Origin of the sequence: Rhodopseudomonas palustris (assembly GCF_003591005.1) — a bacterium.
Lineage (GTDB): Bacteria > Pseudomonadota > Alphaproteobacteria > Rhizobiales > Xanthobacteraceae > Rhodopseudomonas > Rhodopseudomonas palustris_K.
In genome coordinates this window covers 1-57030 of record NZ_QYYD01000029.1, presented here as the reverse complement: position 1 = coordinate 57030, position 57030 = coordinate 1, and the positions used below count along the sequence as shown (strand labels likewise).

53 protein-coding genes (1 of these 53 only partly in view) are annotated in these 57030 nt (G+C 66.0%); 12 read left to right on the top strand and 41 right to left on the bottom strand.

What is annotated here, in order from left to right:
• From D4Q52_RS22445 to D4Q52_RS22425, 5 genes are all read left to right on the top strand, one after another.
• Positions 1-954 carry the 3' portion of an ATP phosphoribosyltransferase regulatory subunit gene (locus D4Q52_RS22445; RefSeq protein ID WP_119858798.1) on the top strand. 192 nt of this gene lie to the left of the window's left edge, so only the last 954 of its 1146 coding nucleotides appear in the window; its start codon lies beyond the left edge, outside the window; the stop codon is at positions 952-954.
• Positions 951-1928, top strand: coding sequence for an ATP phosphoribosyltransferase (gene hisG, locus D4Q52_RS22440; protein WP_119858797.1), 978 nt, complete (start codon positions 951-953; stop codon positions 1926-1928). The genes D4Q52_RS22445 and hisG overlap by 4 nt, the downstream gene beginning before the upstream one ends.
• A 106-nt stretch (positions 1929-2034) precedes the next feature.
• Positions 2035-3078, top strand: coding sequence for a glycosyltransferase family 2 protein (locus tag D4Q52_RS22435; RefSeq protein ID WP_119858796.1), 1044 nt, complete (start codon positions 2035-2037; stop codon positions 3076-3078).
• Complete coding sequence (locus D4Q52_RS22430) at positions 3075-3959, top strand: ChbG/HpnK family deacetylase (protein ID WP_119858795.1); 885 nt, start codon at positions 3075-3077, stop codon at positions 3957-3959. The genes D4Q52_RS22435 and D4Q52_RS22430 overlap by 4 nt, the downstream gene beginning before the upstream one ends.
• Positions 3960-4075: 116 nt before the next feature.
• Positions 4076-4954, top strand: coding sequence for a DUF2076 domain-containing protein (locus tag D4Q52_RS22425; RefSeq protein ID WP_119858794.1), 879 nt, complete (start codon positions 4076-4078; stop codon positions 4952-4954).
• Between the two features lie 64 nt (positions 4955-5018).
• On the opposite strand, the gene D4Q52_RS22420 is transcribed toward D4Q52_RS22425, so the two are convergent.
• Positions 5019-5816 carry a L,D-transpeptidase gene (locus tag D4Q52_RS22420; RefSeq protein ID WP_119858793.1) on the bottom strand — a complete coding sequence of 266 codons (798 nt, stop codon included), beginning with the start codon at positions 5814-5816 and terminating at the stop codon, positions 5019-5021.
• Between the two features lie 289 nt (positions 5817-6105).
• Here D4Q52_RS22420 and D4Q52_RS22415 point away from each other — a divergent pair, with 289 nt between their 5' ends.
• Positions 6106-6888: a protein phosphatase CheZ gene (locus D4Q52_RS22415; RefSeq protein ID WP_119858792.1), complete on the top strand. Its 783-nt coding sequence runs from the start codon at positions 6106-6108 to the stop codon at positions 6886-6888.
• Between the two features lie 195 nt (positions 6889-7083).
• Here D4Q52_RS22415 and D4Q52_RS22410 read toward each other — a convergent pair whose 3' ends face one another.
• Both D4Q52_RS22410 and D4Q52_RS22405 read right to left on the bottom strand, forming a co-directional pair.
• Positions 7084-8292 carry an MFS transporter gene (locus D4Q52_RS22410; RefSeq protein WP_119858791.1) on the bottom strand — a complete coding sequence of 403 codons (1209 nt, stop codon included), beginning with the start codon at positions 8290-8292 and terminating at the stop codon, positions 7084-7086.
• 77 nt (positions 8293-8369) lie between these two features.
• On the bottom strand, positions 8370-8891 hold the full coding sequence (locus D4Q52_RS22405) for a hypothetical protein (RefSeq protein ID WP_119858809.1): 522 nt from the start codon (positions 8889-8891) through the stop codon (positions 8370-8372).
• A gap of 310 nt (positions 8892-9201) precedes the next feature.
• Here D4Q52_RS22405 and groES point away from each other — a divergent pair, with 310 nt between their 5' ends.
• The 4 genes from groES (at position 9202) to D4Q52_RS22385 (ending at position 14492) form a co-directional block, all read left to right on the top strand.
• A complete protein-coding gene (gene groES, locus D4Q52_RS22400; RefSeq protein WP_119858790.1) occupies positions 9202-9498 on the top strand; it encodes a co-chaperone GroES in 297 nt (98 codons plus the stop codon).
• 32 nt (positions 9499-9530) lie between these two features.
• Positions 9531-11186, top strand: a complete 1656-nt coding sequence (gene groL, locus D4Q52_RS22395) for a chaperonin GroEL (protein ID WP_119858789.1) — start codon at positions 9531-9533, stop codon at positions 11184-11186.
• Positions 11187-11699: 513 nt separating this feature from the next.
• On the top strand, positions 11700-12896 hold the full coding sequence (locus D4Q52_RS22390; protein ID WP_119858788.1) for a hypothetical protein: 1197 nt from the start codon (positions 11700-11702) through the stop codon (positions 12894-12896).
• 84 nt (positions 12897-12980) lie between these two features.
• Positions 12981-14492 (top strand): phytoene desaturase family protein, encoded by a 1512-nt coding sequence (locus D4Q52_RS22385; protein WP_119858787.1) that lies wholly within the window; start codon positions 12981-12983, stop codon positions 14490-14492.
• Between the two features lie 534 nt (positions 14493-15026).
• Here D4Q52_RS22385 and D4Q52_RS22380 read toward each other — a convergent pair.
• Both D4Q52_RS22380 and D4Q52_RS22375 read right to left on the bottom strand, forming a co-directional pair.
• Entirely contained in the window at positions 15027-15440 is a 414-nt protein-coding gene (locus D4Q52_RS22380) for an META domain-containing protein (protein ID WP_119858786.1), read from the bottom strand.
• Positions 15441-15570: 130 nt separating this feature from the next.
• Positions 15571-17235, bottom strand: coding sequence for an L-lactate permease (locus D4Q52_RS22375; protein ID WP_119858785.1), 1665 nt, complete (start codon positions 17233-17235; stop codon positions 15571-15573).
• Between the two features lie 252 nt (positions 17236-17487).
• On the opposite strand from D4Q52_RS22375, the gene D4Q52_RS22370 reads away from it, so the two are divergent.
• Positions 17488-19236, top strand: coding sequence for an ABC transporter ATP-binding protein/permease (locus D4Q52_RS22370; RefSeq protein WP_119858784.1), 1749 nt, complete (start codon positions 17488-17490; stop codon positions 19234-19236).
• Between the two features lie 516 nt (positions 19237-19752).
• On the opposite strand, the gene D4Q52_RS22365 is transcribed toward D4Q52_RS22370, so the two are convergent.
• From D4Q52_RS22365 to D4Q52_RS22240, 25 genes are all read right to left on the bottom strand, one after another.
• Complete coding sequence (locus tag D4Q52_RS22365) at positions 19753-20751, bottom strand: TorF family putative porin (protein ID WP_119858808.1); 999 nt, start codon at positions 20749-20751, stop codon at positions 19753-19755.
• Between the two features lie 415 nt (positions 20752-21166).
• Entirely contained in the window at positions 21167-22366 is a 1200-nt protein-coding gene (locus D4Q52_RS22360; RefSeq protein ID WP_119858783.1) for a hypothetical protein, read from the bottom strand.
• 68 nt (positions 22367-22434) lie between these two features.
• The gene (glcF, locus tag D4Q52_RS22355) at positions 22435-23748 is read right to left on the bottom strand and encodes a glycolate oxidase subunit GlcF (RefSeq protein ID WP_119858782.1); all 1314 of its coding nucleotides are present in this window, start codon (positions 23746-23748) and stop codon (positions 22435-22437) included.
• Positions 23745-24986, bottom strand: coding sequence for an FAD-binding protein (locus tag D4Q52_RS22350; RefSeq protein WP_119858781.1), 1242 nt, complete (start codon positions 24984-24986; stop codon positions 23745-23747). The genes glcF and D4Q52_RS22350 overlap by 4 nt, the downstream gene beginning before the upstream one ends.
• Before the next feature lie 204 nt (positions 24987-25190).
• Positions 25191-26684 (bottom strand): FAD-linked oxidase C-terminal domain-containing protein, encoded by a 1494-nt coding sequence (locus D4Q52_RS22345; protein WP_119858807.1) that lies wholly within the window; start codon positions 26682-26684, stop codon positions 25191-25193.
• A 140-nt stretch (positions 26685-26824) separates the two neighbouring features.
• Positions 26825-27499 (bottom strand): TetR/AcrR family transcriptional regulator, encoded by a 675-nt coding sequence (locus D4Q52_RS22340; protein WP_119858780.1) that lies wholly within the window; start codon positions 27497-27499, stop codon positions 26825-26827.
• Positions 27500-27689: 190 nt separating this feature from the next.
• Positions 27690-28007: an AzlD family protein gene (locus D4Q52_RS22335; RefSeq protein ID WP_119858779.1), complete on the bottom strand. Its 318-nt coding sequence runs from the start codon at positions 28005-28007 to the stop codon at positions 27690-27692.
• Entirely contained in the window at positions 28004-28741 is a 738-nt protein-coding gene (locus tag D4Q52_RS22330; protein ID WP_119858778.1) for an AzlC family ABC transporter permease, read from the bottom strand. Before D4Q52_RS22330 ends, D4Q52_RS22335 begins: the two co-directional genes overlap by 4 nt.
• A 107-nt stretch (positions 28742-28848) precedes the next feature.
• Complete coding sequence (locus D4Q52_RS22325) at positions 28849-30054, bottom strand: ABC transporter substrate-binding protein (protein ID WP_119858777.1); 1206 nt, start codon at positions 30052-30054, stop codon at positions 28849-28851.
• Between the two features lie 187 nt (positions 30055-30241).
• Positions 30242-32158 (bottom strand): ATP-dependent zinc metalloprotease FtsH, encoded by a 1917-nt coding sequence (ftsH, locus tag D4Q52_RS22320; RefSeq protein ID WP_119858776.1) that lies wholly within the window; start codon positions 32156-32158, stop codon positions 30242-30244.
• Positions 32159-32351: 193 nt separating this feature from the next.
• Positions 32352-33410, bottom strand: coding sequence for a tRNA lysidine(34) synthetase TilS (gene tilS, locus D4Q52_RS22315; protein WP_119858806.1), 1059 nt, complete (start codon positions 33408-33410; stop codon positions 32352-32354).
• 50 nt (positions 33411-33460) lie between these two features.
• Entirely contained in the window at positions 33461-34486 is a 1026-nt protein-coding gene (gene ybgF, locus D4Q52_RS22310) for a tol-pal system protein YbgF (RefSeq protein WP_119858775.1), read from the bottom strand.
• 176 nt (positions 34487-34662) lie between these two features.
• Positions 34663-35160: a peptidoglycan-associated lipoprotein Pal gene (gene pal, locus D4Q52_RS22305; RefSeq protein WP_119858774.1), complete on the bottom strand. Its 498-nt coding sequence runs from the start codon at positions 35158-35160 to the stop codon at positions 34663-34665.
• Between the two features lie 313 nt (positions 35161-35473).
• A complete protein-coding gene (locus D4Q52_RS22300; RefSeq protein WP_119858773.1) occupies positions 35474-36226 on the bottom strand; it encodes an N-acyl amino acid synthase FeeM domain-containing protein in 753 nt (250 codons plus the stop codon).
• A 156-nt stretch (positions 36227-36382) separates the two neighbouring features.
• Entirely contained in the window at positions 36383-38713 is a 2331-nt protein-coding gene (locus D4Q52_RS22295; RefSeq protein ID WP_425328508.1) for a putative bifunctional diguanylate cyclase/phosphodiesterase, read from the bottom strand.
• 199 nt (positions 38714-38912) lie between these two features.
• Positions 38913-40268: a Tol-Pal system beta propeller repeat protein TolB gene (gene tolB, locus D4Q52_RS22290; RefSeq protein WP_119858772.1), complete on the bottom strand. Its 1356-nt coding sequence runs from the start codon at positions 40266-40268 to the stop codon at positions 38913-38915.
• 24 nt (positions 40269-40292) lie between these two features.
• Positions 40293-41273, bottom strand: a complete 981-nt coding sequence (locus D4Q52_RS22285) for a protein TolA (protein WP_119858771.1) — start codon at positions 41271-41273, stop codon at positions 40293-40295.
• Between the two features lie 48 nt (positions 41274-41321).
• On the bottom strand, positions 41322-41789 hold the full coding sequence (locus D4Q52_RS22280) for an ExbD/TolR family protein (RefSeq protein WP_119858770.1): 468 nt from the start codon (positions 41787-41789) through the stop codon (positions 41322-41324).
• 34 nt (positions 41790-41823) lie between these two features.
• Positions 41824-42537, bottom strand: a complete 714-nt coding sequence (gene tolQ / locus D4Q52_RS22275; protein ID WP_119858769.1) for a protein TolQ — start codon at positions 42535-42537, stop codon at positions 41824-41826.
• 273 nt (positions 42538-42810) lie between these two features.
• A complete protein-coding gene (locus tag D4Q52_RS22270; RefSeq protein ID WP_119858768.1) occupies positions 42811-43707 on the bottom strand; it encodes a sigma-70 family RNA polymerase sigma factor in 897 nt (298 codons plus the stop codon).
• On the bottom strand, positions 43691-44152 hold the full coding sequence (locus D4Q52_RS22265; RefSeq protein ID WP_119858767.1) for a carboxymuconolactone decarboxylase family protein: 462 nt from the start codon (positions 44150-44152) through the stop codon (positions 43691-43693). The genes D4Q52_RS22270 and D4Q52_RS22265 overlap by 17 nt, the downstream gene beginning before the upstream one ends.
• Before the next feature lie 128 nt (positions 44153-44280).
• A complete protein-coding gene (locus D4Q52_RS22260) occupies positions 44281-44751 on the bottom strand; it encodes a DUF2852 domain-containing protein (RefSeq protein ID WP_119858804.1) in 471 nt (156 codons plus the stop codon).
• A 143-nt stretch (positions 44752-44894) separates the two neighbouring features.
• A complete protein-coding gene (locus D4Q52_RS22255) occupies positions 44895-45599 on the bottom strand; it encodes a TetR/AcrR family transcriptional regulator (RefSeq protein ID WP_119858766.1) in 705 nt (234 codons plus the stop codon).
• 208 nt (positions 45600-45807) lie between these two features.
• Complete coding sequence (locus D4Q52_RS22250; RefSeq protein WP_119858765.1) at positions 45808-46224, bottom strand: YciI family protein; 417 nt, start codon at positions 46222-46224, stop codon at positions 45808-45810.
• 1073 nt (positions 46225-47297) lie between these two features.
• Positions 47298-47474: a DUF2934 domain-containing protein gene (locus tag D4Q52_RS22240; RefSeq protein WP_119858763.1), complete on the bottom strand. Its 177-nt coding sequence runs from the start codon at positions 47472-47474 to the stop codon at positions 47298-47300.
• 254 nt (positions 47475-47728) lie between these two features.
• Here D4Q52_RS22240 and D4Q52_RS22235 point away from each other — a divergent pair, with 254 nt between their 5' ends.
• Positions 47729-48517, top strand: coding sequence for an SDR family NAD(P)-dependent oxidoreductase (locus D4Q52_RS22235; protein ID WP_119858762.1), 789 nt, complete (start codon positions 47729-47731; stop codon positions 48515-48517).
• A 227-nt stretch (positions 48518-48744) separates the two neighbouring features.
• Here the strand turns inward: D4Q52_RS22235 and D4Q52_RS22230 are convergent, their stop codons facing one another.
• From D4Q52_RS22230 to ruvA, 11 genes are all read right to left on the bottom strand, one after another.
• Positions 48745-50001, bottom strand: a complete 1257-nt coding sequence (locus D4Q52_RS22230; RefSeq protein WP_119858761.1) for an RNA polymerase sigma factor — start codon at positions 49999-50001, stop codon at positions 48745-48747.
• Entirely contained in the window at positions 49998-50369 is a 372-nt protein-coding gene (locus D4Q52_RS22225) for a YciI family protein (protein ID WP_119858760.1), read from the bottom strand. The genes D4Q52_RS22230 and D4Q52_RS22225 overlap by 4 nt, the downstream gene beginning before the upstream one ends.
• A 334-nt stretch (positions 50370-50703) precedes the next feature.
• Positions 50704-51279, bottom strand: a complete 576-nt coding sequence (locus D4Q52_RS22220; protein ID WP_119858759.1) for a TetR/AcrR family transcriptional regulator — start codon at positions 51277-51279, stop codon at positions 50704-50706.
• Positions 51280-51447: 168 nt separating this feature from the next.
• Positions 51448-51915: a DUF1348 family protein gene (locus D4Q52_RS22215; protein WP_119858803.1), complete on the bottom strand. Its 468-nt coding sequence runs from the start codon at positions 51913-51915 to the stop codon at positions 51448-51450.
• Positions 51916-51975: 60 nt separating this feature from the next.
• Positions 51976-53217 (bottom strand): OpgC domain-containing protein, encoded by a 1242-nt coding sequence (locus D4Q52_RS22210; RefSeq protein ID WP_119858758.1) that lies wholly within the window; start codon positions 53215-53217, stop codon positions 51976-51978.
• Positions 53218-53421: 204 nt separating this feature from the next.
• Positions 53422-53823 (bottom strand): tol-pal system-associated acyl-CoA thioesterase, encoded by a 402-nt coding sequence (gene ybgC / locus D4Q52_RS22205; protein ID WP_119858757.1) that lies wholly within the window; start codon positions 53821-53823, stop codon positions 53422-53424.
• A gap of 58 nt (positions 53824-53881) precedes the next feature.
• Positions 53882-54241, bottom strand: coding sequence for a type II toxin-antitoxin system VapC family toxin (locus D4Q52_RS22200; RefSeq protein ID WP_119858756.1), 360 nt, complete (start codon positions 54239-54241; stop codon positions 53882-53884).
• Positions 54241-54447 (bottom strand): type II toxin-antitoxin system VapB family antitoxin, encoded by a 207-nt coding sequence (locus D4Q52_RS22195; RefSeq protein ID WP_119858755.1) that lies wholly within the window; start codon positions 54445-54447, stop codon positions 54241-54243. The genes D4Q52_RS22200 and D4Q52_RS22195 overlap by 1 nt, the downstream gene beginning before the upstream one ends.
• A gap of 57 nt (positions 54448-54504) precedes the next feature.
• Positions 54505-55548 (bottom strand): Holliday junction branch migration DNA helicase RuvB, encoded by a 1044-nt coding sequence (gene ruvB / locus D4Q52_RS22190; RefSeq protein WP_119858754.1) that lies wholly within the window; start codon positions 55546-55548, stop codon positions 54505-54507.
• A gap of 192 nt (positions 55549-55740) precedes the next feature.
• Positions 55741-56166 carry a cytidine deaminase gene (locus tag D4Q52_RS22185; protein ID WP_119858753.1) on the bottom strand — a complete coding sequence of 142 codons (426 nt, stop codon included), beginning with the start codon at positions 56164-56166 and terminating at the stop codon, positions 55741-55743.
• Complete coding sequence (gene ruvA, locus D4Q52_RS22180) at positions 56163-56780, bottom strand: Holliday junction branch migration protein RuvA (protein ID WP_119858752.1); 618 nt, start codon at positions 56778-56780, stop codon at positions 56163-56165. Before ruvA ends, D4Q52_RS22185 begins: the two co-directional genes overlap by 4 nt.
• Positions 56781-57030 lie beyond the last annotated feature (250 nt).

The following is a 57030-nucleotide window of genomic DNA, read 5'->3' as shown; positions in this document are numbered from 1 at the left end:
CTGTGCCTCCGCCCCGACCTGACGATCCCGGTGGCGCGCGATTATCTGGCCTCGTCCGCGGCCGGACAGCCCGCCGGATTTTGCTATCTCGGCCCGGTGTTTCGCCAGCGCAGCGGCAAGCCGACTGAATTCCTGCAGGCCGGCCTCGAATCCTTCGGTCGCCAGGACCGCGCCGCGGCCGATGCCGAGATGCTGGCGCTCGGCCTGCAGGCGACCGCCGCTTTCGGCGTGTCCGAGGTCGACATCCGCACCGGCGACGTCGCACTGTTCGCGGCGCTGATCGACGCGCTGGGCCTGATGCCGGTGTGGCGGCGGCGGCTGATGAAGGATTTCAACCGGCAAGTCAGCTTAGCGCAGGACCTTGAACGGCTGACGCTCGCGCCCTCGGGCGGCAACGAATATGAGGGCGTGCTGGCGGCACTGGCCGGCTCCGACCGCAAGGCGGCGCTGGCGCTGGTCACCGACCTGATGTCGATCGCCGGTGCCACCACGCTGGGCGGCCGCTCGGTCGCCGAGATCGCCGACCGTTTCCTCGAGCAATCGACGCTGAAGAGCGGCGCGCTGCCGCGCGACGCGCTGCAGAAGATCCAGCGTTTCCTGTCGATCAGCGGCGATCCGACCGCCGCATTGAAGCAGCTCCGCGCCCTCGCCGCTGACGCGAAACTGGCGATCGACCCGGCGATTGATCAGTTCGAGTCGCGGATCGGCTTCATGGCCGAGCGCGGCATCGAGCTCGGCAAGGTGCGGTTCTCGACCTCGTTCGGCCGCGGCGTCGACTATTACACCGGCTTCGAATTTGAACTGCATCGCCCAGGCAATGGTGCGGATCCGCTGGTCGCCGGCGGCCGCTACGACGGATTGATGAGCCAGCTCGGTGCCGCTCAGCCCATTCCCGCCGTCGGTTTCTCGATCTGGATCGAGGCGATGACGATGGCCACCGGAGGTGCCGCATGAGCGCGCCGTTCGTTCTTGCGGTCCCGTCCAAGGGCCGCCTGCAGGAAAACGCCGAAGCTTTCTTCGCCCGCGCCGGCATGGCGCTTACCAAGCCCGGCGGTGCGCGCGATTACCGGGGCACCATCACCGGCCTCGACAATGTCGAGGTGGCGTATCTGTCGGCCAGCGAGATCGCCGCCAATCTGGCCCGCGGCGCGGTGCATTTCGGCGTCACCGGCGAAGACCTGCTGCGCGAGAACATCGCCGAGGCCGACAAGCGCGTGCTGCTGATCGACGGGCTCGGCTTCGGCTACGCCAATGTCGTGGTCGCGGTGCCGCAGGCCTGGATCGACGTCCGCACCATGGCGGATCTCGACGACGTTTCGACCGGCTTCCGTGCCCAACACAATCGCCGGATGCGCGTCGCCACCAAATACATCAACCTGACGCGCGGCTTTTTTGCGCAGCACAACATCGTCGACTACCGGATCGTCGAAAGCGCCGGCGCCACCGAGGGCGCGCCTGCGGTCGGCACCGCCGAGATGATCGTCGACATCACCACCACCGGCGCGACGCTCGCGGCCAACGGCCTCAAGGTGCTCGACGACGGCGTGATGCTGCGCAGCCAGGCCAATCTGGTCGCCTCGCGCGAGGCCGACTGGTCCGACGCGGCACGCGAGACCGCGCGCATCATTCTCGACCAGATCGCCTCGCGGGCCCGCGCCAGCAAGTACAAGGAAGTCCGCACCCGCTTTGCCGGCTGCAACGACGCGCTGCTGGCCGAAGCGCATCAGCGGTTCGGCGTGGTGTCGCCGTTCGGCGGCCCGACCTCGTCCGGAATGCTGACGCTGCACTGCCCACCGGCGCAGCTCTACGGCCTCGGCAGCTTCCTGCGCGAACACGGCGCCGACACCGTGTCGGTCGCCTCGCTCGACTACGTGTTCGACAAGGACAATCCGCTGTTCAGCAAACTTGCAGCCTTTCTCGGGCAATAAAGCCGGCTGCGCGAGCCGCGTCGCCGGTGGCGACAACCTCGCGCCGTCGCCATATGAATAATCAGACTTGCGCCGAACTGGACACAGAGACAGCCGGAACCGACCGATGAAGCTGGGGAGCGACCTGTCAGGTCTGAACGCCGATGCGAACGCCGCCGCGTTCGGGCTGTCGATCGTCGTGCCGGTGTACAACGAGGCGGGCGGGCTGCAGGCGCTGCATCACCGGCTGGCGACGCTGTCGGCGACGCTGCGTCAACGCTACGGCCTCGCTTGCGAAGTGGTCTATGTCGACGACGGCAGCGCCGACGCCACGCTGAGCATTGCGCGCAATCTTCCGGCCAACGGCATCGACGTCCAGGTGGTGTCGCTGTCGCGCAATTTCGGCAAGGAAGCTGCGCTGCTCGCCGGCCTCGATCATGCCCGCCGCGGCGCGATCCTGTTCATGGACGGCGATGGGCAGCATGCGCCCGAACTCGCCGAGAAGCTGGTGTCGCACTGGATCGACGACGGCTACGACGTCGTGTTCACCGCCAAGGCGCATCGCGACAACGAGCCGCGGCTGCGCCGCACCGCGGTGCGCGGCTTCTACGCGCTGATCAACTGGGGCGCCCGCACCAAGATCCCCGAAGACGCCGGCGACTTCCGCCTGCTGTCGCCGCGCGCCGCCGCGGCTTTGAAGCAGCTGCCGGAGCGCAATCGCTTCTTCAAAGGCCTGGCGACCTGGATCGGCTTCCGCCAATTCCGAGTTGACTACGAACCCGAGCCGCGCGCGCATGGTCTCAGCACGTTCAGCGCCGGCCGGCTGATCGGCCTGTCGATCGAGGGGTTGACCTCCTTCTCGGTAGCGCCGCTGCGGATCGCAAGCCTGCTCGGTGTTCTGCTGGCGACCGTGGCGTTTCTGTTCGGGCTCTCGATCCTGTGGGAGACCTGGGTGAGCGGCAAGTCTGTGCCGGGCTATCCGTCGCTGATGGTCGGCATGATGACGATCGGCGGCGTGCAGCTGCTGATGATCGGCATCGTTGGCGAATACATCGGCAAGATCCTGTCGGAGCTGAAAGCGCGGCCGATCTACTTCGTCGCCGAGCATAGCGTCCGGCAATCCGATCCCGGCGCCGGCGCCGCGCGCAGCGAACAATCCGCCGCCGAATGAGCGAGGCTGTGCCGCGGCGGATCTGGCTGTGCGCCGACGATTACGGCATGAGCCCGGGCGTCAACCGCGCGATCCGCGAGCTGATCGCAGCGCAGCGCATCAACGCCACGTCGGTGATGATGGTCGGGCACGCGATCGACCGCGACGACGTCAGCGCGTTGGCGGAAGTCGCTGCTGGTAATCCCGATTGTGCGATCGGGCTGCATGCGACGCTGACGGCGCCGTTCTCGCCGCTCACCATGCACTACCATCCGCTGCACGGCGGCATCTTCCTGCCGCTCGGCCGCAAGCTGCGCGGCACGCTGCTGCGCCGGCACGACCGCGCCATCATCGCCACCGAACTGACCGCACAACTCGAAGCCTTTGCCGAGCGCTTCGGCCGGATGCCCGACTATGTCGACGGCCATCAGCACGTGCAGCTGTTTCCGCAGGTGCGCGACGCCTTCGTGCAGGTGGTGAAGACGCTGGCGCCGAACGCCTGGGTGCGGCAGTGCGGCCGCTCGCGGCCGCTGGCGCAGCGGCTCGGTAGTCCAAAGCCGCTGCTGCTCGACGCGCTGAGTGGACCGTTTCGCAAGCGCGCGGTGCATGCGGGGCTCGCCTTCAACCCGGGCTTTGCCGGTGCCTACGAGTTTGGTCGCGAGACTGATTTCGAGGCGCTGATGACCTCGTTTCTCGACGGCCTGCCGGACCGTGGCCTGGTGATGTGCCATCCCGGCTTCGTCGACGACGTGCTGATCAGTCTCGACCCGTTCACCGATCAGCGCGAGCGCGAATACGCGTTCCTCGCTGGCGATCGTTTCCCGGCGCTGCTCGAGGCCAACAATGTGGCACTGCTGCGACGTATCGACCGCACCGCAACGCGGTCTCCTACCGAAAATTAATCCGCGCGGGCCTTATGGCCGCCCGACCCCCTCCCTACATTTTCGCCCACTCATGCCCGCTGCGCCGCATCCGGCGGATCGCGCCGCGTGAGCAACGGACGCTGAGGGAGATCATCATGACACCGCAAGAACGTCAGCTTGTGGACGATCTGTTCGAACGGCTCGCCCGCCTGGAGTCCGCCCCGCGCGATCCCGACGCTGTTGCGGCGATCGCCCAGGGCCAGCGGATCGCTCCGAATGCGATCTATGGTCTGGTGCAGACGGTGCTGGTGCAGGACGAGGCGCTGAAGCGCGCCCATGAGCGCATCCAGCAACTCGAGGCCGGCGACCAGCCGGCGGAAGCCAACCAAGGCGGCGGCTTCCTCGACACCATGCGCGATGCGATCTTCGGCCAGAACCCCAATCAGTCGCAGCAACGCGGCTCGGTGCCGAACGTGCCACCGCCGGGCACCGGTGGCCGGCCAGCCTGGAACACCGGGCAGGTGATGGGATCGCAGCCCGGTCAATATGCGCCGCCAGGCGGTGGCTACGGCGCGCCGCAGGGCGGCGGCTTCGGCGGCCCGCAGGGTGGCGGCGGCTTCGGCGGCGGTCCGTTCGGTGGCGGTGCGCCGTCGGCCGGCGGAGGCGGCGGCTCGTTCCTCGGCACGGCAGCTGCTGCGGCCGCGGGTGTGGTCGGCGGCTCGCTGCTGCTCTCCAGCATTCGCGGCATGATGGGCGGCGGCGGCCATCAGAGCATGGCCGACCAGACCGGCCTCGGCGGCGGCCAGAACCCGTGGGGCGGCAGCGGCGATCAGTCCGGCGGCAACCTGGCGCAGCAGGCCGGCCTCGGTGATATCGGCTCGCAGCGTGGCGGCGTCGATGACAGCTCACGCTACGGCGCCGTCGATCAAGGCTCGAACAACGACGACTATGATCGCATGGCCGACGCCGGCTACGATCAGGACGACATGGACGACGGCTTCGACGACGGCGGCGGCGACAGCGACTTCGCCTGAGCCTGATCAATCGACGAATATTGCAACGGCCGCCCCGAGGCGGCCGTTATCGTTTCAACACCGATCAGATCACCACGACCCGCGCGCCGACGTTGACGCGGCCATACAGGTCGATGACGTCCTCGTTGCGCATCCGGATGCAGCCGGACGACACATTGGTGCCGATCGTCCAGGGCTCGTTGGAGCCGTGGATGCGATACAGCGACGAGCCCAGATACATCGCCCGCGCGCCGAGCGGATTGTCCGGGCCGCCTTCCATGAAGCGCGGCAGATCGGGGCGGCGCGCCAGCATTTCCTTCGGCGGCGTCCACGACGGCCATTCCCGCTTGGCCGAGATGCTCTTGACCCCCGACCAGGTGAAGCCGGGACGGCCGACGCCGATGCCGTAGCGCAGCGCGCGGCCGTCGCCCTGCACCAGATACAAGAACTTATTGGGCGTATCGACCACGATGGTGCCGGGCTTTTCGTTGCCCTGATACTCGACCACCTGCTTTTCGTATCGCGGATCGAACGCCGGACGCGCCGGATCGATCGCCTCGGGCTGCCGCATACCCTGCATCTGCGGATCCATCGGCGGCAGCGGCTGGCCACGCCGCCCCTGATAATAGGGCTCCGGCTCGTAATATTGCGGCCGCGCCGGCTGGTCGCCGTCGCTGAACAAGAACTCGATGAAGCCGCCGCCCATATTGCCGCGTTGCGCCGACGCGGTGCGGACCGGCGCGCGTTGCGGCCCCTGCGGCGCCCCGTAAGTCACCGTCGGGGCGGATTGCGGTTGCATCAATTCGTAGGCCGAGGCCGGCGGCAGCCCGGCGGCAAGGCACGACACACTGGCCATCAAACTAAGCGTGGTTTTCCTGAACATCGACGTACTCTGAACTGTTTCGTCGGAATGCGCCCAAAGGCGCCGGTGAACGCAACGGATCAGAAACCAAAACAGGATCGGTTTGGTAAACGAAACGGCTTTTGCGATTCACCACGTCGCGAAACAGCGCCGATCCTGCCGATAGCGTTTATTTTCGATGAACCCCGCGCGGCGATGGTTAATACCAAGTATCTTGGCCGCGAGCGGTATGCGCTGTTAGTTCCATCCGGCAACGGACAATTAAAGAGATCGCATTACGAAGACGTATTGCCGTCAACGGGATCAGCCGATGTCCATTCAACGCAAGCGCTTCCGGATCGACGAACTCACGCTCGGAAGCGCACCGCCGCTTGCACCGATCGAGTGCGACACCGGGCCGACCCACCACGACATCATGTCCGAGCTGCGCGCGATCCGCGCTCAGATCGTCGGCGGCGGCCAGCCGATCCTGACGAGCGGCGTGGGCACGCAGGAGATCGAAGCCTCGACCGCCGACGAAGTCGCCGAAGCGCGGGCGCTGCTGGCGCAGTATCGCGCCCAGATCGAGCAGTGTGAAACGCTCAAGGTCGAACTCGACCTGATCCACAATGCGATCGACCAGACCAAGCGCGAAATCGCGGTGCTGCACAGCAAGAGCTTCAGCGGCGCGGAGATGGCCCGTGTCAACGGCGAACTCGGCGCCGTGGTCGGCGGCACCGAAGAGGCGACGCAGCAGATCCTCGAAGCCGCCGAAGCGATCGATCAGGCCGCCACCGCGCTCGGCAAGGTGACCTCGGCCGATCAGCAGAAGGCGCTCAGCGAAGAGATTCAGGAGCGCGTGATCTCGATCTTCGAGGCGTGCAATTTCCAGGACCTCACCGGACAGCGCATCAGCAAGGTGATGCAGACCATGAAATTCATCGAGCACCACATCGTGGTGATGATGGACATCTGGGGCGGCGTAGATGCCATCAAGGCGCACGTGCCGCCGGTGGTCGACACCCGCGAAGGCGACGCCAAGCTGCTCAACGGCCCGAAACTCACCGACGACGGCCACGCCTCGCAGGACGACATCGACGCGATGTTCAACTGATCGGCGAGCGGCTGATCGATCGATTTCGTCATGGCCGGGCTTGTCCCGGCCATCCACGCCTTTATCGCGTTGCCGCCATCAAGGCGTGGATGCCCGGCACAAGGCCGGGCATGACGTGGAGAGGCGTGAGTGCTTGCTTATCCGGTCAACTTGCGGCGAAGCTGCAAGAGGCCGGATCAGCCCGTCTTCTGTAATTCAACGCCGCTCCACCGCCGGCGGCGGCTTGATCAGCAGGAAGCAGATGGTGCCGGCGATCGCCGCCAGCATGCCGATCTCGAGCACAGCGGCATCAGAGAACCGCTCGACCGCGGCGGCGACGACGAACGGCGCCGAGGCCTGCACGAACAGCGCCGGCCGCGCGATCCGTCCGATCACCCGTCCGTAGCCTTCCGGGCCGAACATCAGCAGCGGCAGACCGCCGCGCGCGATCGTCATCACGCCGTTCGCAGCGCCGAACGCGATGCAGAACAGCGCCGCAACGATGAACGACACGCCGACGAAAGCCAGCATCGCGAACGCCGCGCCCATCAGGGCGATTGCGCCCCGCGCGATCCACAGCGGATGGGTCCGGCCCGCCAGCATGAAGTCCAGCAGCCGTGCGGCGACCTGCGCCGGCCCGAACATGGCGCCGACCGTGACGGCTGTGGCGGCGCTCAGTCCGCCGCGCTCCAGCATCGCCAGCAGGTTCGACGTCACGCCGGACAGGATCAGGGCATGCAGCGCGAACGCCATCGCCAACAACAGAAACGGCCGCCCCTCCGGCCTCAGCGGCTGCTGCGGCACCGGATGCGGGTTGGCGCCGACGGTCCCTTCGGTGCGCGCCGCGGTGCGCGGCAGCGCGAAACCGTGCAGCGGGGCGACGACGAACGCCAGCACCGCCGCGAACACCAGATAGGTGCCGCGCCATCCGACGTGTTGCAGCAGCAGATGCGTCGCCGGCCAGCCGACCGTCGAGGCGAAACCGCCCGCAAAGGTCACCAGGATGATCTGCCGGCGTGCCGAGCTACCGAACAGCCGGGCCAGCGTTGCGAACGCCGGGTCGTAGAGATTCGACGCCATTGCGGCGCCGATCAGCGCCCAGCCGATGAAGTAGAATGGCCAGGGCTCGCCCAGCGCGATCAGCACCATGCCCAGCGCGCCGATCAGCGCGCCGGGCGCCATCACCACATGGCCGCCGTGCCGATCGATCAGGCCGCCGACCATCGGCGACATGATGCCTGATATCACCAGCGCCAGCGAGAAGCCGGCCATGCCGAAGGCCAGCGTCCAGCCGCGATCCGCGGTGAGCGGCGGCATCGTCAGCACCGGCGGATAGATCAGGATGCCCCAGCACAGGATCTGGGTGAACGCCAACACGACGACGGCGCGTTCCGGACCGGCCAACAGCCGCCGCACTGCACTCATGACGTCATGGCGTCGGCCAGTCTCCCGCGACCTTGCGGCACCGCCTCATCGGCTATGCGTCGGCGCGTGTTCAGCACTCAGGCGCGCGGTGAGCAGCGCACATACACCATGTTGCCGTAGCGCGTGCCGGCATCCTTGTCGAGGAACCGGGTCACCAGAACGCGACCGTCGAACGAGACGATCTCGCGATCCTGATCGCCGATCGGACCAGCGGGGCCGATGTAGTTCTTGCCGCCCGGCGAGCCTTTCAGCCGCAGTTCCTGCGGCGTCGCCTGATCGGCCAGGTGCATGATCACACCGCCGCTGGCGCCGGCGCCGATCACATAGGGATTCTTGCACTGCGATAGCGCCGCCTTTTCGGTGCGGGCTCGGTCCGCGGGATTCTGGTACGATGCCAGCCCCCACCGGCCGACGATCTCTTCGGACCGGATCGTCGCCGGAAGTTCCGGCGGCGGCGGCGGCTCTGCGACTTCGGCCGGCTGCGAGCCGCCACCGAATCCGCCGAACCCACCAAAGCTGCCGCACGCGCCGAGGCCCATCGCCATCAGCGACGCGAACGCCAGATTGAGCGGCGCGCGTGCGTTGCGTGAACTGATCATCATTTCTCCCCGAGAGAACATCCCCATGCGCCCCTTCGCCACACAAGCGTAAAACGCCGCGGCAGGCAATGCATTCGGCGAAGATCCGGCGCAGCGATTCGCTGCGAGAATCCATCATTCGCCTCACCAAGCTGTTAAGCCTCGCGCTTGGCGCCCCTCAGCTTGACAGGAACTGCATCAAGCCATATTCGGGACGCACAATTAGCACTCTCGCAGCACGATTGCCAGTAACGCGGACTACACCAGAACCGCGCACCGACTCGGCACGGCAAAGCCGAGCACCTCCAGCACACAGCACAGGATCTCTTCCATGGCTAAGCTCAATTTTCGTCCACTCCATGACCGCGTTGTGGTGAAGCGCATCGACGCTGAAACCAAGACCAAGGGCGGCATCATCATTCCGGACTCCGCCAAGGAGAAGCCGCAGGAAGGCGAAGTCGTCGCCGTCGGCCCGGGCGGCCGCGACGAGAGCGGCAAGCTGACCCCGATCGACGTCAAGGCCGGCGACCGCGTGCTGTTCGGCAAGTGGTCGGGCACCGAGATCAAGCTCGACGGTCAGGAACTCCTGATCATGAAAGAGTCGGACATCATGGGCGTGGTCGGCTGATCCCCTCGCGACAGACATCAGGAGCAAATTGAATGTCAGCCAAGGACGTTAAATTCGGCGGAGAAGCGCGCGACCGCATGCTGCGCGGCGTCGACATCCTCGCCAATGCGGTCAAGGTCACGCTCGGTCCGAAGGGCCGCAACGTGCTGATCGAGACGAGCTTCGGCGCTCCGCGCATCACCAAGGACGGCGTCACCGTCGCCAAGGAGATCGAGCTCGACGACAAGTTCGAGAACATGGGCGCGCAGATGCTGCGCGAGGTCGCGTCGAAGACCAACGACCTCGCCGGCGACGGCACCACCACCGCCACCGTGCTGGCCCAGGCGATCGTCCGCGAAGGCGCCAAGGCCGTTGCGGCCGGCATGAACCCGATGGATCTGCGCCGCGGCATCGAGATCGCCGTGCAGGCGGTGGTCAAGGACATCCAGAAGCGCGCCAAGCCGGTCGCCTCCTCGGCCGAAGTCGCCCAGGTCGGCACCATCTCGGCCAACGGCGACGCGCCGATCAGCAAGATGATCGCCCAGGCGATGCAGAAGGTCGGCAACGAAGGCGTCATCACCGTCGAAGAGAACAAGTCGCTCGACACCGAAGTCGATATCGTCGAGGGCATGAAGTTCGACCGCGGCTACCTGTCGCCGTACTTCGTCACCAACGCCGAGAAGATGACCGTCGAGCTCGACGACGTCTACATCCTGCTGCACGAGAAGAAGGTCTCGGGCCTGCAGTCGATGCTGCCGGTGCTCGAAGCGGTGGTGCAGTCGGGCAAGCCGCTGCTGATCATCGCCGAGGACGTCGAAGGCGAAGCGCTCGCCACCCTGGTGGTCAACCGCCTGCGCGGCGGCCTCAAGGTGTCGGCCGTCAAGGCGCCGGGCTTCGGCGATCGCCGCAAGGCGATGCTGGAAGACATCGCCATCCTGACCGCCGGCCAGCTGATCACCGAGGAGCTCGGCATCAAGCTCGAGAGCGTCACGCTCAAGATGCTCGGCCGCGCCAAGAAGGTGGTGATCGACAAGGAAAACACCACCATCGTCGGCGGTGCCGGCAAGAAGCCGGACATCGAGGCCCGGGTCTCGCAGATCAAGGCACAGATCGAGGAAACCACCTCGGACTACGACCGTGAGAAGCTGCAGGAGCGTCTGGCCAAGCTCGCGGGCGGCGTCGCGGTGATCCGCGTCGGCGGCGCGACCGAGGTCGAGGTCAAAGAAAAGAAGGACCGTGTCGAGGACGCGCTCAACGCGACCCGCGCCGCCGTGCAGGAAGGCATCGTGCCGGGCGGCGGTGTCGCGCTGCTGCGCGCCAAGAAGGCCGTCGGCCGGATCGTCAACGACAATCCGGACGTCCAGGCCGGCATCAACATCGTGTTGAAGGCGCTCGAAGCTCCGATGCGGCAGATCGCCGAGAACGCCGGCGTCGAAGGCTCGATCGTGGTCGGCAAGATCCTCGAGAACAAGTCGGAGACGTTCGGCTTCGACGCGCAGAGCGAGGACTATGTCGACATGCTCGCCAAGGGCATCGTCGACCCCGCCAAGGTGGTACGCACCGCGCTGCAGGACGCGTCGTCGGTCGCAGCGCTGCTGGTCACCACCGAAGCCATGGTCGCCGAACTGCCCAAGGCCGACGCCCCGGCGATGCCGGGCGGCGGCGGCATGGGCGGAATGGGCGGCGGCATGGGCGGCATGGGCTTCTAAGCCCACGCCCCTCACCTTCGCTATCGATCACGCAAGGCCGCCTCCGGGCGGCCTTGTTGCGTTCTGATGACCCGGTCGGGCTGTCATTTGAGCCGCGGCCGAGCACAGCTCTCACCCGACCCACTCCCGTCATCGCCCGCGCAGGCGGGCGCGCCAGTATTCCAGGGCGCCTGCGATCCAAAACGTGCGCTCTAAGGACTGGGCCACCCCCGAGGCCACAACTTTTCTTCATGACCTCACCCCGTCATTGCGAGCGCAGCGAAGCAATCCAGAAGCGCAGTGCACGGCGCTGGATTGCTTCGTCGCTTCGCTCCTCGCAATGACGGATAGATCGCCTGCGCGGGGATGACGGGTTGGCAGTGGCGCGGCCACTGCAACCGCTCAGACACGCCGCACGCTTCCTCGCCGCCAGGTTTTTTGGCGAATGCGCGGCGATTTGCTACGCAGGCCTTGGTTCGGTCCAGTTCGAATCAAACAAGGCTCGAGAACCACACCCTGCGAGGAATCACCCCGATGCGCGCGCTCCTGTTCAGCCTGCTGATGCTGCTGCCTGCGACCGATTTGGCCCGTGCCCAGAGCAAGGCGGCGCCGAAGGCGGCCGCGCCGACGACCGAGACGCGCTTCTTCACCGCGCTCGACGGTTTCATGGACGGCGCCGACGTCATCCTGAAGGAAACCCGGCAAGGCAAGGTGGTGACCTCGGCGGTGCTCGACGTCTGCTATGCGCCCACCAAGGACTCCGATCACAAGGATCGCTTCGTCGCCAATCTGCAGGCCAACGGGCCGGCGCTGACCGGCACCACCCAGACCACCGGCGACAAGGCCCCGGTGACGGTGAAGCTCGCCCGCAAGCCAAATGGCGAGACCGTCGACTTCAAAGGCCAGATCAGCATCGGCACCACCGTCCACGAGATCGCCTCGGTCGACAATTCCGATCTCAGCGAGAAGGAATATCTCGAGAACCAGTCGACCGACGACAGCATCGCGCCGGCGCCGAAGGACTTCACCGAGGTGTCGCCCGAAGCCGTCGGGGTTCGCGTCAGCCTCGAATCGGCCGGTGATTTCCTCAAGACGCTGAAGGGCCAGCCGCTGCAGGTGTCGCTGTCGAGCCTGAGCATCGGCTGCGACGCGCTGCGCGCCGGCACGCTGGTGATCAACCTCACCACCGATCCGGCCCACGCCGCCGCGGTGATCGCCAAGGCCAAGAGCTTCCCGGGCGTCACCGCCGCCGGCTGGACCAACGGCATCATCGAGCTCGAACGCACCATCCTGTTCCCCGCCGCCGGCTGGCGCGACGGCGACAAGCTCAATCGCGACAAGATCGCCACGACGGTCGCCGGCGTGCTGGCGCAAACGCTGGGCGCGACGCTAGCCACCTCGGCGTGGAACGACGAAACCGGCCGGCTGAAGCTGACCTTCAAGAAGCCGAGCGAGCTGGTGCCGGCCTTGCAGCTCACCGAGACCATCGAGGTCGAGGCCATGGTCAGCGGCGACAAGCCGGGCACGACCGACAAGCTGCTGCTGTGGATCGGTAACCCGACCGATACCACGGCGGACGAAAGCGCCGGCGCCAAACTCGCCATTAATGACGACGCAACCAGCGACGAGGAAGCTGAACCGCGCGGCGACGGCGGCGCGGTCGCGGCGCTGGCCAAGGAGCTGAAGGGGCAGCGCTGGGACTCCGAAAGCTCGACCTGGCAGTCGCCGTAGCCGAAGCGGCCGCCCCGGCGGCCGTTTGACATGCCGCCGCGTTGCAGCAATGAAGCGAGCTTCTCGGCGGCAGGACTTGGGTGCATGACGCGCACGGACGTAGTGGTGATCGGCGCCGGCCTCGGCGGCCTGACGGCGGGCGCGATCCTCGCCCGCGACGGGCGCCGCGTGGTGGTGATCGAGCGCAGCAATTCGGTCGGCGGCGCGGCGTCGAGCTACAAGGTCGGCGACCTGTTCGTCGAGGGCTCGCTGCATCTCACCGGCGACCCGCATCACCCGCAGGATGCCAAGCACACCGCGCTGAGCCGCGCCGGCGCGCTCGACGGCGTGCAATGGACCCCGGCCGGCGCGCTGTATGAAGTACGCGGCGGTCCAATTGGCGCACCGTTCGTGCTGCCAGACAGCTTCGATGGCGCACGCGCCGCGCTGACGGGGCGCTTCCCGGACGCCACCGAGGCGATCGACCGCTTGCTCGGCGAGATGCGGCGGCTCGCAAGTACCGCCGGCGAAGGTGGGCTCGACGCGGTGTTCGCGCTGGCGCCGGAATTTCCCGACTGGTCAGTGTCGCTGGCGGACAAGCTGCAATCCCTGTTCGGCGACAATGAAGCGCTGAAATGCGCGATCGCGGGCGATCTCGCGTACGTGCACGACGATGCGGCATCGATGTGGTGGGTGCCGTTCGCCATCGTGCAGGGCGGCCTACTGCTGTCCGGCGGCCGCTTCGTGCAAGGCGGATCGCAGCGACTATCGAGCGCGATCGCCCGAACCATCCGCAAGGCCGGCGGCGAGGTGCTGCTCCGGCGCATCGTCAGCCGCATCGAGATCGGCGAGGCCGGCGCGCCGAGCCGCGTCACGCACACTGCGCGCGACGGCAGCGATCCTCAGACCATCGAGGCGATCACGGTGATCGGCAACGCCGCGCCGGCGACGCTGGCGTCACTGATGCCGCAGCCGCAAGCCAGTCGACTGACCGACAGCTATGCGGATCGTCCACTTGGCCTGTCGCTGTTCGCGCTGTCGCTCGGCCTGTCGGCGCCGCCGCGCGACTTCGGCGTCACGAGCTTCGTGACGCAGCTGCTGCCGGACTGGATGCAGACGCTGGCGTCCTACGCCGAGGGCAAGACGCTGATGTCTGGCGAGCCCGGCGACCGGATGCCGCCACTGGCACTCGCCGACTACGCGGCGATCGACTCCGGCGTGCCGGCCCCGCCGTATGTGCTATCGGTGGTCGGGCCGGACCAGTTGTCCAACTGGGCCGACCTGTCGCAGGACGACTACCGCGCCAAGCGCGCACGCTGGCAGCAGGCGATCGTCGAGTATCTCGACCGCATCTACCCCGGACTTGCAGGCGCGGTCATCGCGAGCTCGTTCAACGTCGCGCTGTCGGTGCAGCAGTATCTCGGCGCGCCGGACGGATCGGTCTACGGCTTCGCGCCGCTGCCGCCGGACGCCAGCGGCAAGCCCTATCGCTCGCCCCGCACCGTGCTGCCCGGCCTCTACCTCGCCTCCTCCTACTCCGGCCTCGGCGGCCACAGCGGCGCGATTCAGTCGGCGGCGTTGTGCGCGGGCATGATTTTGAGCGATGAGGCGAAGTAACAGCTTTAGTCACTCCTATCACGCCAACGTTCGTCATTCCGGGGCGCGCGCAGCGCGAGCCCGGAATCTATATCCGCTGTGCTAACTGTGAAGTGCAGCGGCGCCACGCTATGCTCCAACGTTGCTACAGGGGATATGGATTCCGGGCTCGCTCACTTCGTGAGCGCCCCGGAATGACGAACGCTGAGGTGGTTGTCTTGAGAGAGCCCGCGAGTTCTCCGTCATTGCGAGGAGCGAAGCGACGAAGCAATCCATGCCGCGCGCGTGGCGCTGGATTGCTTGGCGGTGTCATCGGGCGGCGCCATTGCGCCGACCCGTTGGCTCGCAATGACGGGGAGAGTCTTACCTGGCCCCGTCAGTTCGTATTCAGCCAAAACTTTGACGAACGCTGAGGTGGTTGCTCTTGGAGACGCCTTGCAACGCCCCGTCATTGCGAGGAGGCGTAGCCGACGAAGCAATCCAGGTTTGTGCACGGAGCTGGATTGCTTCGTCGCTTCGCTCCTCGCAAGACGGGGAGAGGTCTTGCTGGCGTCGTTAGTTCGTGTTCAGCCGAAACCGCAGCGTCTCGCCGCCCGAGAAGGTGACGGTGTCGCCTTGGCGCGCCCACGTCGTTGCGGCCGAGAGCGCCGCGACGAGCGCGTCGTCGGCTTGGGCGCGATCCGGCGGGCAGGCGCGGGCGTCGATGGTGCCGGGGACGAAGATCACGGTGTTGCCGGCGACGGAGAATTGGCCCGAGCCGCCTTTGCACCACAGCTCCAGCCGCGCCTGCCCCTTGTCGTCGATTTCGATCGACGGGATTCGCTTGGAACCGGGCTTGGGCGGCGCGTCCAGCGTCATCTCCAGTTCAAACGGAAACTCGCTCGCCGGCTGCGCCGGAGCGACGCTGGCGAACACGGTCAGAAGCGACGCTGCGAGCGCAGCGCTGATGGGCAGTGAAGTCGGTCGCATCTTGCCTCGTCTGGTCGGGATGGGCGCCCGCCTGTCTAACGCGCGCGGCCGCATTGGCCAATGAGCACCTCCAAAACGTCAAACCCCGCGGCTGGCGCCGCGGGGTCTGCAATCTCGCCGCTTCGGATGGCTATTTCAGGACCATCGCGGTGAACGGATAAACGTAGGCCTGCAGCATCACCAGCACGCCGACCAGGCACGCCAGCGCGATCGAATGCAGGAACACGTAGCGCAGGATGGTGCCTTCGTGGCCGTACCAGTTGGTCGCCGTCGAGGCGACGACGATCGACTGGGCGTCGATCATCTTGCCCATCACGCCGCCGGACGAGTTGGCGGCGCTCATCAGGATCGGCGACAGGCCGAGTTGCTCCGAGGTGATCTTCTGCAGATTGCCGAACAGTACGTTCGAGGCGGTGTCCGATCCGGTCAGCGCCACGCCGAGCCAGCCGAGCAGCGTGCCGAAGAACGGATACAATACGCCGGTCGCCGCGAAAGCGAGACCGAGCGTGGCGTCGACGCCGGACAGCCGCGTCAGCGTGCCGATCGCCAGCATCGCCGAGATGGTGATGAGCGAGATCGCGCACAGCCTGATCGTGCGGCCGTATTCGACGATCATCTTGGCCGGCGAAATTCCCATCAGCACGCCGGAGACCAGCGCCGCGAGCAACATGCCGGTGCCGGTGAACGACAGATAGGTGAAGCTGAACACCGCGGCCTCCGGCGTCGGCCTGGCGGCGACCGGCGGCACTTTCATGATCATCTTGTCGAGCTCGGGCACCGGGTAGTTCCAGACGAAGATCGCATTGGCCCAGCTCTTGAACATGCCGGTGCCCCAGATCAGCATCACGATGCAGACGATGATCCACGGCAGCAGCGCGCCCCACAGCTGCGGCTGGGTCAGCTTCGTCGTATCCATCGGCTTCGGCGGCTTCATGGTCGCGGCCGACTCGTCATTGCCGCGCAGCTTCGGCGACAGCCACAGCTCCTTCGGCTGCCACACCTTGAGGAACAGGATCAGACAGCCCATCGAGATCAGCGAGGCGCCGATGTCGACGATCCACGGATTGATGTAGTTCGAGATCACGAATTGCGGGATCGCGAAGGCGACGCCGGTCACCAGGATCGCCGGCCAGATCTGCATCATGCCGCGGAAGCCGGCGAACGCCCAGATCAGCCAGAACGGCACCAGCAGCGAGAAGAACGGCAACTGCCGGCCGACCATGGCGCCGAGCGTGTAGGGATCGAGGCCGGTCACCGAGGCGAGGCCCTGGATCGGCGTGCCGAGCGCGCCGTAAGCCACCGGCGCGGTGTTGGCGATCAGCGACAGGCCGGACGCGGCGAGCGGCGAGAAGCCGAGCCCGATCAGAATCGCAGCGGTGATCGCCACCGGCGTGCCGAAGCCCGATGCGCCTTCGAAGAACGCGCCGAACGCGAACGCGATCAGCAGCAGTTGCAGCCGCCGGTCAGTGGTGACACCGCCGATCGCACGCTGCAACAGCTCGAACCGGCCGGTCTCGACCGTGATGCGATATAGGAAGATGACGTTGAGGACGATCCAGCCGATCGGAAAGACGCCGGTGACGACGCCGAGCAGCGAGGCGCGGATCGACATATTGGCCGGCATGGTGAAGACGAAGATCGCCACCAGATTCGCCAGGATCAGCGCGATGATGGCGGCGAGGTGTGCCTTCACTTTGCCGCTGGCGATCAGCACCAGCAGCGTCACCACCGGGATGGCCGCCGCCAGGGTCGACAGCGCGGCGCTCCCTAGTGGGTTATAGATCTGATTCCACATCCGAATTCCTCCCTTGCATGTGAGCGGTCGGCTTTTTGTGCCGATGCCGGGAAGGGAGTGCGCCACGCGAGCCGGTGAGCAGCAGCGAACCGGCGCTCACAACCTCGCGAAATCGGCCAGCCACCATCCCCCGCCGTTGGCTTCATGCTAGGGTGCGACAAAGGGGCGCGACAAGCCGCAGTAGGTCGTTTTACCTACAACTTTCGTCTAGCTGGCCGCCGTTTAGGCGCCGCATCCGGAGAAACTCGACCTGTGACAAATATCCGATCCACCCTCGCCACCGTTTGGCGGATCGCCGCGCCCTATTTCAAATCCGACGACAAGCGCATGGGGTGGACGCTGCTGACGGCAGTGGTGGTCATCGAGCTCGCCGTTGTCGGCCTGGCAGTGTTGTTCAACCGCTGGAACAACGTATTCTACAACGCGCTCCAGGAGCGGAACTTCGACGTCTTCGTCTATCAGCTCAGCTATTTCTGCGTGCTGGCGGCGATCTGGATCGCGCTGAAAGTCTATCAGCTGTATTTGAATCAGTGGTTGCAGATCCGCTGGCGGCGGTGGATGACCGAACGCTATCTCGGCGGCTGGCTGCACGACGCCAATCATTACAAGATGCAATTGCTGGGCGACGCCGCCGACAACCCGGACCAGCGCATCGCCGAGGACACCCAGCTGTTCGTCGAGCGCACGCTGGCGCTTGGCGTCGGACTGCTCAACGCGGTGGTCACCCTCGCCTCCTTCGTGGTGATCCTGTGGGGATTGTCCAACGAGGCGCCGCTGCATGTGTTCGGGCAGGACGTCCCGATCCCCGGCTATCTGGTGTGGGGCGCGCTGATCTACGCCATCATCGGCACGGCGCTGACGCACTGGATCGGCTCGCCGCTGGCCGACCTCAACTTCCGCCAGCAGCGGTTCGAAGCCGACTTCCGCTTCAACCTGGTGCGCGCCCGCGAAAACTCCGAGCAGATCGCGCTGCTGCGTGGCGAGCGCGCCGAACGTGGCAAGCTGGCTTCGCGCTTCGGCCTGGTTGCGGAGAACTTCATGCGGATCATGAGCCGGACCAAGAAGCTGACGGCGTTCACTGCCAGCTACTCCCAGGCCTCGATCATTTTCCCCTATATCCTCGTCGCGCCGGCCTACTTCGCCGGCAAGGTGCAGCTCGGCGGGCTGATGCAGACCGCGTCGGCATTCAGCAGCGTGCAGGACTCGCTGTCGTTCTTCATCACCGCGTACCGCACCCTGGCCGAATGGCAATCGGTGGTGGCCCGGCTCGACGGCTTCGAGACCGCCATCCACGGCGCCGACGCGCTGCGCGCCAATCCCGGTGTGGCCCGCGTCGCCAGCAGCCGCAATGCCATCGGCCTCGACGATGTGAAGCTGACACTGCCGGCTGGGCAGCCGCTGATTGCCGCCGATGATTTTCAATTCAGCGGCAAGGAGCGGACCCTGATCGCCGGGCCGTCGGGCTCCGGCAAGTCGACGCTGTTCCGCGCCATCGCGGGGATCTGGCCGTTCGGCTCCGGCTCGATCGAAATCCCGGCCGACGCCACGCTGATGATGCTGCCGCAGCGGCCTTACTTCCCGGTCGGCGAGCTCCACGCCGCGATCGTCTACCCGTCCGAGGCCGACGCGTTCACGCCGGCGCAGGTCGGCGAAGTGCTGAAGGAGGTCGGCCTGCCGGCTCTGGCGGATCGGCTCGGCGAACACGGCCACTGGAACCGGACGCTGTCGCTCGGCGAGCAGCAGCGCCTCGGTATCGCCCGCGCCCTGCTGCACCGGCCGCAATATCTGTTCCTCGACGAGGCTACCGCGTCGCTCGACGAGCCGTCCGAGGCCGCGCTGTATCGGCTGCTCGATCAAAAGCTGCCCGACACCACCATCGTGTCGATCGGCCACCGCTCGACGCTCGACGCCTTCCACCAGCGCGACGCCGTGCTGAGCCGTGCCGGCGAAATCTTCAAGCTGCAGGACAAGGTACGAAGCGCGGCGCCTGCGGAAGGCTAAAGGGGAAGGCGTCGCAAGCGGGGTGGCGTCGATTAGAGCAGCTCTCCTTTCGATGGAAAGAGAGCCGGCACAAGGGGCGTCGCCACAACCAAACCTCACGCGGTGAGGAAGCGCGCAGCGCCCTCACTGCCCATGGCCATGGGTGCCGCGTGGCCCATCCTTCGAGACGCCCGGCTTCGCCGGGCTCCTCAAAGCCCGACTTCTAACTTTTGCAGAAATCTCGGCCACATGTTCAGTCGATTAGTTTCCAAAATCCAGTCATGGCCGGGCTTGTCCCGGCCATCCACGCCTTTCCCGTACTTCCGGCAGCAAGGCGTGGATGGCCGGGACAAGGCCGGGCATGACGCGTGGAGAGGGAAGTTCCCAACCTAAAGCGCTGATTTCCGGCCAGGCTCTGAGGTACGCGTAGCGCGCATCGAAGGGTACGCGATGACGCTGTGAGAAGCTGAACTTCCCGCGCAAATGAAAAGGGCGGCAGATTGCTCTGCCGCCCTTGGTGCCCCCAGATCGGAAAGCTTACTTGATGTTGCTCTGCAGCGTCACGTCGGCCGAGAGCTTGGCGATGAAGGTCGCACCGCACCACTTGGAGCCGACACCCGACGGATTGATCGGGGAGAAGTCGCCGCTGAAGCTGGCCGAGAAGTCGCTGGTGAAGGCGTTGCAGTCAGCCTTGGACAGATCGGTGTCCGAGTAGCGCAGGTCGAGGGTGAACACCTTGTAGGTGAAGCCAACGCCCACGTTCCAGGTGTTGTAATCCTTGTACTTGATGCCACCCGGGAAGGCCGGCACGCCGTAGAACGAGTCGGAGGTGCCGAGCCATTGACGGCCGAACTCACCCGACACGTAAGCGCCGACGCCGCTGGGACCGAAGCCGGTGGTTGGCGCGACGAACTTGGCCGTCACCGACGCGTAGTTGCCCCAAGCGCCGCTGTTCAGGTAGCTCGGGGTATAATACTCGTTGGCACCGATCGTGAACTGGTCGTTCACGGTGTAAGCCACCTTGGCGTAGCCTTCGAAGAAGCTGACGTCCTTCTTGAGGACGTTGCCGTTGAGCAGACCGTTGGCCGCGCACTCGGCGCCCTGGAAGTTGCCGGCGAAGTCGACACCAGTGCCGCCGTACTGGCAGGTCCCACCCGGATACAGGTAGCCCCAGACACCGAAGTCGAACGCGAAGGCGCCGAAGGTCGGGCGGATACCGCCGTAGATGTCGACTTCGGCAGCGGCGCGGTTCGGGAACGAGATGCTTTCGAACGAGCTACCGACGTAGAGCTGCAGGTCCTTGGTGACGTTGTAGCGCGGCTCGAAATAGGCAGTGACCGACGGCTTGTGGTTCGACTGGGTGATACCACGGAACACGTAGTCGCTCATGATGGCGGCGCCGAATGCGACGTCCCAGGGGTCGAACGCCACGATCGGCGGAGCCTTGGTGTAAATCTTCGCGGGCAGATCGGCGGCGGAGGCCGAAGTTGCGCCGACAGCGAGCAGAGCCGCGACCGACAGAAGTGTCTTGTTCATGATGATCCCCATCGATTTAAATTCCAGCCCGACCCGAAGTCCAAGAGACGCGACATCGACCTGCTAAGTAACTCCCGTACAATTTGCGGCGAAGGGCAGGAACCGTGAAGCAAAAAACACATGCAGCTGCCGGTTTTTTGGGCAATTTGGCTCGTTCCATCACGAGTAGTTGTAGGGTGTGGCAATTTGACAACTCATTTGCGAGCTATTCTCACGAGTAGCTGTCAAAAGCGGCTGCAAGAGCAACACCTTCGATCAATGTGGGCCGAGCCTTACGGCCTTTCATCACCCACGGCGCGCGCGAATCGCCCGCTGATCGATATCAGTTCAGCCCATGGGCGTCGGCTCCCCGGGCGCCCATCCCGGCAAAAGAAAAGACCGCGGCGCTGCCGCGGTCTTTCGACGTAGGGGAACTCTATAGGTCGTTAGACCGAATCCGGGTCCTGGGCTTGGCATGGCCAGGATCATCGTCGCCGGATCCGGTGTCCTCGTCGTCGTCCTCGGTCGAAGGCCTCTCAATCGGCTCGTTGTCCTCATGACCGGCCTTAACGTCGGACGGAAATGGCTCTGCCGGTTCGTCGTCTGCGGATGATTCGGAAACAGGCTTCTCGCGGGCCGCGGGTTCTTCAGCGCCTTCATGCGCCGGCTCGTCGAATGAGGTGCCGGACGATGCCGCCTCCTCTTCCGGCTCGTCGATCCCGACCGGCTCGGCCGCAGTCGAGTCCGGCTCTTCATCCTGCTGAGTGGCTGGCGACGAAGCCTCGTCGCTGGTGTTCGGCTCCGGGATCGAGGAGGCCACCTGCTTTTTTGCCCGCGGCTTGCGCGGCTTGGCGACCTTCGTCACAGCGGGCGCTTCGGCTGGCGCAGCCGCGTCGATCGCGGCGAGGAGATCGCTCGGCGGCTCCTGCGGGGCGGCCGCAACGACCGGCGCCTTCGGCTCCCCGACAGGCTTCTTTCGAGCAGCCTTTTTTGCGGAGACCTTGGGGGCCGGAGGAAGCGCCTTACCGACCGACGGCGCACCCCTCAGCGACTTCGGCAGCGCCCTGGACTTCGACGCTGTGGACGTCAGCGCCGTCGACCTCAGGGCTTTGGACTTCAGCGCTTTCCCGGTTGGAGATAGCTGGCTGGACGGCTTTTTCGTCGGCGTCTCTGTTGCAGTCTTCGTAGCGCTCTTCCTGGCCGGCGCCTTGGCCGCGACACGCTGTTTGGCGGCGGACCTGGCTGCTCCCGCCGACGTCTTGCCAGCGGGCTTGGCGGTCTTCGACGAAGCCTTGTTGGCAACAGCCTTCTTCGATGATCCCTTCTTGGCGGATGAGGTTTTTGCGGATGAGGTTTTCGCGGAAGACGTCTTTCGGGGAGATGTCTTTCCGGAGGACGTCTTGGCGAGGGATTTTGCCTGCGACTTGCCGGGCTTGCTTCCAGTCGTTTTGGTCGCCTGCTTTTGGGCCTTCTTGGAGGTCGCCTTCTCGGCCTTCTTGCCAGACTTCTTGGCGTCCTTCTTAGCGTCCTTCTTGGCCTTCTTGGCGCTCAGCAGCAGCTTCGCCTTGTCGGACTTGCTGGCTTTCTTGTCCTTCTTGTCCGCCTTGTTCTTTTTGGACTTCTTGTCCTTCGCCATCGTCGTCCTCCTGTTGGGCGGATCACCCGTTCGGCAATCACGCCATCCGCCAGCAGGGCCTGCAGCGGTCAGCTTGTCGCTGGCCGGGGACCGCCTGTCGCCCAGTCGAGCAGTTCAATTGTGTGCACCACAGGGACGTCCGTTCCGCTGGCGATCTGCACCATGCAGCCGATGTTGCCCGCAGCAATCACATCCGGCTTGACGGAAGCGATGTTGGCAACCTTGCGGTCGCGCAATCTGGTCGCGATGTCAGGCTGGAGAATGTTGTACGTGCCCGCCGAACCACAACACAAATGACTCTCTGGGATATCTTTCACCACGAATCCTGTCTTGGAAAGCAATTCTTTGGGCAGCCGTGTGATTTTCTGCCCATGTTGCAGCGAGCACGCGGAGTGATAAGCGACCACCAGATTGTCATGCGGCTGTTGTGATTGCAGCTCGAGACCACTGATGTACTCGCTGATATCTTTGGCGAGTGCAGACACGCGCGCGGCGGGCGCCGCGAACTCCGGATCCTCGCGCAGCATGTAGCCGTAGTCCTTGATCACCGTGCCGCAGCCCGAGGTGGTCACCAGGATCGCATCGAGTCCGCCGCGCTCGATCTCGCGCAGCCATGCCTTGATGTTGGTGCGCGCGTAGTCCAGCGTGCGGGTGTCGCGGCCGAGATGGTGGATCAACGCTCCGCAGCACGCCTCGTCGGCGGCCAGCACCACTTCGATGCCGTGCCGGGTCAAAAGGTTGATCGCTGCGCGGTTGATGCGCGGCGCCAGTACCTGTTGGGCGCAGCCGTGCAGCAGTGCGACCCGGCCACGCTTTGGGCCGATTGCCGGGAAGCTGGTGCCGGAGGCCGGGCCCGGCTCCGGCAGATGCTTCGGCGCCAACGCCAGCATCGCCTTGATGCGGCTCAGCAAGGTCGGGCGCGTCATATCATGCGAGCTCGGCAGCAGCGCCGCGAACGGCTGCACCAGCCGCGCCGCCCACATGCCGACCCGGAACGCGCCCGGATGCGGCATCATCCACGACAGCGCCTCGCGCACCACCCGGTCCCAGAACGGCCGCTGATAGTCGCGCTCAATCCGCACCCGCGCCTGATCGACCAGATGCATGTAGTTCACGCCCGATGGACACGTGGTCATACAGGACAGGCACGACAGGCAGCGATCGATGTGCTTCACGACGTCGGCGGTCGGCGGCTTGTCGCTCTCCAGCATTTCCTTGATCAGGTATATGCGGCCGCGCGGGCTATCCAGCTCGTCGCCGAGCAGCACATAGGTCGGACAGGTCGCGGTGCAGAACCCGCAATGCACGCAGGCACGCAGGATCTTGTCGGCCTCGGCGATGTCCGGATCGGCGAGTTGAGCGAGGGAGAAGTCGGTTTTCATGCTGCAGGTCCACGCGACAACCGGCCGCGATTGAGAACGTTCCTGGGATCGAAGCTGTGCTTCACGCGCTGCCCGAGCGCCGCCAGCCCGGCGGGCTGCGGCGGAAAAACGTCGATACCCGCGCGCACATCTTCGGCGCCGCGGATCAGCGTGGCGTGGCCACCGATCTTGTCGACGCGCTGGCGCAGCGCCTTGGCGTGCGCATCCGTGGCCGGCGGCAGCGCGGCCCAGATCAGGCCACCGCCCCAATCGTAGATCACCTCGCCGCCGCTCTCGCGATGCAACGCCTCGCCGAACGCACCACCGGACGCCGGCGGACAGACGATCCGCCACACCGGCCACAGCGCGCGCGGGCCTGACGCCGCGAACGGCTCGACGTCGCGCACTGCGGACCACAATGCGGCCGACGTGTCGTCGGTCATCAGTTCGGTCGCGCCGTAGCTCGCCAGCATCTGCCGCAGCGACTCGGCGCGGTGGCTGGCCGACGAGGTGATGCCTTCAAGACGCAGCAACGTCAGCGCCTGATCCGGCTGGGCGATGTCACCGAGTGCGCCGCCTGTGGTGCGCAGCGCCGAGCCCGGCAGATGCGCCGCGCCGCTGACGTCATAGGGCGAGCCGAGCGCAGCGGTCATCGCCTTGTTGGCGGTGACATCGTCGAGCCCGCGCAGCAGCAGCGTGCGCTCGCATTCCGGCCGCGGCGTCACCTTCAGTGTCACCTCGGTCGTGACCGCCAGCGTGCCCCAGGAGCCGGCCAGCAGCTTGCATAGATCATAGCCGGTGACGTTCTTCACCACCTTGCCGCCGGCCTTGAAGCTCTCGCCGAAGCCCGACACGGCGTTGGCGCCGAGCAGATGGTCGCGCGCGCCGCCGGACTTGATACGGCGCGGCCCGGCGAGGCCGGCGGCGATCATGCCGCCGACCGTGCCTTCGGTTTCGACGGTGCCGAGCAGCAGCGCGGTGTTCATCGGCTCGAAGGCGAATTGCTGCGACTTTGAATCGATCAGCGACAGCACGTCGGCGACCGGGGCGCCGGCCTGCACGGTGATGATCAGTTCGTTCGGCTCGTAGGCGACGACGGCGTTGAGCGCCGACAGATCCAGCATCGCATTGGTGGCCATCGGCTGGCCGACGCGCCGTTTGGTGCCGTGGCCGACGATCTCGAGCGGCTGCTCGTTGGCGATGGCGGCGCGCACCACGTCTTCGACGTCCTGCGCGTCGCGTGCTTTCAGCGTATCCACGGGCGGCTTTCGTCCTTCAGGTCGATGCGACAGGCACGATTTCCATCGTCATTGCGAGCGAAGCGAAGCAATCCACGCCGCGTGCGTGGCGCTGGATTGCTTCGTCGCGGAGCCTGTGCCCGGACAGCGCGGAGCGCTGATCCGGGTGCTCCTCGCAATGACGAAGTGGATGTGGTTGGCCGCATATCAAGCAAACTATCAACTTCAAAACCGCGGGATCTCCGGGAACGGCAACTTCCCCCCATGCACGTGCATGCGGCCGAGTTCGGCGCAGCGGTGCAGGGTCGGAAACACCTTGCCGGGATTGAGCAGCCCATCGGCGTCGAACGCGCATTTCAGGCGCTGCTGCTGATTGAGGTCGATGTCGGAGAACATCTCCGGCATCAGGTCGCGCTTCTCGATGCCGACGCCGTGCTCGCCGGTCAGCACGCCGCCGACTTCGACGCAGAGCCGGAGGATGTCGGCGCCGAAGGCTTCGGCGCGGTCCTGCTCACCGGGCTGATTGGCATCGTACAGAATAAGCGGATGCAAATTGCCGTCGCCGGCGTGAAACACGTTGGCGACGCGCAGGCCGTATTTCTCCGACATCTGCGTCATCCTTCGCAGCACCAGCGGCAGCTGCGCGCGGGGGATGGTGCCGTCCATGCACAGATAGTCCGGCGAGATCCGTCCGACCGCCGGGAACGCCGCCTTGCGGCCGCTCCAGAACAGCAGCCGCTCCTGTTCGGATGTCGAGATCTGGCAGGTGGTCGAGCCGCAGCCGAGCGCGATCGTCTCGACCCGCGTGATCAGTTCGTCGACTTCCACTTGCGGGCCGTCGAGCTCGATGATCAGCAGCGCCTCGACGTCGAGCGGATAGCCGGCGTGGACGAAGGCCTCGGCGGCGTGGATCGCCGGCCGGTCCATCATCTCCATGCCGCCCGGAATGATACCGGCCGAGATGATATCGGCGACGCATTGCCCGGCGGCTTCGACATCGCTGAAGCCGACCATCACGGCGCGCGCGGTCTCCGGCTTACGCAGGATGCGCACGGTGACTTCGGTGACGACGCCGAGCAGACCTTCGGAGCCGGTGATCACGCCCATCAGATCGTAGCCGGCGTTCTCGGCACATTTGCCGCCGATCCGCAGGATCTCGCCGTTCATCAGCACGATCTCGCAGCCGAGCACGTTGTTGGTGGTCATGCCGTATTTCAGGCAGTGCACGCCGCCGGAATTTTCCGCGATGTTGCCGCCGATCGAGCAGGCGATCTGCGACGACGGGTCGGGCGCGTAGTAGAAGCCGGCGTGATCGACCGCCTGGCTGATCGCCAGATTGGTGACGCCGGGCTCGACCACCACGGCGCGGTTGTCGAAGTCGATTTCGCGGATACGCTTGAACTTGCCGAGCCCGAGCAGCACGGCGTCGGCGAGCGGCAGCGCGCCGCCGGACAGCGAGGTGCCGGAGCCGCGCGGCACCACCTTGATGCCGTGCTGATGGCAATAGCGCAGAACCTCGGAGACCTGCTGGGTGGTGCTCGGAAGCACCACGACCATCGGCGGCTGCCGATAGGCCATCAGGCCGTCGGACTCGTAGGGGCGCATCTCGGCGGCGCTGGAAATGGTGCCCTCGCCCGGCACGATCTTGCGCAGCGCTGCGACGATTTCGTCGCGGCGGGCCAGCACGGCCTGATCGGGCTCCGGCATCAAAATGGTCATCGGAAACTCCTGCGGCCTGCCGGTGTGGAGCGGCGCGGACATAGCCCGTGCCCGCGTCGCCGCTCACGAGGATCGGCGGACACTCACATCCCTACTTAGAGCCCTTCCATTCGGCAAACGGATTCGGCTTTCGGAACCGACTAGGCGCCGACCAGCGTCCGCGACGGCACCACTGCCTGCACCACCAGTCCGCGGGCACGGGCGTCCATCACGCCGACGGCGCGCAGCGCCAGCAGCGTCACGGTCTGCACCGCGTCGCGGAGTTTGGCCGGATCGTCGAGGTTGTCCGGTGCGAGCGGCCCGACCAGCGACTCGTGCACGGCACCGAGCAGCGCCGTTGCCGCCAAGGCCGTGTCCTGCGCCGGCAGATGCCCGGCCCGCACCGCGGCGGCGATCCGCAATTCGATCTCGCCGGCGATTTCGCGGCGACTGGCGAGCCGCGAGGCGGTGACATCGACGTCGACCGGCTCGGCCAGGATGCCCCAGGCCAGTTTGCGATGCGACAGCACATGCACCGCGACCGTCGTCACCGCCGCGGCCAGCGCCGAGGATGGGCCAGGCGCGGCGTCGGCTGCCCGACGGATGGCAGCGAGTTCGTCACGCGAGACCTCGGCAATGAGTTCGGAGATCAGGTCGGCCTTGGACGGGAAGTAGCGGTACACCGTTCCAGCAGCGACCTTGGCCCGGCCGGCGACCGGGGCGATCTGCACCGCCGCCATGCCGCCCTCCTCGGCGGTCTCGCGCGCAGCCGCAATGATCGCACTGCGCCGCGCAGCCAGCCGCTTCACGACCTGATGGGTCCGCCGATACACCATGGCGCTCTCGTCCCGGAATCGAGCGTTCCGGCCCTGGAGAGGTCGGAAAGTCTTCGCTCATCAAGATCTTGGAGCTCGGGCCAGCGCGCGAGACGGCGCCCCCGTTACCAAATCAGTCGAAAAAACTGAACACCTATTCAGACCCGAAGGCAAGCTTTTACAGCAACGTATGAATAGCACTCCAGCCAACCTAACCGCCGAAACCCGCAGCCCGCGCCAGAGCCGCTACTAACATACCGGTTGCGACCGCCAGGAAGTCATTGCGCCGGAGAATGCTGATGGCGATGGCGGCGGCGAGCGCGATCATCACGATCGGCCCGCCATTCACGGCGACCGGCAGCGCCGCGGCGACGATGATCGAGCCGGGCAACGCATCGAGCATCCGCCGCACCCGCGGGGTGACGTTGACGTAGCCCATCAGCCAGAACCCGCCGAGACGCGAGGCGACGGTCACCGCCGTCATCACCGCGAAGGCGATCATCACGTCGCTGCGCAGCATCTCGCTCACGCCCGCAACTCCCGCGGCGGCGGCTCGTCCATCAGCCCGGCGCTGAGCGCGCCCGACAGCGCGCCGGCGATGATGAACCAGTAGCCAGGCGTCAGCCAATGCACCGTCAGCGCCACCGCGCCCGACACCGCCCAGGGGATCGCGCGCCGCGCTCCCTTCCAGGCCGGCACCAGCATCGCGGCGAAGAACGCCGGCATCGCCAGGTCGACGCCGAACTTTTTCGGATCGGACAATTGCTCGGCGAGCAGGAAACCGGGGATCGAGGAGACCAGCCAGACGAAGTACAACACCAGCCCGCCGGCGACGTAGAATGCCGCATTGGCGCCGCCGTGCTCGCGATAGCGCATCGCGGCCAGCCAGCCGCCATCGGTCACCAGCAGCATCGCCGGATAGGACTGCCACGGCGGCAGTGTGCCGAACCACGGCCGCATCGACGCGGTCATCAGGAAGAAGCGGATGTTGACCGTGGTGGTGAGCAGCGCCAGCGTCGCGATCGTCGACGGCGTCAGCGTCCCGGGCCACGACTGCACGGCGACGAATTGCGACAGCCCGCCATAGACGGTCGCCATCATCACTTCGACTTCGGCCAGCGTGAAGTTCTTCTGCGCGCACAGCGCCCCGAACGCCATGCCGAACGCCAGCGTCCCGGGCAGCATCGGCCCGATCGCGACGATCCCCGGCCAGATCGCGTCGCGCGACCAATAGGCCGGGGCTTTGGGAACGTGAGTTGTCATGGCAGGGTCCGCGTGGTGGCCCCTGCCTGCGGGTTGTGAGCCGCGGCGTCAAGCGCCCCGCGCTCATGCGCGCTATGCGGCACGCCGCCGGCGAAGTCCCGCCGTCGCTACTCGCCGCTCTGCAGGTCGCCGAACCGCTCCCATTGGGAGCCGGTGAAGCGCATGAACTGCATCTGATCGACCGGGATGTGGTCGGTCGGGCTGGTGTTGATGCGGATCCCCGGCAGCAGCATCGGCAGTTCGAGGTTCTTGATCGCGAACGCCTGCTTCAGGATGTTCTCGGTCGACAGATCGTCGCCGCACGCCTTCAGCACCGCCTCCAGCGCCATCGCGCTGTTGTAGGCGTTGACGTAGTTGGCGTCGTGAACATCGCCGTCGGGTGCGTACTTGGCCATGAACTCGCGCCATGCCTTGACGCCCGGATCGTCCTTCCAGGCCGGATCGTCGGGATCCTTGACATAGGCGGTGGAGAGCACGCCGACGCCGGCTTCGAGCCCGGCCGGCTTCATCACCGAATTGATCCAGACCGACACGTTGGAGACGAAGGTCATCGGCTTCCAGCTGATCTCGTGCGCCTTGCGGATCGCCTGGGCGGCGAATTTCGGCGTCGCGGCCAGCACCAGCACGTCGGCTCCCGAGGCCTTCAGCTTGACGATCTGCGAGTCGATGGTCGGGTCCTGGATCTCATAGGTCGCGCCGGTGACGCGCTCGTCGTAGCGCTCGCCGAGAACGTCCTTGAGGCCGGCCACGTAGTCGCGGCCGAAATCGTCGTTCTGCGACAGGACCGCAAATTTGGCATTGGGGTTCTTCGCCAGCGCGTAGCGTGCATACAGCCGCGCCTCGTAGCGGAACGGTGCCTGCACCCCGAGCGTGGCCTGCGGATATTGCGCGATATCGGCGAATTTCGAGGCGCCCGAGCCGACGAACAGTTGCGGCACGTTTTTGCTCTGCAGGTATTTGGCGATCGCCGTGTTGTGCGCGGTGCCGATCGACGAGAAGATCAGCGCGACCTCGTCGCTCTCCACAAGCCGCCGCGTCTGCTCGACCGATTTCGGCGGCGCGTAGCTGTCGTCGAGCGAGATCAAATTGATCTGGCGGCCGCCAATGCCGCCGCGCTCGTTGATCATCTTGAAGTAAGCGACCTCGCCCTTGCCGAGCGCGCCGAATGCCGAAACCGGGCCGCTGTACGGCATGGTCTGGCCGATCTTGATTTCGGTCTTGGTGACGCCGCGCATTTCGGCGGCGTGGCCAGACGGCCACCAAGCCGACACCCCCGCCGCGCACAGCACGGCGATCGTCCATTTCGAACGCATTTCGTCCTCCCATGATGGCGCGGCGTTGGCCGCCGTCGCCGGTTGAGGAGGCGAGCATGTCACGAGCGTTCGCGCGAGGCGAGCGGGAAACGTCCCTCCGTCGAGGCCCGCTTTGTCGCGCACACCGCAAGGCAACAAAAAACGCGGCGTTTCCGCCGCGTTTTTCAGACTTGTTGCTGCCGGGCGATTACGCCTGCGGCTGCGGCTCCAGGCCCGGATCGGGGCGCGGTCGCGGCTTGCCGGCAGGCGGCACCGCCGAGGTGCGCGGACCCGAGGGCTCCAGCACCGACTCGCGGTTCGGCTTCTTGCCGTTGATCAGATCGGTGATCTCGTCACCGGTCAGCGTCTCGAACTCAAGCAGGCCACGGGCGAGGGCTTCGAGGTCGGCGCGCTTCTCGGTGAGAATCCGCTCGGCCTCCTTGTAGCCCTCCTCGACCAGCCGCTTGATCTCGGCGTCGATCTTCTGGACCGTGGCCTCCGAGGCGTTCTGGGTGCGCGACACCGACATGCCGAGGAACACTTCGTCCTGGTTCTCGCCATACGACACGGTGCCGAGCTCTTCCGACAGACCCCAGCGGGTGACCATCATGCGGGCCAGGCGTGTGGCCTGCTCGATGTCGGACGACGCGCCCGAGGTCACCTTCTGGCGACCGAAGATCATCTCTTCGGCGACCCGGCCGCCCATCATGATGGCGAGGCGCGAGGTCATCTGCTCGAGCGACATCGACAGCTTGTCGCGCTCCGGCAGTTGCATCACCATGCCGAGCGCACGGCCGCGCGGGATGATGGTCGCCTTGTGGATCGGGTCGGTGGCCGGCACGTTGAGGCCGACGATCGCATGGCCGCCTTCGTGATAGGCGGTGAGGAGCTTCTCCTCCTCCGTCATCACCAGCGACTTGCGCTCGGCGCCCATCATCACCTTGTCCTTGGCGTCTTCGAACTCGGTCTGCGTGACCATGCGCTTGTTGCGCCGGGCCGCCATCAGGGCCGCTTCGTTGACGAGGTTCATCAGGTCGGCGCCGGAGAAGCCCGGGGTGCCGCGCGCGATGGTCTTCAGGTTGATATCCGGCGCCAGCGGCACCTTGCGGACATGCACCTTGAGGATCTGCTCGCGGCCGACGACGTCCGGGTTCGGCACCACGACCTGACGGTCGAAACGGCCAGGACGCAGCAGCGCCGGATCGAGCACGTCGGGGCGGTTGGTGGCGGCGATCAGGATCACGCCCTCATTGGCCTCGAAGCCGTCCATCTCGACCAGCAGCTGGTTGAGGGTCTGCTCGCGCTCGTCATTGCCACCGCCGAGACCGGCGCCGCGATGACGGCCGACCGCGTCGATTTCGTCGATGAAGATGATGCACGGCGCGTTCTTCTTGGCCTGCTCGAACATGTCACGCACACGGGACGCACCGACGCCGACGAACATTTCGACGAAGTCCGAGCCCGAGATGGTGAAGAACGGCACGTTGGCTTCGCCCGCAACCGCACGCGCGATCAGGGTCTTACCGGTGCCGGGCGGGCCGACCAGCAGCACGCCGCGTGGGATCCGTCCGCCGAGGCGCTGGAATTTGCCCGGATCGCGCAGGAATTCGACGATCTCCTGCAGGTCCTGCTTGGCCTCGTCGACGCCGGCGACGTCTTCGAACGTCACCCGCCCATGCGCTTCCGTGAGCATTTTTGCCCGCGATTTGCCAAAGCCCATCGCCTTGCCGGCGCCGCCCTGCATCTGCCGCGACAGGAAGATCCAGACGCCGATGAGCGCGATGAACGGCAGCCAGGAGACGAGCAGCGACACGAACCACGGCACGTTGTCGCCCGGCGGCTTGGCGGTGATCGAGACCTTGCCGTTATACAGCCGGGTCACGAGCGACGGATCGTTCGGCGCGTAGGTCTGGAAGGTCGAGCCGTTGGTGAAGGTGCCGTGAATTTCCTGGCCCTGGATCACCACATCACGAACGTGGTTCTGATCGACCTCGCTGAGCAGCTGCGAGAACGAGATGTCCTGCGACGCGGCGCGCTGGCCGGGGTTCTGGAAAAGCGTAAACAGCGCCAACAGCAGCAGGACGATAATGACCCAGAGGGCGAAATTCCGCAGATTGGCGTTCATCGGTCTTCCTTATTGGTCGCGCGGATCGCGACCGTTGGCCCGGGGTGAGCCGTCAGGAACTCCCGGACCGGCTAGCCCACAATCTAGGTGTCACACGGCGCGCTGCCAAGAGAACCCGACGGGACTATTTAGCGCAATATAGCCGGCTGTATGGCTCAAATCCCGGCGAGCAGGGCATGGCTTGCCCAGGTGGTTACCTCGATGTGTCCGGATCAGCTTCGACTTTGCGCCGCCGCGGCGGCGCCGTGGTGATCCGCAGGCGATCCGCCGTCAACGTGATCAGCGCGCCTGCAAGCGTCTGTTTCAGCTTGATTTGCCCGCGCGCGGCGGGGGATTGCGCGGCGCTGTGCAGCGCCTCCGCAAGTGCTTCGACCTTGCCGAGTTCGGGCCGCCGCTCCTGACCGACACGGGCGAGCGCGCGGAGCAGCAGCCGAATCCGGATCTCGGCCGCGAGGCCGCAGAAAGCCTGCATGTTGTAGCCATGAATGGAGTCTCCGCCACTGCGCAGAACGAGATACCGCTCAGCGCCGTCCGCCAGCAGTTCGAGCGCCGCGTCCGCGCGGGCCGCGCGGGCCGCAAATCGGGCGAGGCTGCGCGAATCACATCCTTCGGCGGCCAAAAGCGGCATCAACTCGCGCAGCCGCGGGCGAGTGAAGCGCGGGTCGACATTGCTGGGGTCGGTGGCGAAATCGATCCCCGCCTTGACCAGCGTCGCGACCAGGCGCTGTTTCGAGACGTCGAGCAGCGGTCGCGCCAGCCCCACGCCGTCGCGCATGCTGTCCCTAGCCATCGCCGCCAGTCCGGCGATGCCGCTGCCCCGCGACAGCCGCATCAGCACGGTTTCGGCCTGATCGTCGCGGGTGTGGGCCGTCATGATATGGCTGGCGCCCGACGCTTTGGCGGCGCGGGCCAACAGGCGATAGCGCGCTTCGCGCGCCGCGGCGGGCAGACCCGATGTCGGCTTGTCGCCGGTCCAGCGCAGCGTCCGGTGTGGCAGATCAAGCGATCGCGCCAGCTGTTTGACGAACCGCGCCTCCCGGGCCGCTTCCGGGCGCAAACCGTGATCGACGGTGACGACCGAAAGCGCCGGTCCACGTTTGCGGCTGCTGCGCCAGCGGGCGGCAAGCCACATCAGCGCCAGCGAATCCGGACCGCCGGACACGGCGAGGACGATGCCCGGCGCTGCTTTCCAGTCGGCGAACAGGCGGCTGGCGTCGCGCGCCGACAATGGTCCTTCGTCTGATCCGGACATCAGCAATGTGATCTCCGACGATCGGCTCCGGCGGAGGCCGGAGCTTCAGCTCAGCACTTCAGCTTCTTCTGTTCGGCCTCGACGCCCCGCCTCACGCCGGCCGAAGCTTTCGGATATTTGCGGCCGATCTCGCCCAGCGCGGCGCAGGCGGCTTCCTTTTCCTTCAGCGCCGACAACGACTGGCCGAGCCGCAGCAACGCGTCCGGTGCTTTGCCGGATTTGTCGTATTTGCTGGTCACAGACAGGAAGGCCTCCGCGGCGTCGCGGTACATCTGGCGCTGAAAGAAGCTTTCGCCCAGCCAGTATTGCGCATCGGGAGTCAGCGCATCGTTCGGGTACTTGCTGGTGAAATTACGCATCGTCTCTTCGGCGAGCGCATAGTCGCGGCGCTGCATGTAACCGATGCCGAGATCGAATTCGTCGCGCGGGGTGGCGGACGGCGGCAGCGTCGTCAGGCCGCCGCCAGCTGGAGCGGCTGCTCGCGGCGGCTGCGCGCCGGCATCCGGATAACGGCCGGCCGGATTGTTCGACAGGTCGATCGGCTCGCCGGCGCGGCCCTGCCCCTGCTCCGCCGGGATCGGCAGCTGACCGCCGCCCAGCGCGCGCGGCACGCCTGGCGCTTGCGGATTCTGGTTGGGATCGAACGCGTCGCCGCGGCGCCGACCGGACGGCGCCGGCGCAGCGGGCTGCTCCTGGACGATCGGCGCCTGCGGCTGCTGGCCGTAAGGCTGCTGACCATAGGCGCCCCCCTGCGCAGGCTGACCGTAGCCCGGCGGCTGTTGCTGCGGCTGGCTGTAGACCGGTGGCTGTTGCGCGGGTGGCGGCGCGGCACTGCCGGCTGCGGCCGGAGGCGCGCCGGCGCCGCTCTGCAGGGTCCGCAACTGCTCTTCGAGCCGTCGATTGCGGTATTGGAGCTCCTCGTTCTGACCCGTGAGCGTGCGAAGGCGCTCCTCGAGCTGCTGCACGCGGATTTCAGGGTCGACCTCGCCGCCATATTGCTGGGCCAGCGCGGGAGCAGCGACAGCGAGCGTCGCGAGAACGACGAGGCTGCGCGCAGAAACGAACAATGATGACATAGGGGCCCGACGGTTGAGGATTGCGCGCCAGATTAGTAGCGCCGGATTGATCGCCGGACTACGCCTAAAATGTGACTGCGGTGACGTGCGAAGGTCGCAGGCATCCGAGCCGTGACGCGAGCCGCAAACGAAAACGGCGCCCGAAGGCGCCGCTGACGAATGATTGCGATCCCGGCTCAGGCGCCGGCGTTCAGCACGGTGACGGCGCGGCGGTTCTGCGACCAGCACGAGATGTCGTTGCACACCGCGACCGGGCGCTCCTTGCCGTAGGAGATCGTCCGCATCCGCGAGGGATCGATGCCGCGCGAGGCGAGATAGTTGCGGACCGACTGGGCACGCCGGGCGCCGAGTGCGATGTTGTATTCGCGGGTGCCGCGTTCGTCGGCATGGCCTTCGATGGTGAACGAGTAGCGATTGTAGGTCTGCAGCCACTGCGCCTGCTTTTCCAGCGTCGCGATCGCCTGCGGCGACAGGTCGGTCTGGTCGCTCTCAAAGAACACGCGGTCGCCGACGTTGACGACGAAATCCTGCTGGCTCCCCGGACTGGCCGCGCTGGCCATCGCCCCATCGGCACCCATCCCGGTCTTGTTGTTTGCGCAAGCGCCCATCGACAGGGCCACCGCGAGCACCGCGGCCAACTTCATCCCCTGGAGGATTCGCTTTTGATGTGTCATTCCCGGAGCCTCCACGCTCGCGATATTCGGACTGCCATCCGGTCTACAGGGCGATGGTTAAGCGAACGTTCCGTCAACCTTGATGAGACGTTGCCGGCTCCGATCAAATGCCCCCGATCGGTTGAAAGCAAGCGTGATGGTTAATGGCGTGCAAATATGGCGCCAAGGTGAAGCTGGCCGCGGATATGGCCGCGATCCGGATTTGAAGGATCATCGACGAGCCTGGCCCAGGCGATCCGGCCTGAATAACAAAGCCGCCGAGTTGGCCGGCGGCTTTTTGCAGCGTCGTGCTCGATGGTCGTCCAGCTGGGTCTTAGATGTAGCAATCAGCGGAGTTTGCCGGCGCCATGTGGGGTGCATCCGCGGCGCGCAGCGTCGGCGTATCGGCCGCCCGCCCGAACAACATCCGCCGCTCGAACGCGCTGGAGCGCATGAACGGGAAGCGCGCATAGACCCGCTCTCGGATTTCCCGATAGTCCGCGGCCATCAACCCGACCGGCTTCAGCAGCCCCGGAAACAGCCGCGGCTCGCACAGCGGCTTCTGCAGGAAGACGCGGCGATAGAACGCCTGGTGCTCGGCCCGCACCGTGGCCAGACCGATGTCCGCGTCGAAGTAGCAGCACGCGACGTAGCCGAGCCGCACCGTCACATACGGCAGTTCAGGAATCCGCTGGATCCGGTCAGGGTCGGCAACGAATCGGGTCGGATCGACGATCACCTTCCCGTTCTGCAATTCCGGCCCGAGAACATCCGAAAACACGTCGACAGAGGGCGACGTCGGCATCGCCGGCGTGGCGACGCTGATCCGGATCGATGCCGACAGTACGCCATCGACATGGATCCCGAACACCCAGGAGTTCAGCATGTCGTCGTGGCTGTCGGTGACGCGGCCGTCGGCATTCGGCTCGATCGCCCCTTCGTCGAGATAGGCGCGATAGCGCAGTCGGTAGATCGCTTCCTTTGCCTCGGCGGTGTCGGCCAGGCGATAGTCGATACGGTCGAGCAGCTCGTGCCCCCGAGGGGACGCGACGACCCGAACCTTATGCTCTTGTTGAGCGGAGCTCATTTAATGCACCTCAACTCCGGATAACGACTTCAAGAGGTTAACAAAGTACTAATAGCGGGGCAAAGCGTTCGAACTATTAGGGTTAACCAGGCGCAATATATACTTGGCGGTTGCGGCGGCGCCACGAAATCTAGGCAGGGTTGCGGATTTTTCGGGTCAGGCAATCGACCGGAACGGCAGAACCAGTTTGTCGCCGTCCTTGGGCCGACGCTTGTGCGAGGCGACGAGCAATTGACGGATCCGCGAAGCGGGCACCGGCCGGCTGAACAGATAACCCTGGCCCTCGGTTACCGTCCCGTCCGCACTGATTCGCTCGAGCTGCTCGTTGGTCTCGATCCCCTCCACCACCACGGCCATGCCGAGATCGGCGCTCAACCGCGCGACACCGCGCAACAGCGTGAGCGGGCGGTCGGTGTCGATGCCCTCAAGGAAGGAGCGATCGATCTTGACCTTCTGAAGCGGGAAATTGTGCAGATAGCTCAGGCTCGAATAGCCGGTTCCAAAATCGTCCAGCGAGATCCGGACGCCCTCTGCGTGGAGCTGCTCGAGGGCGTCGTGGGTGAACTGCGTGTTCCGCAGCAGCGACGATTCGGTGATTTCGATCTCGAGTCGGGTCGACGGCAAGCCGGACACTTCAAGCGCGTAGCGCACCTCGTTGAGCACGTCGCGCTGATGGAACTGCTGCGACGAGAAGTTGACGGCCACGCTGACATGCTCGGGCCACATCATGCATTCCATGCACGCCTTGCGCAGGATCCAGCGGCCGAGATCGACGATCAGCCCGATTTCTTCCGCCACCGGAATGATGTCGACCGGCGAAACCGTGCCGCGAACCGGGTGGTTCCAGCGCAGCAGGGCTTCGCAGGTGGTGATCCGGCCGGTTTTGAGATTGACCAGCGGCTGGTAGTAAAGTTCGAACTCCTCGTTGGCAAGCGCCTTGCGGAGATCGAGCTCGAGGATGCGCCGCGCCTCGACGGTGTGGGCCATCTCGTCGCGAAAGAAGCAGAAGGTGCCTCGCCCATCGGCCTTGGCGCGGTACAGGGCCATGTCGGCGTTCTTCAGCAGGATATCGGCGCGCACACCCGGGGTGGTCATGGCGATGCCGATCGATGCCCCGATCTCGACGACGTGGTGATCGATCAGATAGCGATCGCTGAGCCGCTCGACGATCCGGCGCGCCAGCACCGCGGCATCCTCGTTGGAGCGCACGTTCTGCTGGAACACCACGAACTCGTCGCCGCCGAATCGGGCGACGAAATCCTCGGGCCGCAGCATGTCGCGCAACCGGTCGGCGACCGAGCAGAGCAACCGATCGCCGCAGGGATGACCGAGCGTGTCGTTGACCTGCTTGAACTGATCGAGATCGATGAACAGCAGCGCCGACAGCGCCGACCGCTCGGAGGTCTGCGACGCCAGGATCCGTTCGATCTCGTCGCGGAAGTTCACGCGGTTCGGTAGAGCGGTGAGTTCGTCGTAGCGCGCCAGATGCAGGATGCGCGCCTCGGCGTTGCGCCGTTCGGTGATGTCCTCGACCAGCACCACCGTGCCGCCGCCGGCCATCGGCTGGAACGTCCAGGACAGCGAGCGCGGACTGACCTCGTCGCCAACCGTGACGATTTCCCCGGCCAGCGAGTTGTCGATCTCCGACAGGATCAGGCGTCCGCTGGACGCCGAGATCGCTCCGGTGGTGACGCAGGACGCGACGATCTCGGTCGCGCTCGGCGCGCCGTCGGCCAGCGACTCTTTGAGTCTCATCATGTCGGCGAAACGCCGGTTCATCACCGCCAGCTGACCGTCCGCTCGGAACATGCACAGGCCGTGCGGCATGTTGTTGAGCGCGGTGTCGAACTGAGAGGCCAGAGCCGATTCGCGTTCACGGCCGAGCAGGGCCCGTACGAAGATCTGTTGCAGGCTGGTGGTGATATGCTTGACGCCGATGAAGAAGATGACGTTGAGCAGCGCCAGTCCGCAGTAATAGATGTTGCCGTGCCAGGCGAGCGCTGCCGACATCGAACCGCAGGCGAGCAGGATCTGCAAATGGAAGATCCACGGCCGGCCGTAGGTGCGTCCGGCGCCGGCAGCCATGTAGCTGAGGGTGACGCAAACGCAGATCATATGAGCGACGGTGTCATCCGTCGCGATCAGCGCGATCACGCACCAAACGCCCAGCACGCCGGCATAGAGCATCGCGCCGATCTGATAGCGGACTTCCCACGCTTCGACTTCCTTGAAAGTCAGCGTCCCCTTGCGCCGCTGATAGGCGCGCATGTCGAGCGAGCGCAGCGCGCCGGTGGCGATCAGCAGGACGGCGCATACCCACAACAGGTGGTTGCCCGTCTTCAGCGCCGTCATGGTCGCGGCGACGGCCGCGCTCAAGGCACCGGCGAACATCGGCGCTGGATTCTGAAACAGCGAATCCACCAGCGCGGCGTAGATCGACCGCGACATTTCCTGCTCGGTGGTTCGACCGTATTTGGCGAGCTGAATCCGCACTCATTTGCCTCTGTTCGAGGGCACGTTTACTTGTTTTCAATGAACTAATACTGAGGGAAGATCCTTAGCGGAACGTTGTAGTGATTTCGCTGTGGCGCGTTATTCTGCGATTATTTGATTGAAAACGCACAAGCGATCGCAATCCCGCGCCGGAAAGACCGGCGAGGGTCGAGCTCCGTTAAGATCTTGTTAATTACGACAGCAGCGGCGACCAGGCTGGGTCGGAGGCGTAGCCCGGCGTCGGCACTCGCAGCTCGTTGCGGCCTGATACGTCGACCGTGAACAGCGACGGCCCCGCCTTGCCGCCCGGATCGCGGAAGAACATCAGCACCCGGCCGTTCGGCGCAAAGGTCGGCCCCTCGTTGTGAAAGCCGGATGTCAGGATGCGCTCGCCGGAACCGTCCGGCTTCATGATGCCGATCGCGAACTGGCCGCCGCCCATCTTGGTGAAGGCGATGTAATCGCCGCGCGGCGACCACACCGGGGTCGAGTAGCTGCCGTCACCGAACGAGATCCGCTGCGCCTGCCCGCCATTCGCCGGCATCACGTAGATCTGCGGCTTGCCGCCGCGATCGGACTCGAAGCAGATCTTGCTGCCGTCGGGCGCATAAGATGGCGACGTGTCGATCGCCGGCGTATCGGTCAGCCGCGTGGTGGATTTGGAGCGCAGATCCATCACGAACAGATTGGAGTTGCCGCCCTGCTGCAGGCTCATGATGATGCGCTGCCCGTCCGGCGAGAACCGCGGCGCGAACGACATGCCAGGGAAGTTGCCGACGATCTCGCGCTGGCCGGTCTCGATATTGAACAGATAGACGCGCGGATCACCCTGGCCGAACTCCATATAGGTGATTTCCTGGGTCGACGGCGAGAACCGCGGCGTCAGCACCAGGTCGCTGCCACGCGTGAGGTAGCGCACGTTGGCGCCGTCCTGATCCATCAGCGCCAGCCGCTTGACGCGCCGGTCGGCGGGGCCGCTCTCGTCGATGAACACGATGCGGCTGTCGAAGTAGCCCTTCTCGCCGGTGAGACGTTCATAGATCTGGTCGGAGATGATGTGGGCGATGCGGCGCCAGTATTCCGGCGAGGTGAAGTACTGCTGGCCGGCGAGCTGCTGTGCGGTGGCGACATCCCAGAGCCGAAACTCGGCTTTGAGGCGGCCGTCCGATTGCCGCGTCATCCGGCCGGTCACCAGCGCCTGGGCGTTGATACTGCTCCAGCTCTTGAACTGCGGCGGCACGTCAATATTGCTGATCTTCTCCAGATACGCCGCCTGATCGATCGGCGCGAATAAGCCGCTGCGCTTCAGATTATTGGTGATCACCTGCGCGACGCCGTTGGCGACCTCGACGTCCTGCGGCGTGCCGGCGACGAAATTCGGGATCGCAATCGGCAGCGGCGCGACGTCGCCGCCGGTGACGGTGACGCGGGCCTGACCAAACGCGCGACCGGCGCCGGCCGCGACCAGTCCGGTGGCGGCCAGGCCGGACAGCACCTGCCGTCGACCGATAACGAACGGCGCGGCGATCGGCTTACGAAAATCTGACATCGTCTTTTTGCTCTCAGCGCAGAGTTACAGGTCTCTGCTGTCAAAAACGGGGTTGAAATATCGCCATTCCGCAAAGAAGCCGGGTGGCAGCCGGTACGGTGCACATTCGATGATGGCGCGTAGTCCGCTCTCCTGGAACACGCGCTGATACGCACTCGACGGCGACGACAGCGAGGTCGGCATCGTCTCGAGCGTGCCGTCCTGTTTCAGGCGGATGCTGAACTCGGCCTCGACGCGCTGGGCTTCCAGACCGCCATACGGCTTCTTCCAGCAACGCAGCACCTGCTCCTTGAACATCGCGCCCCAGGTCGCGGAATTATCGGCCGACCTGCCCTTGGCGAGGCCCAGCGCGGCATTGGAATTCAGCGTATCGCCGGCGACCGACTGCCGGGTCGGATCGCGCTTGTCGAGCAGCGCCGCGATCTTCGACTGGTCGAACACCCGCTCGGCCTTCTTGGCCGGCTCCGGCGGCTTGGCGGCGGCTTCGGCCTGCGGCTTCGGCGGCGGCGGCTTTTTCTTTTCTTCCTTCTTCAAAGCCTCGGCGATCGGATCGACCTTGGGCTCCGGCTTCTTCTCGGCCTCCTTGGCCTCCTCCTTCGCCGGCTCGGGCTTCTTCTCCGCCTTCTTCGGCTCTTCCTTTTTCGGCTCTTCTTTCACCACCGGCTTCGGCGGATCGGGCTTCTTCTCGACCGGCTTGTCGGGCTTGGGCTGCGGCGTCGGCGCCGTGTCGGTGACCACCGGCGGCTTCTTGTCGTCGATCTTGCCGACGGTGTCGTCGACCGGCTTGACCTCGGCGACCTTCTCGACCAGCGGCTTGGGATTTTCCTTCTTGCCGGTCTTCATCCCGGCCATCACCTTGGCGAGCTGATCTTCCGAGATGGTGTCGACCGCGACGGTCTCCTGCGGTTCGAGTTCGAAGGCCTTCGACGAAAAAGACAGCATGGCCCAGCCGAGCACGAGGACGTGCAACGCCACCGAGGCCGCCAATGTCTTGTCGATCTTCACCTTCAGAATTCCCGCTCCATCCTCAGTGTCGCTGGTCGCCTTCCCCGTTCAGGAGCCCTGCTCCGGCAGAATCACGATGTTCGGCTTGAAGCCGGCGGCCTTGATCTGGCCGAGCAGCTTCATCATGTCGGTGTAGCAGACGTCCTTGTCACCCCTGAGATAGATGACGTTGTCGGTGTCCGAGCGGGTCGCCCGGATCGCCTTGATCTTGGCGTCGAGTTCGGCCGTCGGGACCGCGCTGTCGCCGACATACATCTCGACCTGCGAGTTGCAGGCGCCGCCGGTACGCTTCACCGACAGCGTCAGCGGCGGCGAGTTCGACTGGATCTGCGCGCCGCCCCGGGCGGTCGGCAGGTCGATATCGATCGAAGTGGTGAGCAGCGGCGCCGCGACCATGAAGATGATCAGCAGCACCAGCATCACGTCGACCATCGGGGTGACGTTGATCTCCGCCATCACCGGGCGTTTGCGACTGCCGCGACGTCCGCCGCCGCCCGCAGCGACGTTCATGCCCATGGTCGGATGCTCACCTTGCGCTCACCTGCCCGGATCATGCGCGCTCGTCGATCTGTCGCGACAGGATGGCCGAGAATTCGTCGGCGAAACCTTCCAGCCGTTGGGTCTGGCGGTTCACCTCGGATGTGAACTTGTTATAGAAAATTGTCGCCGGAATGGCGGCGATCAGGCCCACGGCGGTGGCGAACAGCGCCTCGGCGATGCCGGGCGCGACCACGGCCAGCGAGGTATTCTTCGAGGCGGCGATCGACTGGAAGCTCGACATGATGCCCCAGACGGTGCCGAACAGGCCGACGAACGGGCCGGCCGAACCGACCGTCGCCAGCACCAGCAGGCGGCGTTCGAGCCGCTCGACCTCGCGGGCGATCGACACGTTCATCACCTTCTCGATCCGCATCTGCAGCCCGGCGAAGGAGCGCGAATGGCTCTCGAACGAGCGCTTCCACTCCCGCATCGCCGCGACGAAACAGGCCGCCATCGAGTGCGTCGGCTTGGCCGACAGCGTTCGGTACAGATCGTCGATGGATTCACCCGACCAGAACGCCTGTTCGAAGCGATCCATCGCCCGCTTGGTGCGCGAATAGAGCAGCAGCTTGTCGATCGCGATCGCCCACACCCAGACCGAGCAGCCGATCAGGCCGAGCATCACCGACTTGACGATCCAGTGCGCCTGCCAGAACAGCGCAACCAGCGACACGTCGGCGGACACCATCGGCATGGCTGACTGGGCAACGTCGGCCGGGTTCATGATCGATTATCCTCTCACGCAAGGGGCCGGCGGCAACCGGCACCGGCTCGGGTCCGCGCGGCACGCGCCGCAGTCCGGCAAGAGCGCCACCGCCAAATTCTGCGTTGTCAATTGGGAGGGCCCGTCCGAAGCCGGGCCCTGAATCCCCTGCCAACGTGTCAAAACGAGGGCTGAAAGCACATCCTGACGCCCCTAACCAATCGCTAATCAGCGTTAACATGGCGTTACCAGGGCCGGGAAAATGAGCGTGATCGGGCCGTGGCGGAACCGACCTCAGTGCAGCGAAGCCGCTGTCGGCAGGCTCAGGTGGCGCAGCTTGTCAGGATTGCGGACCACATAGATCGCGACAATGCGGTCGTCTTCGATCGCCAGCGCCGTGGTCTGCGGACCATCACGTTCCTGCGAGAGAAATCCCGGCAGTCCGTCGATCCACCGCATGGCCAGCAGCGTCGAGGCGCCGGGCTTCTTGCGCGCGATGCCGGCGAAGAAGCGCGCCACCCGGGCGGCGCCGTGGATCGGATTGAGCGCGGCGAGCCGCTTGCCGCCGCCATCTCCGGTGAACACCACGTCGTCGGCGAGCAGCGCGGTGAGCGCCGCGACGTCGCCGCTGCGCGAGGCCTCGAAGAACGCGCCGGCGATGGCGCGGCCGCGCTCCTCGGACACCGGGAAGCGCGGGCGTGCGGCACGGACATGACTACGCGCCCGCGCCGCGAGCTGGCGGCAGGCGGCAGAATCCCGGTCGAGCGTGCGGGCGATGTCCTCGAAACTGAGGCCGAACACGTCGTGCAGCAGGAAGGCCGCGCGTTCCAACGGTGACAGCCGCTCCAGCGCCAGCATCAAGGTGAGCGTGATATCGTCGCTGTCCTCCTCGGCCATCGGGGCGATCAGCGGTTCCGGCAGCCACGGCCCGACATACGTCTCGCGCCTTATCCGCGCAGATTTCAGCACGTCGAGGCACAGCCGTGTCACTATCTGGGTGAGAAAGCCCCAGGCGTCGCGCACCGCCGCGCGGTCGGTGCGGTGCCAGCGCAAGTAGGCGTCCTGCACCACGTCCTCGGCCTCGGCAACCGAGCCGAGCATTCGATACGCGATGCGGACCAGCCGCGGCCGCAGCGGCGCAAAGCTCGCTGCGGCATCATCAGCCGGCGCCGGCTCAGGACGCCTTGGCATGGGCGGCGACCGGATGGACAAAGCGGAAGCCGATCGCAAGCCGATTCCAGGTGTTGATGGCGCCGATCAGCATCGTCAGATTGGCCTGTTCGGCCGGGCTGAATTGCTGCGCCAGCAATTCGTAGTCCTCATCCGGCGCGTGGGTAGCGGCCACCAGCGTCAGCGCTTCGGTCCAGCCGAGCGCCGCGCGTTCGCGGTCGGTGTAGAGCGGCGATTCGCGCCAGGCATTCAGCAGATACAGCCGCTGCTCGGTTTCGCCATGGGCACGCGCGTCCTTGCTGTGCATGTCGAGGCAGAATGCGCAGCCGTTGATCTGCGACGCGCGCATCTTGACCAGTTCGATCAGGTTCGGCTCGAGGCCGCTATTCTTGATCGCGGTCTCGAGCGCGACCATCGCCTTGTAGGTTTCGGGCGCGGCTGTCGCGGGGTTGAGGCGGGCTTTCATCGTCGTCTCCTGCGGTTGGATCAGGATAGGACGAGACGGCGTCGCCGGGTGTGACATTGCCGCGAGCAAAAGCAAAACCGCCCGCCTGGAAGCCAGGCGGGCGGCGATGTCGGTGAGGATGAGGTCGATCAGCCCTGCGGCGGTGCGTCGTTCGAACCGGCCGGCTTGGTGCGATGCTGCGCCATGAAGGCGTCGAACTCTTCCTTGTCCTTGGCGTGGCGCAGGCGCTCGAGGAAGTCCTTGAACTCGACTTGCTCTTCTTCGAGGCGGCGGAGCGTTTCCATCCGGTACTCGTCGAAGGCGCGGTTGCCGCTCGACGGCGGGCCGAAGCCGAAGCCATGGCGGTCCATGCGCTGGCGCATCCGCTCCATCTTGTACTGCATCCGCTCCATCTTGTTCGAGAAGCGATCACCGCGATCCCAGCAACCCATGTTTCTGCTCCAGAGTGTGTAGAAAAGAAGCGCCAGTCCGATCGGCCACCAGACGATGAAGCCGGCCACCGTCAGCAGGATCCAGCCCGGACTCCAGGATGACCGTGGCGCTGGCTGGTAGCGCGCCTCGGCAGGACCCCATCGATTGTAGTCAGCGGCGTTGGCCATGTGCGTCTCCATTCCCGGCGGCGCCGGTGTGAATGTAAATAACATTTACATAACTAATCCATTCTCTGGTTTTGTCAAGCGAAGCTGGAAAACGGTCGGGGCGACAATTGCGCACGGCGCTCGTCTGAGCTCGTACCAAGGCCTTATGGGGCAGCGCCCCAGGGCCCCGAACGCTTTGGTTCGGCTGGCCTTTCCGGCTTGGCGCCAAGGTCGGCCGGAAACCCGAGGCCGCGCAGATAAATCAGCACGCCGGCTTCGAGCAGTTCTTCGGACGCCATCGGCAGCTTGCGCCTCGCAGCGTCGCCGCGGCCGAACAGCGAGGCGATGCCGTGCGACATCGACCAGATGTGCAGCGCCATCATCAGCGCCGGCGGCCGCGCGACATTGGGCGGCGTCAGCGCGGCGAGGCGCTCGGCAGCGGCGCGAATGACATTGAAGGCGCGCTCCGACGACGCCATCAGCAGCGGATTGGCGTCGACCGGCACGCCGGATTCGAACATCGCCGAGTAGTAGGCCGGCTCGTTGCGGGCGAACGCCAGATAGGCCGGGCCGACCCGCATGAAAGCGGTCAGCGTATCGGGGCGGCCGTCATCCCAGGCCTTGGCGAGCACCTGCTCGAACTGGTCGAAGCCGCGCTGGGCGATGTTCGACAGCAGTTCGTCGCGATCGCGGAAGTGCCGATACGGCGCGGCCGGGCTGACGCCGGCCATGCGGGCGGCGTCCGCGAAGGTGAAGCCGGCCGGGCCCTTCTCGGCGATCAGCCCGAGCGCGGCCTGTAGCAGGGCTTCTTTCAGGTTGCCGTGATGATAGCCGCGCTCGGCGCGGCGCTCTTCCTTGCGCCAGCTCATGTGAAGGGCTTTTACATGAGGCGCTCGCAAAGGTCACGGGCCGATCCCGGCGATGGAAGGCGAGTTCCGACCGGAACTCACTGTCCACCGGCAACAGGTCTGACAACAAAATCTGCGGCAGCCCTGGGGCAGCCCGCGCCAGCAGCGACCCCTGCGACAAACCCAAGGCGGGGACAGCCCGCCCTGTTCGGCGCGGTGCTCGTTATCTTCAGCCCCGTGCCGCCGACTGCATCGCCTCGAAGCCAGCGAGTTCGGCCTGCACCTGCTCGGGGAAGTCGCCGACCTCCTGAACCTGCCGGACCTCGATCACCTCGTTCGGGCCGGCGGGGCAGCGGGTGGCCCAGGCGATTGCCTCCTCTCGCGAAGCGACGTCGATCATCCAGTAGCCGCCGAGCACTTCCTTGACCTCGGCGAACGGCCCGTCGATTACCAGCGGCTTGCCGCCGGCGAAGCTGACCCGCGCCCCCATCGAGGGCGGGTGCAGCCCGTCGCAAGTAATCAGCACCCCGGCCTGCTGCAGCGCCTCGTTGTACTTCATCATCGCAGCGACGGCGTCCGCCTCCGGTATCTCGCCGGGCGCCGCGCTCTCATAGCCCTTTGGAATCATCAGCATCATGAACCGCATCTTCGTCTCCCCTGATGGACCGATGCTTCCAAGACGAACCGCCGAGACCGAGACCGACATCTCGTCCGCAGATAAATGATAGCACAGGCAGCGCACCCCATTTGGGCATAGCCGGCCTCGAACAAGGCGCGAGTGGCAGCGTGCGTCGCAACAAACCGATTGGTCGCTCCACCGCGCGGCAGCGTACCGGAGCCGAACAAATTCCCGCCGCATTGATTGCCGAACGTTCATTCGTCGATGTTCGCAGAGTGGGGACTCTAGGCGAAGAGCGAAGCATCGTTGCGGGGCGTTTCAGCGTAGCACTCTCGATCGATCGGACCGCGCATTGCGGCGGGTGATCCACACGTCGCGCAATGTGGCGGGTGGCCGGGAGCTGCTGCGCCTTCGTCCACGCTGTCTTGGGAGGATGGAATGGACGAAGCTACCAAACTCGCCGCCTCGCGCGCGATGGCCCATCTGTTGGCGGTCGCGTCGCTGATGGTGATCGCCGCGGTGGTGTTTTACGTGCGGTGACGCGCAACAATGTCACGCGGTCAGGGCGAGCAGCGAAGCAATCCAGCTCCGCACGACGGAAACTGGATGGCTTCGCGGAGCCTGTGCCCGGAAGGTGCGGAGCGCCGATCCGGGCGCTCGCATTCACACTTCAGATTGCACCAAATTTTCGGTCGGCCGCTTCCTGATGGGTACCAGATCGTTCATCGCTCGTTGCAAGCGATCGGCCGTCTCCGATGGCAACGAGTCCTCATCCGGAGAGCCTGTCTCAAATTTCGAACGCGGTTCTCAACCCGTTTGAACTCGCCTGATCTGCTCGCGTACTCCGTCATGGCCGGGCCCGGCCATCCGCGCCTCTCGTGGATTTCAATCAGCAAGGCGTGGATGCCCGGCACAAGGCCGGGCATGACGCATGGAAGCGAAAATGCTTTGAAGGACGCGGAAGAGGATGGGGCAATTTGTCTCTCGCGAGATTTGCGCACGAAGCTCTCTGCGTTCTCGCGCCTCGGATGAGGTCGGAGGCGTCGAGCGGCCGCTGACTGATCGCCAGAGGCAACTTGCGATCCAAATGTTGATGTAGCTCAGCTGTTGGTCGTGATGCTCGGGTCGGACTTCAGCTCCTGATAAGTCTCCTGCTCGCCACGGACTTCCTTTTCGGCTTCCAACCAGAATTCCTCGCTGCGGCCCTCGGGGTAGCCGGCGAGCTCCCACTTTTCGCGGGCGCGGTGACGGATACGCTGCGTCAGTTCGTCGTCCATGGATGACCTCCGGTCGGTACGCGGTTGTCTCGCGCGTCGGGCGTTGTATCTCGGATTCATGTAAGCCAGATGGCAGCGACTGGTTCCTGACCGGGACCGTGCGACAGTTGGCCCCCAGACTGCTGCCGCCCGCTGCCGCCACGACAGGAAATTCTCCGCTGCGCCCGAACAACGCAACCTCGGCTCGCACGGGCTGTGCTAACGCTGGGGCGATCGCAAGATCGCACACTGGGACAGTCACAACAGGACGATTCATGACGACCTCCCCGCCCAAAGTCGCATTGGTCACGGGCGCCGCCCGCGGCATCGGCCTTGCCACCACGCGCCGTTTTCTCCAGGAGGGCTGGCGCGTCGCGCTGCTCGATAACGATGACGACGGACTGCGCGAGGCGATCCGCACCTTGGCGGAGCCGGAGCGGACATTGGCGCTGCATTGCGACGTCGCCGACGCCGCCTCGGACGCCAGCGACATCGCGGCGATCGGCGAGCGGTTCGGTCGGCTCGATGCGGTCGTCAACAACGCCGGCGTCGCGGTGTTCAAGCCGCTGATGGACACGACCCATGCCGAATGGCAGCGGGTGATCGACGTCAATCTGACCGGACCGTTCAAGCTGATCCAGGCGTCGGTGCCGCTGCTGCGCGACTCAGGCGGCGGCACGATCGTGAACGTCACCTCGATCTCGGCGCTACGCGCCTCCACCCTCCGTGCGGCCTACGGCTCCAGCAAGGCCGGGCTCGCGCATCTCACCAAGCAATGCGCGGTCGAACTCGCCGGGCTCGGCATCCGCGTCAACGGCGTCGCGCCCGGTCCGGTGGAGACCGCAATGGCCAAGGCGGTGCATTCGCCCGAGATCCGCGCCGATTACCACGACGCCATTCCGCTCGGCCGCTACGGCCTCGAGACCGAACTCGCCGACGCCATCTACTTCCTGTCGAGCGAACGCTCCGGCTACATCACCGGCCAGATCCTCGCCGTCGACGGCGGCTTCGACGCCGCCGGCATCGGCCTGCCGACGCTGCGTGGGGAACGGCGGAACGGGTAGTCCACTTGATCGCGAGCTCAGTGCTCGGCTCGCCCTCACCCCAGCCCTCTCCCGCACGCGGGAGAGGGAGTGCGCTGTGCACGGGGGAGAGACATTTCATTCTCTCGACCGCTTGCAGTCAGCATCGCCAAAGATGGTGCACGATATCGCCCCGCGACGCGGCGGGCTCCCTCTCCCGCTTGCGGGAGAGGGCTGGGGTGAGGGCGACGCGCACCTTGCGGCCCAATCTAACTAACCGCCTGCTCTCTCGTCAGCCGGTCGAGATGCATCCGAATATGGCTCGCCTCGGCCGGCGTTCGCGCCAGGGCGATGGCGCGGTCGAAGGCGGTGCGGGCTTCGGGGGCACGGCCGAGTTGCAGCAGCAGGGCGCCTTTGGCGCCGAAATAGTGGAAATAGTTGCCGAGGCGGTCTTCCAGCGGCGCGATCATGGCCAACGCGGTTTCGGGGCCGCGGACCTTCGACACCGCGACGGCGCGGTTGAGCGTCACCACGGGCGACGGCTGCAGGATCTCCAGCGAGCCGTAGAGGAGATCGATCTGCGTCCAGTCGGTGTCGGCAAAGCGCGGCGCGCGGGCGTGCAAGGCCGCGATCGCGGCCTGGATCTGGTACACGCCCGTGCGGCGATGGCGCATCGCCTTGTCGATCAGCGCCAGTCCTTCGGCGATCAGTTTCGGATCCCACTTGCCGCGGTCCTGATCCTCCAGCAGCACGATCTCGCCCTGGGCGTCGAACCGCGCGGCGCCGCGGGCGTGTTGCAGCAGCATCAGCGCCGTCAGCCCCATGATCTCGGGCTCGGCCGGAAACAGCCGCAGCAGCAGCCGCGCCAGCCGGATCGCCTCCTCGCACAGCGGCGCCCGCACGCCCGCTGTGTCGCCCGCGGCCGAATAGCCCTCGTTGAAGACGAGATAGATCATCGCCGCCACCGCACCGAGCCGCTCGCTGCGCTCCACCGCGCCCGGGGTCTCGAACGGCACGCCGGCGCGGCCGACCTTCGCCTTCGCCCGGGTGATACGCTGCTCCATCGCGGCGTTTGACACCAGGAAGGCGCGGGCGATCTGCGGCACCGTCAGGCCCGACACGATGCGCAGCGCCAGCGCGATCTGCTGGGTCGGCGGCAGTTCGGGATGGCAGCAGACAAACAGCAGCCGCAGAATATCGTCGCGATAATGCGAGCCGTCGAGCCGGTCGGCGAGTTCGCTCTCGGCGTCGCCGAGATCCGAGATCGCGCGGTCGTCCTCCGGCAACGGCTGTTGTTTCTTGCCGCGGCGCAGATCGTCGATCGCGACGTTGCGGCCGACCATGATCAGCCACGCCGCAGCGTCGCGCGGCGGGCCATTCTGCGGCCAGGCTTTCAGCGCGCGCAGACAGGCGTTCTGAAACGCCTCCTCGGCAGTGTCGAGATCGCGGAAATAGCGCAGCAGCGCGCCGATCGCCTGGGGCCGCGCCGCCGTCAGTGCGGTGTCGATCCAGGCGAGATCGGTCATGGCTGCACGGCGCCCGGCATGAAGGTGCCGATCGGACGGATCTCATAGGCGCCGCCCGGATTGGCGCGGCCAAGATCGCGCGCGACCTCGAGCGCGCCGTCGAGATCGGCGCAGTCGACGACGTAAAAGCCGAGCAGCTGCTCCTTGGTCTCGGCGAACGGCCCGTCGATCACCAGCGGCGGCTCGGAATCCTTGCGCAGCGTCGTTGCCGCCGTGGTCGGCAAGAGCCGCGCCACCGGGCCGAGCCGGCCCTGCTCGGCGAGCTTGCCGTGCACCACCTTGAGCCGCTCCATCACGGCCGCGTCCTCCTCGCGGCTCCAGGAGCCGACGAAGTCTTCGTCGTGATAGCAAAGGATGGCGTAGAGCATGCGTGCGGTTCTCCCTATGTGCAAGACGAACGACGTCGCCGTTGTCCGACAGCATGGCGGAGAACTTTGCGCCGGCCAAGGCGGGCATCCCGGTTCCGCTGAGCGGGCGCTGCGCCGCGCGCTGGCGAGAGGCCGGTGTCGCGCGTTGAACCGGCCCAAGGTCGCAGCGCGCCCCCTCTCCCGCTTGCGGGAGAGGGTGGGGGTGAGGGCGCCCCAGGCACTGACTCAGCTAATCGCGGAGAGGCCGCAGCCCTCACCCGCCGCGCTTCGCGCGTCGACCTCTCCCGCAAGCGGGAGAGGTGCGCTGTGCGCGGGGAGAGGCAATCGGAATAGCCTACGCCAGCAGCCGCGCCTTCAGCTCCGCCAGCGCACGGCTGAACACTTTGGCGTCGTCGCGGGCGCGGGCCAGGACCAGGGCGCCCTGGATCGACAGCACGGCATCTTCGGCGCGGCGGCGGGCCGTGGCGGACGACAGGCCGCAGCGGCGCAGCGCGGCGGCGAGCGCGTCCTGCCAGCGGGCAAAGTAATCGTTGACCGGCGCGACAAACTCGTCGCGGGCGTGGCCGAGCGCGAGCACGCCCACCAGGCAGACGCGGGCGCCGGAGCGGAAGTAAGCATCGACGCCGCTCAGCATGGCTTCAATCGCAGCTTGCGGGTCGGCCGGATCGCGGAGCGGCGCGAAGATGTTGGTATCGAACCAGCCGTCGATCTCGGCCAGCACTTGCTCGGCCATCTGCTTCTTGCCGCCCGGGAAGTAGTGATACAGGCTGCCTTTGCCGAGTCCGGTGGCCTCACTGATCAGCGCCAGCGACGCGCCCTCATAGCCATGCGCCCGAAACACCTCGCCGAGCAGCGGCAACAGCGCGGCGCGGTCGGTGGGTGGCTTCGCGGCGGGGCGCGGCGTTTTCACGGGACTGTCTCTTCATCTCCGCAAACGCCCTCTCCCGTCATGCCCGGGCTTGTCCCGGCCGTCCACGCCTTTGCCCCGTCGAAGGCCGTAAGGCGTGGATGGCCGGGACAAGCCCGGGCATGACGGAGGTGGTTTATCGTGGCTGCTATTATCAATTCAGCGCTCTGCTCAAAACGGCTCCGCCGCCAGCCCCGGCACATCGGCCGGCCGTGGGCCTGGGGCGGGCCAGTGGAAGCGGCGGTCGCTCTCGTTGATCGCGACGTCGTTAATGCTGGCTTCGCGGCGGCGCATCAGGCCGGCGTCGTCGAACTCCCATTGCTCGTTGCCGTAGGAGCGATGCCATTGGGCGGCGTCGTCGTGCCATTCGTACTGGAAGCGGACCGCGATGAAGTTGCGGTCGAACGCCCACAGGTCCTTGATCAGCCGGTACTCGTGCTCGCGCTGCCATTTGCGCGTGAGGAATTCGACGATGGCGTCGCGGCCCTGGAAGAACTCCGAACGATTGCGCCAGCGGCTGTCCGGCGTGTAGGCGAGCGACACCTTGACCGGATCGCGTGAATTCCAGGCGTCCTCGGCCATCCGCGCCTTCTGGGCGGCGGTTTCGCGGGTGAACGGCGGCAGCGGCGGGCGTGACATCTCGGCTTCTCCTGCGGCGATGCCGCGGAGATTGTACCGATCGGTACAATCCGTCAAGCGCTAGACCGACGCCTTGACGATCTCCGCCTGCTCGGGATTGGACGGCCGCGCCGCCGCGGCCGGCTGATCCTCGACCGGCATCGTGACCGGCACGGTGAACAGCGTCGGCAGGCTGCGATACCAGGTGGCGATCCAGGCGACGCCGATCATCAGGCCGATGCCGGCGAGGCTGACGGCGATCTGCATCGCGATGCCACCCGACACCTGACGCAGGATCCAGTGCGCGGTGAACGACAGCAGCACGCCGAAGCAGAACACCGGCAGCGAGCGCTGGCCGCACAGGATGATCGGATGCAGCGCGCGCGAGCGAAGCGCCGGCAGATCCGGCGGCAGCAACTTCACCACGATGGTCAAGAGCGCCAGGAAGTGGATCAGCCGCAGCGGTGACAGGCTGGTCTTGTCGATCGGATAGATGATCTTGCCGACCGCATCCGGCACCAGGCCCCACAGTGCTTCGAAATTCCACGACATCGCGATCACGAACGCCACTGCCACGATGATCCAGGAGAGTGTCTGGTTCGGCCACGACTTCACCCACGGCCGGATCTGCGGGCCGTGACCGAAGCCGCACCAGATGCCGAACACGAACAGGAACTGCCAGGCGAACGGGTTGAAGTACCAATGGCCGTCGGGGAACGACGGCAGATTCCAGCCGAGCGTGCGCGACACGAGGTAGAGCAGGCCGGACAGCACCAGCGTGGTGGTCGGCCGCCGCAGCAGGCCCCACAGGATCAGCGGCGCGACCACCACGAACACGATGTACAGCGGCAGCACGTCGAGATTGACCGGCTTGTACTTCAAGAGCAGCGCCTGCTGGATCATCACGTCGGGATTTTCGAGAAACTGCGCGACGTTGAACTCGTCCTTGTACATCGGATTGTCGAAGCGCCGCGCGGCGCGGGCAATCTGCGCGGTGAAGAACAGGAACAGGAAGACGTGGGCGACGTAGAGCTGCGCCGCCCGCGTCCACAGCCGCTTGATCGCCGCCACCATCTCGCCGGAGCGGATCGCCGGGCCGTAGGCGAAGCCGATCGAATAGCCGGAGATGTAGACGAAGAACTCGGCGGCGTCGGCGAAGCCGTAATTGCGCAGCGTCAGCCAACTCATCACGTTGTAGGGGATGTGATCGAGGAAGATCATCCACTGGCCGAGCCCGCGGAGGAAATCGAGCCGGAGATCGCGCTCGCGCGGGCCGAGAATTTCGACGCGCGGCGTCTCGTTGCCGTGCTGTGCATCCGCCATGTCGCATCCCCTGCCCGAATCAGTCGTTGCGCCGCGCAATCTAACTGACGCGGAGCCGACCGCTGCTTGCGTTGATGCGCAGCGGCATGCACGAGGCGCGGTTCCACGGCTCGGTCGCTGTACGCCGGCATCGGCGCGACGCATCGCCGGGACTGCCGCCCGCGTGCGGCACAGTCTAGCGCCGGAGCGTGACCGCGCCCAGCCTCAGGCGACGTCGGCTTTCATGGCGACCCGCAGCGGTAACGGGATCGGTCGGGCGCGACCGCCGGAGACGAACGCAACCTTCACCTTCGCTTCGATCAGCACGTCGTCCTGCCGCTTGACCTGCTGATGCATCGTGATCGACGCGCCGCGCACCTCGATCGGCCGGGTGATCACCTCAAGCAGATCATCCATTTTGGCTGGCTTGAGGAAATCGAGCTGCATCGCCCGCACCACGAAGGCAAACCCCGGCGTCTCGCTATCCGCCTCGGCGAACAGCTCGCTCTGCGCCGCCCCGAGCAGCCGCAGATAATTGGTCCGCCCGCGCTCCATGAAGCGCAGATAGTTGGCGTGATAGACGATGCCAGAAAAATCGGTATCTTCGTAGTAGACCCGGATGTGCATATGATGGGCGCTATCGCGGATGGCGCCGTCGAGGGGGTGGGACAACTCGTCACTCCACTTAGGCGGAGATCGATAGTCGATCGGCCACCGCTTTCAATCTTTTGTCGCGAGTCCACAGCCGCGACTCAGGCGTCAGCAGCGTCGATGCAACAAGATGCGCATCCACATAGCCGATTCCCGAACCGCCCAGCTCAGCGCGCGAGATCAATCGCAAGACCTCGTCAGGCACTGCAATCGTCGCTTGCGGAAGGTCGGACAATTCCGATGCAACCGATTCAAAAACGACTTTATGACCCAACGCTAACTCGCCCACAACGAACGCGTGAATCAGTACCTCGTCCCGCTCAAGAGCAGCGCTGAGCTCCGCATCTCCCTTGCGGAAATGGTCGATCCAAATCGATGTGTCGACCAGAAGCATCAGTCGTTGGTAAATTTGGGCGGGCGGCGGCGCGGAGGCGCCTTGGCATCGGGCATTGACCCGCCCATGCGCGCAAGCCGTCTCGCTGCTTCACGTTCGACATAGGCCTGCAGCGCAGTCCTGATCACCGCCGATTTTTCGTCGAGGCCGGCGAACTTCTGAGCCTTGGCGAACAACTCGTCATCTATGGCAACCGTCGTTCTCATGACGCACCTCCATCGGCATGGAAGATAACATCACATGATGCTATCTTCCATGCCGACTTATGCCTCCTCCTCCCCGCCGAATAGCCCGAACTGCGCCGGGTCGCGCGACGGGGCGGCGAGGCCGAGGTGGCGGAAGGCGTGGTCGGTGAGCAGGCGGCCGCGCGGGGTGCGCTGCAAATAGCCGCACTGGATCAGATACGGCTCGATGATGTCCTCGATGGCGTCGCGCGGCTCGGACAGCGCCGCCGCCATGGTCTCGACGCCGACCGGACCGCCGCCGTAGTTCAGCGCGATGGTCGACAGATAGCGCCGATCCATCGCGTCGAGCCCGGCGCTGTCGACTTCGAGCGCGCCGAGCGCGTGGTCCGCGATGGCGCGGTCGATCGCTTCGGCATCGGCCGCCGAGGCGAAATCGCGGACGCGGCGCAGCAGCCGGCCGGCGATGCGCGGCGTGCCGCGGGCGCGGCGGGCGATCTCGTTGGCGCCGTCGTTGGTGATCGGCGTGCCGAGCACGCGGGCGCCGCGGCGCACGATGCTTTCCAGCTCGTCGATGGTGTAGAAATTCAGCCGCACCGGAATGCCGAAGCGATCGCGCAGCGGATTGGTGAGAAGCCCGGCGCGCGTGGTGGCGCCGACCAGGGTGAACTTCGACAGATCGATCTTCACCGAGCGCGCCGCCGGGCCCTCGCCGATGATCAGATCGAGCTGAAAATCCTCCATCGCCGGATACAGCACCTCCTCGACCGACGGGCTGAGGCGATGGATCTCGTCGATGAACAGCACGTCGCGTTCTTCGAGATTGGTCAGCAGCGCGGCGAGATCGCCGGCCTTGGCGATCACCGGACCGGACGTCGCGCGAAACCCGACGCCGAGTTCGCGCGCGACGATCTGCGCCAGCGTGGTCTTGCCGAGGCCGGGCGGGCCGACGAACAGCACGTGGTCGAGCGCCTCTTTGCGCTTGCGGGCGGCGTCGATGAACACCTGCAGATTGGCGCGCGCCTGCTGCTGGCCGACGAACTCGGACAAATTCTGCGGCCGCAACGCCGCATCGCCCAGATCATCGCCGCGGCGCTCGGGGGTGACGAGGCGGGGGTCAGTCATGGGCAGAGTGTACCATGGCGCGGCGCCTCTTCTCCCCTCCCCCTTGCGGGGAGGAAGCCTGCCCCGGACTTGATCCGGGGTCGGGGGTGGGGGGCCGCGGGCACGGTGCCCGTGTCGCCCTCACCCCAACCCTCTCCCGCAAGCGGGAGAGGGAGCGCGCTGTGCAAGGGAAGACGACTTCGGCCAACGCGCTCACAACGTCCGCTCCCGGCTATACTTGTTCGGCAGCAGCTCGCTGATCCCTACCGCCTCGACGCCGTCCGGGCCGGGCACCAGAACGCGGGCGTTGCGGTCGTAGTCCCAGATCAGTTCGCGGCAGGCGCCGCAGGGGGAGACGACGCGGACGTCGCGGTCGGTGTCGTGCGGCTTGGGATGGCGGACCGCCACGATGGTGTCTATGCCGGCCTCGCCGAGTTCGGTGATCACTTGCCCGAGAGCGACCGCTTCGGCACACACCGCCATCCGGCCGAGATACGCGTCGAGATTGACCGCGACGTAGCGCTGGCCGGTGCGGGTCAAGAGCGCGGCGCCGACTTCCTGCCAGTCGTTGCGGTAGCGCTTGGTAATCGTCTCGATCGCGGCGGCGATCAGCGCCTGGTCGGTTTCGGTCAGACTCACTTCGACAGTTCCTTCAGGCCGAGCTTGATCAGTTGCGCGGTCGCGGCGTCCTCGCCGGCGGCGCGCGAGGCCGCGGCGACGGCGGCGGCCGCCTGCGGCTGGCCATAGCCGAGATTGACCAGCGCCGAGATCGCGTCGGCGACGGCACGCGGCGCGGTGTTATCGTCGATCGCGCCGGACAGATGCACCACAGCCGGATCGACGTTGGTCAGCGCCGGCACCTTGTCCTTCAGCTCGGTGACGATGCGCTCGGCGACCTTCGGACCGACGCCGGGGGTGCGCGCCACCGCCGCCTTGTCGCGCAGCGCGATGGCATTGGCGAGGTCGTGCGGCGGCAAAGTTGAGAGCACCGCCAGCGCCACCTTGGCGCCGACGCTCTGCACCGTCTGCAACAGCCGGAACCACTCGCGCTCGGTATCGGTGCGGAAGCCGAACAGCTTGATCTGATCTTCGCGGACGTAAGTTTCGATCGATAGCGTTGCGGCCTCGCCTGGCGACGGCAGCGCCTGCAGCGTGCGGCTGGCGCAATGCACCTGATAGCCGACGCCGTGGACATCGAGCACCACGTAGTCCTCGCCATAGGAGTCGATGACGCCTTTGAGTTTGCCGATCATGCGCGGGCTCCAGAGGCCCGCACTCGCTCAAAGCGCGGCGCCCGTTCTCCCCTCCCCCTTGCGGGGAGGGGTCGGGGGTGGGGGTCCCCAGGCACTGTGCCCGCGTGGGGGGGCCCCCCCCCCCCCCCCCCCCGCCCGGGGGGGGGGGGGGGGGGGGGGGGGGGGGGCCCCCCCCGCGACGGGACACTATCCTCGTGGCACCCTCACCCCAGCCGTCTCCCGCAAGTGCGAGAGGGAGCGCGCACGTCCA

Coding starts and splice junctions, on each gene's coding strand:
- hisG (WP_119858797.1), top strand. CDS start 951: ATGAGCGCGCCGTTCGTTCTTGCGGTCCCGTCCAAGGGCCGCCTGCAG.
- D4Q52_RS22435 (WP_119858796.1), top strand. CDS start 2,035: ATGAAGCTGGGGAGCGACCTGTCAGGTCTGAACGCCGATGCGAACGCC.
- D4Q52_RS22430 (WP_119858795.1), top strand. CDS start 3,075: ATGAGCGAGGCTGTGCCGCGGCGGATCTGGCTGTGCGCCGACGATTAC.
- D4Q52_RS22425 (WP_119858794.1), top strand. CDS start 4,076: ATGACACCGCAAGAACGTCAGCTTGTGGACGATCTGTTCGAACGGCTC.
- D4Q52_RS22420 (WP_119858793.1), bottom strand. CDS start 5,816: ATGTTCAGGAAAACCACGCTTAGTTTGATGGCCAGTGTGTCGTGCCTT.
- D4Q52_RS22415 (WP_119858792.1), top strand. CDS start 6,106: ATGTCCATTCAACGCAAGCGCTTCCGGATCGACGAACTCACGCTCGGA.
- D4Q52_RS22410 (WP_119858791.1), bottom strand. CDS start 8,292: ATGAGTGCAGTGCGGCGGCTGTTGGCCGGTCCGGAACGCGCCGTCGTC.
- D4Q52_RS22405 (WP_119858809.1), bottom strand. CDS start 8,891: ATGATCAGTTCACGCAACGCACGCGCGCCGCTCAATCTGGCGTTCGCG.
- groES (WP_119858790.1), top strand. CDS start 9,202: ATGGCTAAGCTCAATTTTCGTCCACTCCATGACCGCGTTGTGGTGAAG.
- groL (WP_119858789.1), top strand. CDS start 9,531: ATGTCAGCCAAGGACGTTAAATTCGGCGGAGAAGCGCGCGACCGCATG.
- D4Q52_RS22390 (WP_119858788.1), top strand. CDS start 11,700: ATGCGCGCGCTCCTGTTCAGCCTGCTGATGCTGCTGCCTGCGACCGAT.
- D4Q52_RS22385 (WP_119858787.1), top strand. CDS start 12,981: ATGACGCGCACGGACGTAGTGGTGATCGGCGCCGGCCTCGGCGGCCTG.
- D4Q52_RS22380 (WP_119858786.1), bottom strand. CDS start 15,440: ATGCGACCGACTTCACTGCCCATCAGCGCTGCGCTCGCAGCGTCGCTT.
- D4Q52_RS22375 (WP_119858785.1), bottom strand. CDS start 17,235: ATGTGGAATCAGATCTATAACCCACTAGGGAGCGCCGCGCTGTCGACC.
- D4Q52_RS22365 (WP_119858808.1), bottom strand. CDS start 20,751: ATGAACAAGACACTTCTGTCGGTCGCGGCTCTGCTCGCTGTCGGCGCA.
- D4Q52_RS22360 (WP_119858783.1), bottom strand. CDS start 22,366: ATGGCGAAGGACAAGAAGTCCAAAAAGAACAAGGCGGACAAGAAGGAC.
- glcF (WP_119858782.1), bottom strand. CDS start 23,748: ATGAAAACCGACTTCTCCCTCGCTCAACTCGCCGATCCGGACATCGCC.
- D4Q52_RS22345 (WP_119858807.1), bottom strand. CDS start 26,684: ATGACCATTTTGATGCCGGAGCCCGATCAGGCCGTGCTGGCCCGCCGC.
- D4Q52_RS22340 (WP_119858780.1), bottom strand. CDS start 27,499: ATGGTGTATCGGCGGACCCATCAGGTCGTGAAGCGGCTGGCTGCGCGG.
- D4Q52_RS22330 (WP_119858778.1), bottom strand. CDS start 28,741: ATGACAACTCACGTTCCCAAAGCCCCGGCCTATTGGTCGCGCGACGCG.
- D4Q52_RS22325 (WP_119858777.1), bottom strand. CDS start 30,054: ATGCGTTCGAAATGGACGATCGCCGTGCTGTGCGCGGCGGGGGTGTCG.
- ftsH (WP_119858776.1), bottom strand. CDS start 32,158: ATGAACGCCAATCTGCGGAATTTCGCCCTCTGGGTCATTATCGTCCTG.
- tilS (WP_119858806.1), bottom strand. CDS start 33,410: ATGTCCGGATCAGACGAAGGACCATTGTCGGCGCGCGACGCCAGCCGC.
- ybgF (WP_119858775.1), bottom strand. CDS start 34,486: ATGTCATCATTGTTCGTTTCTGCGCGCAGCCTCGTCGTTCTCGCGACG.
- pal (WP_119858774.1), bottom strand. CDS start 35,160: ATGACACATCAAAAGCGAATCCTCCAGGGGATGAAGTTGGCCGCGGTG.
- D4Q52_RS22300 (WP_119858773.1), bottom strand. CDS start 36,226: ATGAGCTCCGCTCAACAAGAGCATAAGGTTCGGGTCGTCGCGTCCCCT.
- tolB (WP_119858772.1), bottom strand. CDS start 40,268: ATGTCAGATTTTCGTAAGCCGATCGCCGCGCCGTTCGTTATCGGTCGA.
- D4Q52_RS22280 (WP_119858770.1), bottom strand. CDS start 41,789: ATGGGCATGAACGTCGCTGCGGGCGGCGGCGGACGTCGCGGCAGTCGC.
- tolQ (WP_119858769.1), bottom strand. CDS start 42,537: ATGAACCCGGCCGACGTTGCCCAGTCAGCCATGCCGATGGTGTCCGCC.
- D4Q52_RS22270 (WP_119858768.1), bottom strand. CDS start 43,707: ATGCCAAGGCGTCCTGAGCCGGCGCCGGCTGATGATGCCGCAGCGAGC.
- D4Q52_RS22265 (WP_119858767.1), bottom strand. CDS start 44,152: ATGAAAGCCCGCCTCAACCCCGCGACAGCCGCGCCCGAAACCTACAAG.
- D4Q52_RS22260 (WP_119858804.1), bottom strand. CDS start 44,751: ATGGCCAACGCCGCTGACTACAATCGATGGGGTCCTGCCGAGGCGCGC.
- D4Q52_RS22255 (WP_119858766.1), bottom strand. CDS start 45,599: ATGAGCTGGCGCAAGGAAGAGCGCCGCGCCGAGCGCGGCTATCATCAC.
- D4Q52_RS22250 (WP_119858765.1), bottom strand. CDS start 46,224: ATGCGGTTCATGATGCTGATGATTCCAAAGGGCTATGAGAGCGCGGCG.
- D4Q52_RS22240 (WP_119858763.1), bottom strand. CDS start 47,474: ATGGACGACGAACTGACGCAGCGTATCCGTCACCGCGCCCGCGAAAAG.
- D4Q52_RS22235 (WP_119858762.1), top strand. CDS start 47,729: ATGACGACCTCCCCGCCCAAAGTCGCATTGGTCACGGGCGCCGCCCGC.
- D4Q52_RS22230 (WP_119858761.1), bottom strand. CDS start 50,001: ATGACCGATCTCGCCTGGATCGACACCGCACTGACGGCGGCGCGGCCC.
- D4Q52_RS22225 (WP_119858760.1), bottom strand. CDS start 50,369: ATGCTCTACGCCATCCTTTGCTATCACGACGAAGACTTCGTCGGCTCC.
- D4Q52_RS22215 (WP_119858803.1), bottom strand. CDS start 51,915: ATGTCACGCCCGCCGCTGCCGCCGTTCACCCGCGAAACCGCCGCCCAG.
- D4Q52_RS22210 (WP_119858758.1), bottom strand. CDS start 53,217: ATGGCGGATGCACAGCACGGCAACGAGACGCCGCGCGTCGAAATTCTC.
- ybgC (WP_119858757.1), bottom strand. CDS start 53,823: ATGCACATCCGGGTCTACTACGAAGATACCGATTTTTCTGGCATCGTC.
- D4Q52_RS22200 (WP_119858756.1), bottom strand. CDS start 54,241: ATGCTTCTGGTCGACACATCGATTTGGATCGACCATTTCCGCAAGGGA.
- D4Q52_RS22195 (WP_119858755.1), bottom strand. CDS start 54,447: ATGAGAACGACGGTTGCCATAGATGACGAGTTGTTCGCCAAGGCTCAG.
- ruvB (WP_119858754.1), bottom strand. CDS start 55,548: ATGACTGACCCCCGCCTCGTCACCCCCGAGCGCCGCGGCGATGATCTG.
- ruvA (WP_119858752.1), bottom strand. CDS start 56,780: ATGATCGGCAAACTCAAAGGCGTCATCGACTCCTATGGCGAGGACTAC.